The sequence below is a fragment of the Halomonas sp. B23F22_3 genome (assembly GCF_043496965.1).
Classification (GTDB): domain Bacteria; phylum Pseudomonadota; class Gammaproteobacteria; order Pseudomonadales; family Halomonadaceae; genus Halomonas.
Genome location: NZ_JBIEKG010000005.1, coordinates 331,153 through 387,945, shown reverse-complemented (window position 1 = coordinate 387,945; position 56,793 = coordinate 331,153). Strand labels below are relative to the sequence as shown.

At 69.3% G+C, this 56,793-nt stretch carries 47 protein-coding genes and 6 tRNA genes (2 of these 53 cut by a window edge); 34 read left to right on the top strand and 19 right to left on the bottom strand.

The window, feature by feature from the left end; all coding sequences use genetic code 11:
• On the top strand, positions 1-214 hold the 3' end of the coding sequence (locus tag ACGTNG_RS13840) for a CynX/NimT family MFS transporter (RefSeq protein WP_394797103.1). Its footprint begins 1,016 nt before the window's first position; only the last 214 of its 1,230 coding nucleotides appear in the window; its start codon lies off the left edge, out of view; it ends in the stop codon at positions 212-214.
• Between the two features lie 35 nt (positions 215-249).
• Here the strand turns inward: ACGTNG_RS13840 and ACGTNG_RS13835 are convergent, their stop codons facing one another.
• On the bottom strand, positions 250-990 hold the full coding sequence (locus ACGTNG_RS13835) for a glycerophosphodiester phosphodiesterase family protein (RefSeq protein ID WP_394797102.1): 741 nt from the start codon (positions 988-990) through the stop codon (positions 250-252).
• A 174-nt stretch (positions 991-1,164) separates the two neighbouring features.
• Here ACGTNG_RS13835 and ACGTNG_RS13830 point away from each other — a divergent pair, with 174 nt between their 5' ends.
• Both ACGTNG_RS13830 and ACGTNG_RS13825 read left to right on the top strand, forming a co-directional pair.
• Complete coding sequence (locus tag ACGTNG_RS13830) at positions 1,165-1,737, top strand: hypothetical protein (protein ID WP_394797101.1); 573 nt, start codon at positions 1,165-1,167, stop codon at positions 1,735-1,737.
• 76 nt (positions 1,738-1,813) lie between these two features.
• Complete coding sequence (locus ACGTNG_RS13825; protein ID WP_394797100.1) at positions 1,814-2,791, top strand: NADPH:quinone reductase; 978 nt, start codon at positions 1,814-1,816, stop codon at positions 2,789-2,791.
• Positions 2,792-2,815: 24 nt separating this feature from the next.
• Here ACGTNG_RS13825 and ACGTNG_RS13820 read toward each other — a convergent pair whose 3' ends face one another.
• Positions 2,816-3,721 (bottom strand): MurR/RpiR family transcriptional regulator, encoded by a 906-nt coding sequence (locus tag ACGTNG_RS13820; RefSeq protein WP_394797099.1) that lies wholly within the window; start codon positions 3,719-3,721, stop codon positions 2,816-2,818.
• A gap of 149 nt (positions 3,722-3,870) precedes the next feature.
• Here ACGTNG_RS13820 and ACGTNG_RS13815 point away from each other — a divergent pair, with 149 nt between their 5' ends.
• From ACGTNG_RS13815 to ACGTNG_RS13800, 4 genes are all read left to right on the top strand, one after another.
• Positions 3,871-5,199 (top strand): aspartate aminotransferase family protein, encoded by a 1,329-nt coding sequence (locus ACGTNG_RS13815; protein ID WP_394797098.1) that lies wholly within the window; start codon positions 3,871-3,873, stop codon positions 5,197-5,199.
• A gap of 14 nt (positions 5,200-5,213) precedes the next feature.
• Positions 5,214-5,774 (top strand): carboxymuconolactone decarboxylase family protein, encoded by a 561-nt coding sequence (locus ACGTNG_RS13810; RefSeq protein ID WP_394797097.1) that lies wholly within the window; start codon positions 5,214-5,216, stop codon positions 5,772-5,774.
• Between the two features lie 100 nt (positions 5,775-5,874).
• On the top strand, positions 5,875-6,681 hold the full coding sequence (locus ACGTNG_RS13805; protein WP_394797096.1) for an enoyl-CoA hydratase-related protein: 807 nt from the start codon (positions 5,875-5,877) through the stop codon (positions 6,679-6,681).
• Positions 6,682-6,833: 152 nt separating this feature from the next.
• Positions 6,834-8,723 carry an SLC13 family permease gene (locus tag ACGTNG_RS13800; RefSeq protein WP_394797095.1) on the top strand — a complete coding sequence of 630 codons (1,890 nt, stop codon included), beginning with the start codon at positions 6,834-6,836 and terminating at the stop codon, positions 8,721-8,723.
• A gap of 163 nt (positions 8,724-8,886) precedes the next feature.
• Here the strand turns inward: ACGTNG_RS13800 and ACGTNG_RS13795 are convergent, their stop codons facing one another.
• From ACGTNG_RS13795 to betI, 4 genes are all read right to left on the bottom strand, one after another.
• The gene (locus ACGTNG_RS13795; protein WP_394797094.1) at positions 8,887-11,334 is read right to left on the bottom strand and encodes an acyl-CoA dehydrogenase; all 2,448 of its coding nucleotides are present in this window, start codon (positions 11,332-11,334) and stop codon (positions 8,887-8,889) included.
• A 281-nt stretch (positions 11,335-11,615) separates the two neighbouring features.
• On the bottom strand, positions 11,616-13,307 hold the full coding sequence (gene betA / locus ACGTNG_RS13790) for a choline dehydrogenase (protein ID WP_394797093.1): 1,692 nt from the start codon (positions 13,305-13,307) through the stop codon (positions 11,616-11,618).
• A 276-nt stretch (positions 13,308-13,583) separates the two neighbouring features.
• Entirely contained in the window at positions 13,584-15,053 is a 1,470-nt protein-coding gene (gene betB, locus ACGTNG_RS13785; protein ID WP_394797092.1) for a betaine-aldehyde dehydrogenase, read from the bottom strand.
• A 12-nt stretch (positions 15,054-15,065) separates the two neighbouring features.
• Complete coding sequence (gene betI, locus ACGTNG_RS13780) at positions 15,066-15,671, bottom strand: transcriptional regulator BetI (RefSeq protein WP_394797091.1); 606 nt, start codon at positions 15,669-15,671, stop codon at positions 15,066-15,068.
• A gap of 195 nt (positions 15,672-15,866) precedes the next feature.
• Between betI and ACGTNG_RS13775 the strand changes: the two genes are divergently transcribed.
• The 5 genes from ACGTNG_RS13775 to ACGTNG_RS13755 all read left to right on the top strand — a co-directional run bounded on the left by ACGTNG_RS13775 (position 15,867) and on the right by ACGTNG_RS13755 (position 17,463).
• Positions 15,867-16,826, top strand: coding sequence for a choline ABC transporter substrate-binding protein (locus ACGTNG_RS13775; protein ID WP_394797204.1), 960 nt, complete (start codon positions 15,867-15,869; stop codon positions 16,824-16,826).
• Positions 16,827-16,910: 84 nt separating this feature from the next.
• Positions 16,911-16,987 (top strand) — tRNA-Met (locus ACGTNG_RS13770).
• A 143-nt stretch (positions 16,988-17,130) separates the two neighbouring features.
• Positions 17,131-17,206, top strand: a tRNA-Asn gene (locus tag ACGTNG_RS13765).
• A gap of 58 nt (positions 17,207-17,264) precedes the next feature.
• A tRNA-Asn gene (locus ACGTNG_RS13760) sits at positions 17,265-17,340 on the top strand.
• A 47-nt stretch (positions 17,341-17,387) separates the two neighbouring features.
• Positions 17,388-17,463 (top strand) — tRNA-Asn (locus tag ACGTNG_RS13755).
• A gap of 344 nt (positions 17,464-17,807) precedes the next feature.
• On the opposite strand, the gene ACGTNG_RS13750 is transcribed toward ACGTNG_RS13755, so the two are convergent.
• A complete protein-coding gene (locus ACGTNG_RS13750; protein ID WP_394797090.1) occupies positions 17,808-19,880 on the bottom strand; it encodes a carboxy terminal-processing peptidase in 2,073 nt (690 codons plus the stop codon).
• A gap of 143 nt (positions 19,881-20,023) precedes the next feature.
• On the opposite strand from ACGTNG_RS13750, the gene ACGTNG_RS13745 reads away from it, so the two are divergent.
• Positions 20,024-21,322, top strand: a complete 1,299-nt coding sequence (locus tag ACGTNG_RS13745; RefSeq protein WP_394797089.1) for a M18 family aminopeptidase — start codon at positions 20,024-20,026, stop codon at positions 21,320-21,322.
• A gap of 124 nt (positions 21,323-21,446) precedes the next feature.
• Here the strand turns inward: ACGTNG_RS13745 and ACGTNG_RS13740 are convergent.
• The 9 genes from ACGTNG_RS13740 to ACGTNG_RS13700 all read right to left on the bottom strand — a co-directional run bounded on the left by ACGTNG_RS13740 (position 21,447) and on the right by ACGTNG_RS13700 (position 28,847).
• Positions 21,447-21,523 (bottom strand) — tRNA-Met (locus tag ACGTNG_RS13740).
• An 86-nt stretch (positions 21,524-21,609) separates the two neighbouring features.
• On the bottom strand, positions 21,610-22,701 hold the full coding sequence (ychF, locus tag ACGTNG_RS13735) for a redox-regulated ATPase YchF (RefSeq protein ID WP_394797088.1): 1,092 nt from the start codon (positions 22,699-22,701) through the stop codon (positions 21,610-21,612).
• Between the two features lie 116 nt (positions 22,702-22,817).
• Positions 22,818-23,402 (bottom strand): aminoacyl-tRNA hydrolase, encoded by a 585-nt coding sequence (pth, locus tag ACGTNG_RS13730; RefSeq protein ID WP_394797087.1) that lies wholly within the window; start codon positions 23,400-23,402, stop codon positions 22,818-22,820.
• 114 nt (positions 23,403-23,516) lie between these two features.
• Complete coding sequence (locus ACGTNG_RS13725; RefSeq protein ID WP_394797086.1) at positions 23,517-24,173, bottom strand: 50S ribosomal protein L25/general stress protein Ctc; 657 nt, start codon at positions 24,171-24,173, stop codon at positions 23,517-23,519.
• Between the two features lie 139 nt (positions 24,174-24,312).
• On the bottom strand, positions 24,313-25,254 hold the full coding sequence (locus ACGTNG_RS13720) for a ribose-phosphate pyrophosphokinase (protein WP_175535006.1): 942 nt from the start codon (positions 25,252-25,254) through the stop codon (positions 24,313-24,315).
• Between the two features lie 62 nt (positions 25,255-25,316).
• Positions 25,317-25,391 (bottom strand) — tRNA-Gln (locus ACGTNG_RS13715).
• Positions 25,392-25,447: 56 nt separating this feature from the next.
• Complete coding sequence (gene ispE, locus ACGTNG_RS13710) at positions 25,448-26,353, bottom strand: 4-(cytidine 5'-diphospho)-2-C-methyl-D-erythritol kinase (RefSeq protein ID WP_394797085.1); 906 nt, start codon at positions 26,351-26,353, stop codon at positions 25,448-25,450.
• Between the two features lie 4 nt (positions 26,354-26,357).
• The gene (gene lolB / locus ACGTNG_RS13705; RefSeq protein ID WP_394797084.1) at positions 26,358-26,969 is read right to left on the bottom strand and encodes a lipoprotein insertase outer membrane protein LolB; all 612 of its coding nucleotides are present in this window, start codon (positions 26,967-26,969) and stop codon (positions 26,358-26,360) included.
• Positions 26,970-27,065: 96 nt separating this feature from the next.
• Positions 27,066-28,847, bottom strand: coding sequence for a tetratricopeptide repeat protein (locus ACGTNG_RS13700; RefSeq protein ID WP_394797083.1), 1,782 nt, complete (start codon positions 28,845-28,847; stop codon positions 27,066-27,068).
• A gap of 202 nt (positions 28,848-29,049) precedes the next feature.
• On the opposite strand from ACGTNG_RS13700, the gene hemA reads away from it, so the two are divergent.
• The 13 genes from hemA to ACGTNG_RS13635 all read left to right on the top strand — a co-directional run bounded on the left by hemA (position 29,050) and on the right by ACGTNG_RS13635 (position 43,500).
• Positions 29,050-30,318 (top strand): glutamyl-tRNA reductase, encoded by a 1,269-nt coding sequence (gene hemA / locus ACGTNG_RS13695; protein ID WP_394797082.1) that lies wholly within the window; start codon positions 29,050-29,052, stop codon positions 30,316-30,318.
• A gap of 9 nt (positions 30,319-30,327) precedes the next feature.
• On the top strand, positions 30,328-31,422 hold the full coding sequence (gene prfA, locus ACGTNG_RS13690) for a peptide chain release factor 1 (protein WP_394797081.1): 1,095 nt from the start codon (positions 30,328-30,330) through the stop codon (positions 31,420-31,422).
• Positions 31,419-32,288, top strand: a complete 870-nt coding sequence (gene prmC, locus ACGTNG_RS13685) for a peptide chain release factor N(5)-glutamine methyltransferase (RefSeq protein WP_394797080.1) — start codon at positions 31,419-31,421, stop codon at positions 32,286-32,288. Before prfA ends, prmC begins: the two co-directional genes overlap by 4 nt.
• A gap of 150 nt (positions 32,289-32,438) precedes the next feature.
• Entirely contained in the window at positions 32,439-32,939 is a 501-nt protein-coding gene (locus tag ACGTNG_RS13680) for an Lrp/AsnC ligand binding domain-containing protein (RefSeq protein WP_089845959.1), read from the top strand.
• Between the two features lie 8 nt (positions 32,940-32,947).
• Positions 32,948-33,697, top strand: coding sequence for a HesA/MoeB/ThiF family protein (locus ACGTNG_RS13675; protein WP_394797079.1), 750 nt, complete (start codon positions 32,948-32,950; stop codon positions 33,695-33,697).
• 469 nt (positions 33,698-34,166) lie between these two features.
• Positions 34,167-35,459, top strand: a complete 1,293-nt coding sequence (locus ACGTNG_RS13670) for an NAD(P)/FAD-dependent oxidoreductase (RefSeq protein WP_394797078.1) — start codon at positions 34,167-34,169, stop codon at positions 35,457-35,459.
• 30 nt (positions 35,460-35,489) lie between these two features.
• Positions 35,490-36,617, top strand: a complete 1,128-nt coding sequence (locus ACGTNG_RS13665; RefSeq protein ID WP_394797077.1) for an ABC transporter ATP-binding protein — start codon at positions 35,490-35,492, stop codon at positions 36,615-36,617.
• 10 nt (positions 36,618-36,627) lie between these two features.
• Entirely contained in the window at positions 36,628-37,551 is a 924-nt protein-coding gene (locus tag ACGTNG_RS13660; protein ID WP_138182502.1) for an ABC transporter permease, read from the top strand.
• Entirely contained in the window at positions 37,548-38,345 is a 798-nt protein-coding gene (locus tag ACGTNG_RS13655; RefSeq protein WP_394797076.1) for an ABC transporter permease, read from the top strand. The genes ACGTNG_RS13660 and ACGTNG_RS13655 overlap by 4 nt, the downstream gene beginning before the upstream one ends.
• A gap of 38 nt (positions 38,346-38,383) precedes the next feature.
• Positions 38,384-39,448 (top strand): ABC transporter substrate-binding protein, encoded by a 1,065-nt coding sequence (locus ACGTNG_RS13650; RefSeq protein WP_394797075.1) that lies wholly within the window; start codon positions 38,384-38,386, stop codon positions 39,446-39,448.
• Positions 39,449-39,504: 56 nt separating this feature from the next.
• Positions 39,505-40,872, top strand: coding sequence for a glutamine synthetase family protein (locus ACGTNG_RS13645; RefSeq protein ID WP_394797074.1), 1,368 nt, complete (start codon positions 39,505-39,507; stop codon positions 40,870-40,872).
• A 112-nt stretch (positions 40,873-40,984) separates the two neighbouring features.
• Positions 40,985-42,061, top strand: coding sequence for a polyamine ABC transporter substrate-binding protein (locus tag ACGTNG_RS13640; RefSeq protein ID WP_394797073.1), 1,077 nt, complete (start codon positions 40,985-40,987; stop codon positions 42,059-42,061).
• Between the two features lie 146 nt (positions 42,062-42,207).
• The gene (locus ACGTNG_RS13635; protein WP_394797072.1) at positions 42,208-43,500 is read left to right on the top strand and encodes an NAD(P)/FAD-dependent oxidoreductase; all 1,293 of its coding nucleotides are present in this window, start codon (positions 42,208-42,210) and stop codon (positions 43,498-43,500) included.
• A gap of 23 nt (positions 43,501-43,523) precedes the next feature.
• On the opposite strand, the gene ACGTNG_RS13630 is transcribed toward ACGTNG_RS13635, so the two are convergent.
• On the bottom strand, positions 43,524-44,402 hold the full coding sequence (locus ACGTNG_RS13630) for a MurR/RpiR family transcriptional regulator (protein ID WP_394797071.1): 879 nt from the start codon (positions 44,400-44,402) through the stop codon (positions 43,524-43,526).
• 148 nt (positions 44,403-44,550) lie between these two features.
• Between ACGTNG_RS13630 and ACGTNG_RS13625 the strand changes: the two genes are divergently transcribed.
• The 7 genes from ACGTNG_RS13625 (at position 44,551) to ACGTNG_RS13595 (ending at position 52,456) form a co-directional block, all read left to right on the top strand.
• On the top strand, positions 44,551-45,348 hold the full coding sequence (locus ACGTNG_RS13625; protein ID WP_394797070.1) for an N-formylglutamate amidohydrolase: 798 nt from the start codon (positions 44,551-44,553) through the stop codon (positions 45,346-45,348).
• Positions 45,341-45,937 carry a TRAP transporter small permease subunit gene (locus ACGTNG_RS13620; RefSeq protein WP_394797069.1) on the top strand — a complete coding sequence of 199 codons (597 nt, stop codon included), beginning with the start codon at positions 45,341-45,343 and terminating at the stop codon, positions 45,935-45,937. The genes ACGTNG_RS13625 and ACGTNG_RS13620 overlap by 8 nt, the downstream gene beginning before the upstream one ends.
• A complete protein-coding gene (locus ACGTNG_RS13615; protein ID WP_394797068.1) occupies positions 45,937-47,259 on the top strand; it encodes a TRAP transporter large permease in 1,323 nt (440 codons plus the stop codon). Before ACGTNG_RS13620 ends, ACGTNG_RS13615 begins: the two co-directional genes overlap by 1 nt.
• Before the next feature lie 114 nt (positions 47,260-47,373).
• Positions 47,374-48,426, top strand: a complete 1,053-nt coding sequence (locus ACGTNG_RS13610) for a TRAP transporter substrate-binding protein (protein WP_394797067.1) — start codon at positions 47,374-47,376, stop codon at positions 48,424-48,426.
• 99 nt (positions 48,427-48,525) lie between these two features.
• A complete protein-coding gene (locus ACGTNG_RS13605) occupies positions 48,526-49,896 on the top strand; it encodes a glutamine synthetase family protein (protein ID WP_394797066.1) in 1,371 nt (456 codons plus the stop codon).
• Between the two features lie 35 nt (positions 49,897-49,931).
• The gene (locus ACGTNG_RS13600; RefSeq protein WP_394797065.1) at positions 49,932-51,314 is read left to right on the top strand and encodes an aldehyde dehydrogenase family protein; all 1,383 of its coding nucleotides are present in this window, start codon (positions 49,932-49,934) and stop codon (positions 51,312-51,314) included.
• Entirely contained in the window at positions 51,311-52,456 is a 1,146-nt protein-coding gene (locus ACGTNG_RS13595) for an iron-containing alcohol dehydrogenase (RefSeq protein WP_394797064.1), read from the top strand. Before ACGTNG_RS13600 ends, ACGTNG_RS13595 begins: the two co-directional genes overlap by 4 nt.
• 97 nt (positions 52,457-52,553) lie before the next feature.
• On the opposite strand, the gene ACGTNG_RS13590 is transcribed toward ACGTNG_RS13595, so the two are convergent.
• A complete protein-coding gene (locus tag ACGTNG_RS13590; protein ID WP_394797063.1) occupies positions 52,554-54,287 on the bottom strand; it encodes a formate--tetrahydrofolate ligase in 1,734 nt (577 codons plus the stop codon).
• Between the two features lie 281 nt (positions 54,288-54,568).
• Here ACGTNG_RS13590 and ACGTNG_RS13585 point away from each other — a divergent pair, with 281 nt between their 5' ends.
• Positions 54,569-55,624 carry a GlxA family transcriptional regulator gene (locus ACGTNG_RS13585; RefSeq protein ID WP_394797062.1) on the top strand — a complete coding sequence of 352 codons (1,056 nt, stop codon included), beginning with the start codon at positions 54,569-54,571 and terminating at the stop codon, positions 55,622-55,624.
• 24 nt (positions 55,625-55,648) lie between these two features.
• Here ACGTNG_RS13585 and ACGTNG_RS13580 read toward each other — a convergent pair whose 3' ends face one another.
• A protein-coding gene (locus ACGTNG_RS13580; RefSeq protein ID WP_394797061.1) for a GcvT family protein crosses the window boundary here: on the bottom strand, positions 55,649-56,793 show its 3' portion. The gene runs 1,423 nt beyond the window's last position; only the last 1,145 of its 2,568 coding nucleotides appear in the window; its start codon lies beyond the right edge, outside the window; the stop codon is at positions 55,649-55,651.

The window sequence follows — 56,793 nt, the reverse complement described above, 5'->3', positions numbered from 1 at the left end:
GGCGGGCCGGCTGGCCGCCTTCATGCAGGGTTTCGGCTTCATGCTCAATGCGCTCTCGCCGTGGATCAGTGGTGCCCTGCGCGAGGCCACCGGCGGCTTCCTGGCCGCCTGGGTGCTGCTGGCGCTGGGCGTCGCGGCGATGCTGCTGGTGACCCTGCGCTTCAATCCCCGCGCTTATCCGCGAGTGATGGCGGGCGCCGGCGGGCGCGCCTAACTGCTGCTGGGCGCTCGTCCCCGCCGCGTGCCGGGCTAGCTCATGAAGCGTGTCGGGTCGTCGCTGATCACCGCCTCGACCCCCCAATCCCAGCGCGGGGCGAAGGCGGTGGGGTCGTTGGCCGTGTAGCAGAGCAGTCGGTAGCCGGCCTCGCTCACCTCCCGGGCGCGGGCCGCCTTGAGGCGCTTCCAGTCGGCATGCACGCTGCAGGCCGCCACCGCCTCACAGCGGCGCCGCCAGTCGCGGCCGACCCCCTCGACCAGCACCCCCAGCGAGAGCGCCTCGGGCCCGGCCAGGGCGCGGGCGTGGGCGAGGGCCGCGTCGTTGAAGGAGGAGAGCAGCCGGCGCGATGGCGGCAGTGCCGCCATAACGGCGGGCAGGGCGGCCTCGACCAGCGCCCGGGGATCGCGGCCGCGATTGACCTTGAGCTCCAGGTTGACGCCCATCTCGAGTTCGTCGAGCAGCGCCAGCATCTCCGCGAGGGTGGCCATGGGCTCGCCGCGGTAGGCCTCGCCGAACCAGCTGCCTGCATCGAGGCGTCGCGCCGCGGCGAGATCCAGGTCGGCCAGCCGGCCGCGGCGATCGGAGCAGCGCCGCACGGAGGCGTCGTGCCAGATCACCGGGGTGCCGTCGCCGAGCAGCTGGACGTCGAGCTCGACCCAGGTCACGCCCACGCCGTGGGCGGCACGCACCGCGGCCAGGGTGTTCTCCGGGGCGCGGGCGGAGAGCCCGCGATGGGCGATCAGGCGGGGCAGGGCGAGCGCGGCGTCGGGCATGGAAGCTTTCCTGGTCGGCGGGGCGGAAGGGGACAGCGTAGCGTCATCGGCCGGCGACGGGAAACGCCCCCGCGCCGGAGCGCGGGCGCGGCGCGATCGCGCCAGGATGTGGTAGGCTGCGCGCTTTCGATCCTGGCGCTGGCGCCGGACATACGACGATGCGAGGACACCGAGATGAGAGTCGTGCACATCAAGAATCCCGAGCAGCGCGATGCCTGCCTGGCGCGGCTGTGCGCCGAGGCCTACGGCCAGGACGCCGGGCTCACGCCGCTGGCGACCTTCGCCGGCACCCTGGGGGTGCTGGTCAAGCAGGAGGCGGCGCGGGTGCTGGCGCTGGTGGATGACGCGTCGCGCCCGGTGGCGCTGGCGCTGCTGGTGCTCGACGAGGTCGGCAGCAGCATGACCGTGATGCTGCTGGCGGAGCTCGACGGCGAGAGCGTGACCCGGCCCGCCGAGCGGCTGGTCGCCGAACTGGCCCTCAAGGCGCCGCTGCGCGTGGATGCCGTGGGCCCCGAGCAGGAGGCGCGCTTCCGCGAGGCGGGCATCACCCGCTGGCTCGACGGCAAGGCCGGCGTGCGCATCGGGCTCGGCCCCAAGCATCCTGCCGCCTCCGTGGCGGAGCTGCCCCGCGCGCTGACCTTCGACGAGGCCTCGGTGATCCAGTCGTTCAAGCGCGACCGCGCGCTCTTCGACGACTACAAGGCGCGCTTCGTGCGCGGGCTGGAGTCCTTTCCCGCCACGCTCTAATAAACACTCCTTGACCCCCGGGGGGCCGGGGCGCTTGACTGGTGGGCCTATCCGTCAACGTCACAAGGAACCCCCCATGGCCCAGCGTATCCAGTTCGCCCGCACCGGCGGCCCCGAGGTGCTCGAACTCGTCGAGGCCACGCCGGCCGAGCCTGCCGCCGGTGAGGTACGCGTCCGCAATCAGGCGGTCGGCCTCAACTTCATCGACATCTACTTCCGCACTGGCCTCTATCCGGCCCCGTCGCTGCCCTCCGGCCTCGGCACCGAGGGCGCGGGCGTGGTCGAGGCGGTCGGTGAGGGCGTGACCCACCTGGCCCCGGGCGACCGGGTGGCCTTTGCCCAGGGCCCGCTGGGCGCCTACGCCGAGCAGCACGTGCTGCCGGCCGACAAGGTGGTGGTGCTGCCCGAGGCGGTCGATGTCGAGACCGCCGCGGCCGCCATGCTCAAGGGCCTCACGGTGCAGTACCTGCTGCGCCAGACGGCTCCTCTCAAGGGCGGCGAGACCATCCTCTGGCACGCCGCCGCCGGCGGCGTCGGCTCCATCGCCTGCCAGTGGGCCAAGGCGCTCGGCGTGAGGCTGATCGGCACCGTCAGCTCACCGGAGAAGGCGGCGCTGGCCACGAAGAACGGCGCCTGGGCGACCATCGACTATACCCGGGAGGACGTGGTCGAGCGGGTGCGCGAGCTGACCGACGGCGAGATGTGCGACGTGGTCTACGACTCGGTGGGCAAGGATACCTGGGAGACGTCGCTGGACTGCCTGAAGAAGCGCGGCCTGATGGTCAGCTTCGGCAACGCCTCCGGCCCGGTGGAGGGCGTCAACATCGGCATCCTCAACCAGAAGGGGTCGCTTTACGTCACGCGCCCGAGCCTCAACGGCTACGCCGACACCCGCGAGCGGCTGGAGTGGATGGCCGGCGAGCTCTTCGCGATGCTCGAGAGCGGCCAGGTGACGGTCGATATCTCACACCGCTATCCGCTGGCCGAGGCGGGCGATGCCCAGGCGGCCCTGGCCGGCCGACAGACCACCGGGTCGACCATCCTGCTGCCGTGACCCTGCCTCTTGCGTGGGCGGCGCCTACAGCGACTCGTTGAGCTCGCCGATCAGCTGCTCGCGCCGCTTGAGCGCGGCGAGCCCCTCGTCGCCGAGCTGGTTCGCCGCCTCGCAGAGCAGCCCCTCGGCCAGCAGCATGAAGGCGCACATGCTGTTGCTGAAGAAGAGGCTGTGGTCGGGCACCGGGAAGGCGAGGTGCGCCACCCGGGCGAGCGGGGAGCCCCGGGAGTCGGTCAGGGCGATGACGCGAATGCCCTGACGCGCCGCCACCTCGGCCGTGGCCAGCACGCTGGGGGTATAGGGGAAGCAGCTCGCCACCACCAGCACGTCCCCCGCCTCGAGCTGGGCCAGGGCGTCCGCCACCCCGTGGCGGACGGCGTCCAGCGGCGCCGCATCGGCGCGCAGCATGCCCAGGCCATAGGCCAGGAACGAGGCCAGCGAGGCGAACTGGCGCATGCCGTGGACCCTCACACGCCGCGCCTCCACCAGCAGCCGCGCCGCCTCCGTGAAGGCCTCGCCATCGATGCCCGTCACCGTGTCGGCGATATTGGCACTCTCCTGACGGCCCAGGCGGGCCAGCCGACCGAGGGCATCGTCATCCCCGTCGCTGTCCAGCAGCCGCGAGACCTGATCGCTGTAGAAGCTCTTGCCCTCGGTGACGTGGCGGCGAAACACCGCCTGCAGGCCGGCGAAGCCGTCGAAGCCCAGCCGCTGGGCCAGCCGCGACAGGGTCGAGGGGCTGACGCCCAGGCGCTCCGCCAGTTCGCTGATCGACGAGACCGCGGCCTGCTGGGGCGCGGTGACCATCGCCGCGAGCACCCGACGCGAGCGCTTGCCCAGGCGCACCGCGCCCTCGCCCTGCTCGAGGGTGGCGAGCAGGCGTTCGAGGTCGCCGAGGGTGTCCGGTCGCTGGGGCTTGAGGGAAGTCATGAGGGTGTCGGTAAGGCCTGCGGTGATCGAGGCGGGCATTGTAGCGCTCGTCGGGCGCAGCGTCAGGCCACTGTCGAATCTATTTGCAAATATATTTCCGTTTTATCAGGATGGCATTTGTATTTGCATATTGCCCGAGAGAGGGACGCATGAGCCACGTCTTCCATCGTCACCTGAAGCACTCCTACCCGACCGCCGTGGGCGGCGACGGGCCCTACCTGATCGATGCCCAGGGCAAGCGCTACCTGGACGCCTGCGGCGGTGCCGCGGTCTCCTGCCTGGGTCACAGCGACGCCGAGGTGATCGAGGCGGTGCGGGACCAGGTCGGCCGGCTCGCCTATGCCCACAGCTCCTTCTTCACCACCGAGCCGATGGAGGCGCTGGCCGACTTCCTGGTCGAGCGCGCGCCGGCGGGCCTCTCCTCGGTCTACTTCGTCTCCGGCGGCTCCGAGGCGGTGGAAGCGGCCCTCAAGCTCGCGCGCCAGTACTTCATCGAACGCGGCGAGCCCCAGCGCAAGCACCTGATCGCCCGCCGCCAGAGCTATCACGGCAACACCCTGGGGGCGCTCGCCACCGGCGGCAACGCCTGGCGTCGACAGCAGTTCGAGCCGCTGCTGGTCGAGGTGAGCCACGTCAGCCCCTGCTATGCCTATCGCGACCAGGCCCCCGGCGAGACCCCGGAGGCCTACGGCGAGCGCCTGGCCGCGGAGCTCGAGGCCGAGATCCAGCGCCTGGGGCCGGAGAACGTGATGGCCTTCGTCGCCGAGCCGGTGGTCGGCGCGACGCTGGGCGCGGTGCCCGCGGTGCCGGGCTACTTCAGGCGGGTGCGCGAGATCTGCGATCGCCACGGTATCCTGCTGATCCTCGACGAGGTGATGTGTGGCATGGGCCGCACCGGTAGCCTGTTCGCCGCCGAGCAGGAGGGCGTGACGGCGGATCTGGTGACCGTGGCCAAGGGCCTCGGGGCCGGCTACCAGCCGATCGGCGCGACCCTGGTCAGCGAACGGATCCGCGCGGCCATCGCCGAGGGCTCGGGCTTCTTCCAGCACGGCCACACCTACATCGGCCACGCCACCGCCTGCGCCGCCGCCCTGGCGGTCCAGCGCGCCGTCGAGGAGCGCGGCCTGCTGTCGCGGGTCGTGAGTCTGGGCCAGGGGCTCCAGCAGCGCCTCGAGGCGCGCTTCGGCGAGCACCCCCACGTCGGCAACATCCGCGGCCGGGGGCTCTTCCGCGGGCTCGAGCTGGTCGCCGAGCGCGACGGCAAGACGCCCTTCGATCCTGAGCGCAAGCTGCATGCGGCGATCAAGCGCGCGGCCATGGACGAGGGCCTGATGTGCTACCCGATGGGCGGCACCCTGGACGGCCGCCGCGGCGACCACATCCTGCTGGCTCCGCCCTTCATCCTCGACGACGCCCACCTGGACGAGATCGTCGACAAGCTCGACGCCGCCCTGCGTCGCGTCCTCACCCACTCGTAACGGAGCCTCGCCCGATGTCGATCGACTCCCGCCTCTCTGCCCTGGACGAGGCCACCATGGCGCCCGACCAGCGCCGCGTGCTGGACGCCATCCTGAGCGGCCCCCGCGGCAACCTGGACGGCCCCTTCCTGGCCTGGATCCACAGCCCGGCACTGGCCGACCACGCCCAGCGCCTCGGCGCCTTCTGCCGCTACGGCACCCGCCTGGAGCTGCGGCTCACCGAGCTCGCGATCCTCTTCACCGCCTCCTGGTGGCAGTCCCAGGCCGAGTGGCAGATCCATGCGCCCATCGCCCGCGACGGCGGGGTCGGCGAGGCGGTGATCGAGGCCCTCCGGGATGGGCGCGAGCCGGCCTTCGAGCGCGACGACGAGGCGCTGGTCTATCGCCTGGGCAGGACGCTCTACACCACCCGGCGCGTCGACGAGGCGCTCTACGCCGAGGCGGTGGCGGCCTTCGGCGAGCCGGCGGTGGTGGAACTGGTGGGCGTCTTCGGCTATTACGCCCTGGTGGCCATGACCCTCAACGTCTTCGAGGTGCGCCGGGGCAGTGAGCCGCTGCCGTTCGCCGAGCCCTGACGGGGCGGTCGGGCAGGGGAATCGCCGCCCGCGCTGGAACGAGGGCCGTGTGGGCGGCATCCTTGATCGTGTTACCGAACCCTCGACAAGGACCCGACCGATGAGCCCGACCCTGCCGACTCTGACCGATGCCCGCCTCTCCCTGGGGGGGCGAGTGGCCACCCTGACCCTGGACCGCCACGACGTCCGCAACGCCCTGACCGGCACCGCCCTGGTCGACGACATCCTCGCCGTCGCCGACTGGGTGAACGCCTGCGACGCGGTCTCGGTGCTGGTGATCACCGGGGCGGGCAGTGCCTTCTCTGCCGGCGGCAACGTCAAGGACATGGCCAGCCGCGGCGGCGATTTCGAAGGCAGTGTCGCCGAGGTGGCCGACCGCTACCGCCGCGGCATCCAGCGCCTGCCGCTCGCCCTCGAGGGCGTGGAGGTGCCGATCATCGCCGCGGTGAACGGCCCGGCTATCGGCGCCGGCTTCGACCTGGCCAACATGGCGGACCTGCGGATCGCCTCGCGCAAGGCCAGGTTCGGCGAGACCTTCCTCAACCTCGGCATCATCCCCGGCGACGGCGGCGCCTGGTTCCTGCAGCGGCTGATCGGCTACCAGCGGGCCTTCGAGCTGACGCTCACCGGGCGGGTGATCGATGCCGAGCAGGCCCGCGACTACGGCATCGTGCTGGAGGTGACCGAGCCCGAGGCGCTGATGGAACGGGCTCAGGAACTCGCCGGCCAGATCGCCGCCCAGCCGCCCAGGGCCACCCGCCTGACCAAGCGGCTGATGAAGCGGGCCGATCGCATGGCGCTGCCCGACTTCCTCGACCTCTGCGCGAGTTTCCAGGGCATGTGCCATAACGAGCCGGAACACCTGGAGGCCGTCCACGCCATGCTGGAGACGATGGCCAGGAAGTGAGCCCTGGGCCATCGCCTCGCGACCCTGGATTGGCCGTCCGCGGCCTCGCACCGGGCAGCGCCGTGTTGCGCGGGCGGGTGGGAAAAGCTGGCTTTTCTTGGCCGCGGCTGTTGTGCTGACGGTATCCAGACGGCACAGGGAGGTGATCGGCGATGAGCGATAGCACCCAGGTGTTCCTGATCCTCGGCGCGACGCTCGCGGCCTTCGTGTGGGGCCGGTTCCGCTATGACCTGGTGGCGCTGGGTGCGCTGCTGGCCTCGGTGCTGCTGGGGCTGGTGCCGACGGACGAGGCCTTCTACGGCTTCGGCCACCCCGCCGTGATCACCGTCGCCGCGGTGCTGGTGCTCAGTCGCGGCTTCGAGCGCTCGGGGCTCGTCGACCTGATCGCCGAGCAGGCCCTCAGGGTCGGCGATCGCCTGATCCTCCAGATGCTGGTGCTTACCGGCACCGTGCTGGTGCTCTCCGGGGTGATGAACAACGTCGGCGCCCTGGCGCTGATGCTGCCGGTGGCGATCCGCATGGCCCGGGAGCATGACAGCCCGCCGTCGCTGTTGTTGATGCCGCTGGCCTTCGGCTCGCTGCTCGGCGGCCTCACCACCCTGATCGGCACCCCGCCCAACATCATCATCTCCAGCTATCGTGCCCAGGCGACCGGGGAGAGCTTCGGCATGTTCGATTTCTTCCCCGTGGGGGCCAGCGTGGCCCTGGTCGGCCTGGCCTTCATCGTGCTGCTGGGCTGGCGCCTGGTGCCCCAGCGGGCCGGCAAGGCCTCCCGGGAGGAGATGTTCGACACCGCCCACTACCTGGTGGAGCTGCGCGTGCCCGAGGACGGCAAGGCGGTGGGCTGGTCGCTGCGCGACCTGCACCAGGCCCTGGAGGAGACCATCCCGGTGCTGGCGGTGGTGCGCGGTGACAAGCGCCATGCCGGGCACGCCTTCCACGGCACCCTGGTCGAGGGCGATATCCTGCTGGTGGAGGCCGGTCCCGAGGAGATGAAGCTGATCGAGGACAAGGCGGGCCTGGTGGTCGGCCCCGAGCCGCCGCCGGACGACGAGGCCCAGGATGCTGAGACGCGGGAGCGCGAGGCCTCGGCCGCGACTCGCGAGGCCCAAGAGGGTGACGAGTCGCAGGATGACGAGCCCCGGGGCGAGGAGGAGGACGCGAAGCCCTCCGCGGTGGATACCGAGGGCCTGCAGCTGGTCGAGGCGGTGGTGCGCAACGACTCCATGATGATCCACCGTACCGTCACCCAGCTGCGCCTGCACAACCAGTTCGGCCTGCACCTGGTGGCGGTGGCCCGGGACGGCGGCCGCCTCAACCAGCGCCTGCGCGATATTCGCTTCCGGGCCGGCGACGTGCTGCTGCTGCAGGGCGGTGAGGGCGAGATCGGCGAGAGCCTCACCACCCTGGGCTGCCTGCCGTTGGCCAGCCGCAACCTGACCCTGGGCCGGCCGCGCATGCTGGCGGTCTCGGTGGCCATCTTCGCCGCGGCGGTCATCGCCATGGTGCTGGACCTCGTGCCCTCGTCGGTGGCGCTGACCGCTGCCGCCCTGGTATCGCTGATGGTGGGCGTGCTGTCGCTGCGCGAGGGCTATCAGGCCATCGATGGCCCGGTGATCGTGCTGCTGGGGGCGATGATTCCGGTGGGTCAGGCGCTGGAGACCAGCGGCGGGGCCACCCTGATCGCCGATGCCCTGCTGGTCATGGGGCGCGAGTGGCCGGTGGTGGCCATCCTGGTGGGGCTGTTCTTGGTCTGCACGCTGCTCTCCAACGTGATCAACAACGCCGCGGCGGCGCTGCTGATGGCGCCCATCGCGGCGAGTCTCGCCGAGGGCTTCGGCGTCTCCCTGGATCCCTTCCTGATGGTGGTGGCGATCAGCGCCTCCTGCGCCTTCCTGACCCCCATCGGTCACCAGTCCAACACCCTGGTGATGGGCCCGGGGGGCTACCGCTTCGGCGACTACTGGACACTGGGGTTGCCGCTGACCCTGGTGGTGATGGCGGTGGCGATCCCGCTGATCCTGATCGTCTGGCCGCTGTAGCGATCTCTCGAGTGATCGTCGGTGCGTGTCGGCGGTAGCGTACAGGGAGGTATTCACAGCGCCCTCTCGTCGACCTGCCGCGGCGCTCTGGGGAAACATCAATGAGGGATTATAAAGCCGCCCCGGCGGGTAGCCGGGGCGTCGTCGTGGGCGAGGGGGCGTGTCAGGCCGGCTGGTGGCGCAGCACCTTGGTCTTGTCGGTGACGAAGGCGTCGTAGGCGAAGTCGTCCACGGTGAGCAGCTCCAGCACCGCGGCCTCGCGCTCCTGCATGAAGGTGGCGTCCTCCTCGCCGATCAGCCCCTGTGCCAGGGCGGCCTCGACCCGCTGTTCCGGATGCAGCGCATCGGCCGGCAGCTCGCCCTTGGCGTAGGCCTTGTTGACCCTACGATAGAGTGCCTCGGCCCTCTCCTGGCTCGCCAGCAGGGCGTTGTAGCGGGCCAGCGGGTTGTCCCGGCTGCCGTCGTTCTCCTGCCAGGTGGCATCGAGCAGGTAGCGGCGCAGCACGGAGTCCCGGGAGACGGCCTGCGCGATCTCACGGGTCAGGGTGTCCTCGGGGCGCTTCCAGCGCCGGCCCGTGGGCATCACGATGACGCGCAGTGCGCGGCCCAGGGCGTGGCTCGGCAGGTTGTCGAAGAGCTCGTCCAGGGCCTGCTCGGCACGCCCCAGCAGGAACCGGCAGCCGTAGTGCAGCAGGGCCGCCTCGCCTTCGACCTTGTGGCCCTCGTGCCACTGCTTGAGGGTCATCGAGGCGAGGTAGAGATTGGAGAGCACGTCGCCGAGGCGCGCCGAGAGCATCTCGCGCTGCTTGAGCTGGGAGCCGAGGCTCGCCATGGCGGCATCGGCGCAGAGCCCGAAGCCGGCCGAGAGCCGAGCGATGTCCCGGGCATAGGGGGCGGCGATCTCGTCGAAGGGCACGCTCGGCTGGCCGAGCCCCAGGCCCTGGGTGAGGGCGCGGGCGGCGTTGCCGAAGATCAGCCCGGCATGGCCGAAGAAGGCCTGGTCGAAGGCCGCCACGTCATCGGCATCCTTGGCGGCCAGCTCCTCGAGCACGAAGGGATGGCAGCGGATGGCGCCCTGGCCGAAGATCATCAGGTTGCGGGTCATGATGTTGGCGCCTTCGACGGTGATCGCCACCGGGTTGGCGCTGTAGCCGATGCCGAGGTAGTTGCGCGGCCCCAGGGTCACCGCCTTGCCGCCGTGGATGTCCATGGCGTCGCCGAGGATCACCCGCTGGAACTCGGTGAGCTGGCTCTTGAGGATCGCCGAGGGCACCGCCGGCTTCTCGCCGTGGTCGATGGTGTTGGCGGTCTGGTAGACCGCGGCGCGAGAGACATAGGCCAGCGCGGCCATGCGCGCCAGGGGCTCCTGGACGCCCTCCATCTCGGCCACCGGCACGTTGAACTGACGGCGAATCCGCGCGAAGCCGCCGCTCCAGCCCAGGGCGTAGCGGGCGGTGCCGGTGGCGCCGGAGGGCAGGGTGATGCAGCGCCCGATGGAGAGGCACTCGACCAGCATCCGCCAGCCCTGGCCGATCATCTCCGGCCCGCCGATGATGGTAGAGAGCGGCACGAAGACATTGTGGCCCTTGATCGGGCCGTTCAGGAAGGGGCTGCCGATGGGGTGGTGGCGACGGCCGATCTCCATGCCGTCGGTCTCTCGGGGAATCAGCGCCAGGGTGATGCCGCGGTCCTGCTCCTCGCCGAGGAGCTGCTCCGGGTCGAAGAGCCGGAAGGCCAGGCCCACGACGCTGGCGATGGGGGCCAGGGTGATCCAGCGTTTCTCGAAGTTCAGCCTGAGGCCGAGGACCTCCTTGCCGTCGACCATCTGCTTGCAGACCACTCCGGTGTCGGGAATGGCCGTGGCATCGCTGCCGGCCCGCGGGCCGGTCAGGCCGAAGCAGGGGATCTCGCGGCCGTCGGCCAGGCGCGGCAGATAGTGATCCTTCTGCTGCTCGGTGCCGTACTTGAGCAGCAGCTCACCCGGCCCCAGGGAGTTGGGCACGCCCACGGTGACCATCAGCGTCTCGCTGATCGAGAGCTTCTGCAGCACCAGGGACTGGGCCTTGGCCGAGAAGCCCAGGCCGCCGTAGGCCTTGGGGATGATCATGCCGAAGAAGCCTTCCTGCTTGAGGTAGTCCCAGAGCTCCTGGGGCAGGTCGGCGCGCTCCCGGGCGATCTCCCAGGCGTTGCACATGCCGGCGGCCACGCCGCACTGGTGATCGAGGAAGGCGCGCTCCTCGTCCGAGAGCCCCTCGTCGCGATAGTCGAGCAGCATCTGCCAGTCGGGGCGTCCGGTGAAGAGCTCGCCGTCCCAGGCCACGCTGCCGGCCTCGAGCGCGGTGCGCTCGGTGTCCGAGACCCGGGGGGCGACCTTCTTGAACAGCGCGAACAGCCGCGGCGTCAGCCAGCGGGTGCGCAGGGCGGGCAGGCCGCAGGCGGCGATGCCCGCGGCCGCGATCAGCAGCAGCGCGCCGAGGATCGACGCGCCGGCCACCAGGCCGACGAGGCCGAGCCCCGCGGTCACGGCCAGGGCGGGCAGGGCGCCGGCCTCCCGGCGCATCACGATGAGCAGGCCGATGACGGCCAGCACGAGCAGGATCAGGGTCAGCATGGTGGGCTCCGACGGATTCGAACACTTGTTTGAATGCCCTCAGCCTAGCGCATCCCGAGCCCGGCGGCCAATCCCCTTTCGGCCAATGCTGGGATAATCCGGTCAGGGGCTCCGGGGGCAAGCCGTAGAGGAGCTCCTACGCCAGGGACGGCGTCGGTAGCTACAGGGAGGTATTCATGCGTCTCCTCGAGGCTTGTCGACGACGAGCCCCGGTTTCTCACAGGCCAACGCAAGCCGCCCCGCACAGGGGCGGGGCGGCACGATGGTGCCTGGCGGGCCGATCAGGCCAGGCGGCGCTGCGGTTCCCGCTGGGCGGGGGCGTCGCCCGCCACGTAGTAGGGCGCGTCGCTTCTCGGCAGCGGCGCGCGGCCGCGGATCTTGTCGGCCATCTTCTCGGCGAGCATGATCGTCGGCGCGTTGAGGTTGCCGGTGGGAATCACCGGGAACAGCGACGCGTCGACCACCCGCAGGCCCTCCAGGCCGTGGACCCGGCCGACGCCGTCGACCACCGCGTCGTCCCCCTCGCCCATGCGGCAGCTGCCACAGGGGTGGTAGGCGGTCTCGGCGTGTGCCTTGACGAAGGCGTCGAGCTCGGCGTCGGTCTGGACGTCCGGCCCCGGGGAGACCTCCCGGCCGCGGTAGGCGTCGAAGGCCGGCTGGGCGATGATCTCTCGGGTCAGGCGGATGGCGTCGCGGAACTCCTGCCAGTCCTTCTCGGTGGACATGTAGTTGAAGAGGATCGAGGGCGCGGCCTCGGGATCGCGGGAGGTCAGGCGCACGCGGCCGCGACTCTCCGAGCGCATGGAGCCCACGTGGGCCTGGAAGCCGTGGGCCTGCACCGCGCTCTTGCCGTTGTAGCTGATGGCAATGGGCAGGAAGTGGTACTGCAGGTTGGGCCACGCCTCCTCGTCGCTCGAGCGGATGAAGCCCGCCGCCTCGAATTGGTTGCTGGCGCCAACGCCGGTGCCGAGCAGCATCCACTCTGCGCCGATCTTCGGCTGGTTGTACCACTTGAGCGCCGGGTAGAGCGAGATCGGCTGGGTGCACTCGTACTGGATGTACATCTCCAGGTGGTCCTGCAGGTGCGCGCCGACGTTGTCGTTGACCTTGACCGCCTCGATGCCGAATTCGTCGAGCACATCCTTGGGGCCCACGCCGGAGCGCTGCAGGATCTGCGGCGAGGCGATGGCGCCGGCGCACAGCAGCACCTCACGACGTGCGCTGACCGCCTGGGGCTTGCCGTGGCGGGCGTAGCGCACGCCGGTGGCGCGCGTGCCCTCGAAGGTGATGACGTCGGTGATGGCGCGCGTCTCGATGGTCAGGTTCGCCCGGCCCTTGGCCTGGTCGAGGTAGCCTCGGGCGGTGGAAGCGCGTCGCCCTTTCGGGGTGACGAAGCGGTCCATGGGGCCGAAGCCCTCCTGCTGGTAGCCGTTGACGTCCTCGGTGGCCGGGTAGCCGGCCTGCTGGCCCGCCTCGATGAAGGCGTGATAGAGCGGGTTGTTGCCTTCCTTCGGGGTGGTCACGCTGACCGGGCCGTCACCGCCGTGATAATCGTTGGGCCCGATGTCGCGGGTCTCGGCCTTCCTGAAGTAGGGCAGGCAGTCGGCGTAGGTCCAGTCCTCGAGGCCCGGCTGCTTGGCCCAGCCGTCGTAGTCCAGGGCGTTGCCACGGATGTAGCACATGCCGTTGATCAGCGAGGAGCCGCCCAGCCCCTTGCCGCGGCCGCACTCCATGCGCCGGCCATCCATGTGGGGCTCCGGGTCGGTCTCGAAGGCCCAGTTGTAGCGCTTGCCCTGCAGCGGATAGGCCAGGGCCGCCGGCATCTGTGTGCGGAAGTCGAAGCGATGATCGGGACCGCCGGCCTCGAGCAGCAGCACGCTGACGTCCGGATCCTCGGTCAGGCGGGTGGCCAGGACGTTGCCGGCGGAGCCGGCGCCGATGATGACGTAATCGAATTCACGGGACGGGGACATGGGGCCTCCCTGAAACAGTCAAAAGGGGCGCGTTGCAAGCGGCGCAGGGGACGTTTGCCGGTCGGAAACGCCAAGTACCCTCGCGTTCCGTTTATGCGCGATTAAGGGTGCCGGAGGGGACGTCTCCGGTGCCGGGCGAGAGGCGCGCCGGGGATCGCTCGAAGAGGAGGTCCGACGCCAGGGATGGCGTCGGTAGCGCCCATGGAGGGGTTCACAGCGCCTCCTCGAAGAGCGGTCCCCGGCGAAGCGCCTCGCTCCCGGGGTCACGACGTGGCCTCAGAACACCGATTCGAAGGGCCCCATCTCGACCTGCACCGACTTGGTCTGGGTGTAGTGGGCCAGGGTCTCGATGCCGTTCTCGCGACCCACGCCGGACTGCTTGTAGCCGCCCACCGGCATCTCGGCCGGGGACTCGCCCCAGGTATTGATCCAGCAGATGCCGGCTTCCAGGCGCCGGATCACGCGGTGGGCGCGGTTGAGCCCCTCGGTGAAGACGCCGGCGGCCAGGCCGTATTCGGTGTCGTTGGCGCGGCGGATCACCTCCTCCTCGTCGTCGAAGGCGAGCACGGACATCACCGGGCCGAAGATCTCCTCGCGCACGATGCGCATCTCATCGGTGCAGTCGGTGAAGATGGTCGGGGCGGCCCAGGCGCCGCGCGCATAATCGCCCTGATCCCAGGCCTCGCCGCCGGCCAGCACGCGGGCGCCTTCCTGCTGGCCCAGCGCGATGTAGGCGAGCACCTTCGCCTGGTGCTCGAAGCTCACCAGCGGGCCGAAGTTGACGTTCGGGTCCAGCGGGTCGCCGGCGCGGATGCGTGCGACCCGCTCCTTGAGCTTCGCCTCGAAGGCCGACTTGACGCTACGATCGACGAAGACCCGGGTGCCGTTGGTGCAGATCTGCCCGCTGGAGTAGAAGTTGGCCATCATCGCGGCGTCGGCGGCGCGGTCCAGGTCGGCATCGGCGAAGACGATCAGCGGCGACTTGCCGCCGAGCTCCATGGTCACGTCCTTGAGCGTCGAGCCGCCGGCCGCCGCCATCACCTTGCGGCCGGTGCCCGCCTCGCCGGTGAACGAGATCTTGTCGATGCCGCGGTGGCCGGTGAGCATCTCGCCGACCCGGGCATCGCCCTGGACGACGTTGAAGACGCCGTCGGGCAGACCCGCCTCGCTGAAGACCTCGGCCAGGATCATGGTGGTCAGCGGGGTGACCTCGCTGGGCTTGAAGACCACGGCGTTGCCGGCGGCCAGCGCCGGGGCGCTCTTCCAGCAGGCGATCTGGATCGGGTAGTTCCAGGCGCCGATGGCGCCGATCACGCCCAGCGGCTCGCGGCGGGTGTAGACGAAGGAGTCCTCGCGCAGCGGGATCTGGGCGCCCTCGAGGGCCGGGGCCAGTCCGGCGTAGTACTCGAGCACGTCGGCGCCGGTGACCACGTCCACCGCCGCGGTCTCGCTGATCGGCTTGCCGGTGTTGCGGGTCTCGAGCTCGGCGATCTCGTCATTGCGCGCTCTCAAGAGCACGACGGCACGCTGGAGGATGCGGCCACGCTCCATGCCGCTCATCGCGCCCCAGGCCCGCTGGCCCTGGCGCGCCGCGTCGACGGCGGCATCCACGTCGGCCTCGGCGGCCTGGGGCACCTCGGCGAGCAGCGAGCCGTCGAAGGGATTGACCACGGGGAAGGTCTCGCCCGAGGTGGCGGCCACGTGGCGGCCGTCGATGTAGAGAGTCTGGGGGGCGGAAGATGCCATGCTGGCCTCCGTTCAGGTAGGGGAGAGGGGGTCGTGGGTGTCGAGCAGCCGGTCGAGGTAGTCGTGGGCGAGGCGACGCGCCTCGCTGGTGTTCAGCCCCTCCGGCGTCAGCGCGCCGCGCAGCCACAGGCCGTCGATCAGGGCGGCCAGGGCGCGGGCGCAGGCGCGCGCCTCGGGTCGGGACATCAGCCGGCGGAACTGGTGACACAGATTGGCGTAGAGGCGCCGGTCGTTGACGTGCTGAAGGCGCGCCAGCGTCGGTCGGTGCATGCTGCTGGCCCAGAAGGCCAGCCAGGTCTTGGCCACCGGCCCGGTGACCTGGCTGCCATCGAAGTTGCCATCGATGATGGCGCCGAGGTGGGCCCGCGGGCTCGAGGTCTGCAGGGCGTTGCGCCGGGCGGCGACCGCCGCGCCGAGATCGCTCAGGATCTGGCGCATGGTGGCCTCCAGCAGGCCGTCCTTGCCGCCGAAGTAGTGGCTGATGATGCCGGCGGAGACCCCCGCGTGGCGGGCGATGCGCATCACCGTCGCGTCGGCCAGGCCGACCTCGTCGATGGCCGCCATGGTCGCCTTGATCAGCTGCTGGCGGCGGATGGGTTCCATTCCGACCTTGGGCACCGTTGTGGCTCCTCTCCCGTGAATTGATCTTGCAAGTCGTTCTTGCACCCAACGCATCAGGCGTGGTTACCATGTAGCTTGCCATTTCTTTATTGAACGTTCAATCAATAAAGGTCTGGTACGCTTTCCCGTCAGTCGATGGCGATGCTGCCGTGGCTATACTGGATGTCCAACAAGAGGAACGCTCCCATGAACATGACCCTCCTGAATCGCCGTACCGCCCTCGGTGTCGGCGCCGCCGCCCTCGGGTTCGCCGTCTCCCCGCTGCAGGCCGCCGAACCCGAGAGCTGCGAGTCGGTGCGCTTCGCCGAGGTCGGCTGGACCGACATCACCGCCACTACCGCCCTGACCACCGAGGTGCTCGAGGCGCTGGGCTACGAGACCCGCATCGATACCGTCTCGGTGCCGATCGCCTATTCCGGCATGAAGAACGACGACTTCGACGTCTTCCTGGGCAACTGGATGCCCTCCATGGCCTCGATCAGCGATCCTTATGTCGAGGATGGCAGCGTCGATCGCCTGGGCGCCAATCTCGAGGGCGCCAAGTACACCCTGGCGGTGCCGCAGTACGTGCACGATGCCGGCGTCACCTCGGTGACCGATCTCGCCGCGCATGCCGAGAAGTTCGACAGCAATATCCACGGCATCGAGGCCGGCAACGACGGCAACCAGCTGATCCAGGACATGATCGACGACGACGCCTATGGCCTTGGTGACTGGTCGCTGGTCGACTCCAGCGAGGCCGGCATGCTGGCCGAGCTGAGCGCACGCACCCCCGACGAGACCTGGATGGTGTTCCTCGGCTGGGAGCCGCACCCCATGAACACCAACTATGACATGGCCTACCTCTCGGGCGCCGACGACTACTTCGGGCCGAACCTGGGCGGGGCCACGGTGTATACCAACACCCGGGGCGGCTACGTCGAGGAGTGCGGCAACGTCGGCGCGTTGCTCGAGAACCTCGAGTTCACCCTCACCATGGAGAACCAGCTGATGGGTGAGATCATGGATCAGGGTGAGGATCCCCGCGATGCGGCCCGTGCCTATCTGCAGGCCAACCCCGCGGTGCTCGAGACCTGGCTCGAGGGTGTCACGACCCGCGAGGGCGAGCCGGGGCTGCCGGCGGTGAAGGACGCGCTCGATATCGAGAGCTGAGTGCCTCGCGGGCTTGCCATGGCGCGAGCCCGCGTGCATAATTCATCCCCGTTGCCCGACCCAGGTCGGGCAACCTGTTGATAAGGCTACGTAGCTCAGCTGGTTAGAGCACATCACTCATAATGATGGGGTCCCCTGTTCGAATCAGGGCGTAGCCACCAGAACATGCAGAAACGCCCGTCAGGCTCAGGCCCGTCGGGCGTTTTTCGTTGGGCGTTCGTCCGGCTCGGCGGGCACCGATATGCCATTCACGACTTGACCTTGCGAGCCCGATCCGTATACTACGCCCCGTGTTCGAGGTCATTCCCCGATAGCTCAGTTGGTAGAGCAAATGACTGTTAATCATTGGGTCGCAGGTTCGAGTCCTGCTCGGGGAGCCAACTTCGCTCAGCGTGTCTCGGTACGCGTCGCGACGAACACCATGCGGCATGCGGTCATTCCCCGATAGCTCAGTTGGTAGAGCAAATGACTGTTAATCATTGGGTCACAGGTTCGAGTCCTGTTCGGGGAGCCAACCGCTCCTAGCTGCCTGCCGCATCCCTTCGCAACACCCTGCATCGTTCCCCGATAGCTCAGTTGGTAGAGCAAATGACTGTTAATCATTGGGTCACAGGTTCGAGTCCTGTTCGGGGAGCCAGTCTCGTCTGGCGATGCTGCGCGCCTTCCTAGGCGTTTCTCTTCTCTCTCATCGCTCTGTTCTTTCTCGTCGCCACCGTTTCGCCCGTGGTTCGCGTCCTGTCGTGCCGTGATCACTCGTGTTGTTGCCCTCTCTGTGCTTGCCCGCTCTGTTCTTGCGCCCGGGCCGTGCCGATGGCTGCCTTCGCCGTACCCGTGCTCCTCCAGGTTGTCGTCGCGCCGTAGCGTATCGCGCTCGTGAGCGCCGCGCGGTGACGGCGGTATGCCTTTGATGGCAAGACGCCGGCCCCAGGGGCCGGCGTCGTCGTCATGGCGAGCGGGTGAGGCCGCGCTACAGTTGAGCGCTCAGTTAAGTTCCGCGTAGTGCCAGCCGTCCTCCAGCTGACGGTAGTCCAGCAGGATCTGGGCGGTTTCGAGGATTTGAGCGCGGTCGATCGGTTCGTCCTCGGTATCATCGCTCGCGGTCTCGTCCTCGTCCCCGTCGCGGGCGTCGGTCCAGTCCTCCAGGGGTTCCAGGCCCAGGGCTCGGCGCCGCTCGTTCTCCAGAGCCAGCTGCTCCGCTTCCTGCGCCTCGACCTCACGCTGTCGCTGTTCGCGGTTGAGGCTGACGCTGGTGTGCTGTGCGCGTAGCTGGCGAGCGAGCTCGGAGCGCCGCTCGAGGTAGTGGAAGTTCGGCTGCTGTTCGGCGCGTTCGAGGTGGCGGGCGCGCAGCGTGTCCAGGTACCGGCGGGGCTCGCCGTAGCTGCGGTACTGCACCTCACGCACCGTGTCCCAGGGCAGGGCGTTGTCGAGGCTGCTCTCGCCGATCAGCTCGGGGTCGATCAGGCTCGGGAAGTCGATGTCCGGCTCCACGCCGCGGTGCTGGGTGCTCTCGCCGGAGATGCGATAGAACTTGGCGCGGGTCAGCTTGATCTCGCCGTGGCTGAGCTCGTTGAGGGTCTGCACCGTGCCCTTGCCGAAGGTGTCGGTGCCGACCACCAGGCCGCGGCCATAGTCCTGAATGGCGCCGGCGAAGATCTCCGAGGCCGAGGCCGAGAGGCGGTTGACCAGCACGGCGAGGGGGCCATCGTAGAGGGCGCCGCTCTCGGTGTCGCCGTAGAGGCTGATGCGCCCGCGGGCGTCGCGGACCTGCACGGTGGGGCCGCGATCGATGAAGAGGCCGATCAGCGAATTGGCCTCCTGCAGGGCGCCGCCGCCGTTGTTGCGCAGGTCGAGCACGATGCCCTCGACGCCCTCGGCCTGGAGGCGCTCGACCTCGCGGGCCACGTCGCGGGTGGTGCTGCGGAAGTCTTCCTCGCCGGCCTGCCAGGCATCGAAATCCACGTAGAAGGTCGGGATCTCGATCACGCCGAGACGGTGCGTGCCGTCCTCGCGCTCGATCTCGATCACCTCGCCCTGGGCGGCCTGATCCTCGAGGTCCACGGTGTCGCGGGTGATGTCGATCACCGTGGAGCGGGTCATGTCGACGGCCTGGGCGGGCACCACGTCGAGGCGCACCACCGAGCCCTTGGGGCCGCGGATCAGGTCGACCACGTCGTCGAGGCGCATGCCCACCACGTTGACGATCTCGCCGTCCTCCTGACCCACGCCGATGATGCGGTCGGCGGGCTGGAGGGCGCCGTCGCGCTCGGCCGGGCCGCCGGCCACCAGGCTCGAGACCTTGACGAACTCGCCGTCGGCCTGCAGCAGGGCGCCGATGCCCTCCAGCGAGAGGCGCATCTGGATGTCGAAGGACTCGCCCTGGCGCGGCGACAGGTATTCGCTGTGCGGATCGACGCTGCCGGTCACCGCGGCCATGAAGAGCCCGAAGACGTCGGCCGCGTTGGTCTGGCGCAGGCGCGAGAGCTGCCCCTCGTAGCGCTGGCGCAGGGTGCTTTCCACCTGCTCGGGATCCTGGTCGCTGATCGTGAGGCTGAGGGCGGCGTTGTTGAGGCGCTTCATCCACAGCTCGTCCAGGGCCGCCTCGCTGGCGGCCCAGGGGCTGTCCTCACGCTCCAGCTCCAGGCGCTGGTCGCTGTCGAAGCGGAAGTCGAGGCCCTCGTCGAGCCGCGCCAGCAGCCATTCGAGGCGCGCCTCGGCGCGCTCGTGGTAGCGCTGGTAGAGGGCGAAGGGGCGGGTCAACTCGGCGTCGAGCAGCGCCTCGTCCATGCCGTTTCGCAGGTCGCTGAAGGCGGCCACGTCGCGGTCGAGCAGGTAGGCGCGCTGGCCATCGAGGATGTCCAGCAGGCGCTCGAAGGCCCGCCGCGACCAGGCATCGTCGAGGCTCACGTCGGCGTAGTGGCCGTAGCGCAGCGACTCGGCCACTTCGGTGGCCGCCTGGCGCTGATCATCGCTCGGCTCAAGGCTGGCCAGGGCCGGCGGCGTGGCCAGCAGCAGGCCCAGCGCCGCGGCACGCCCAAGGGTGACTAACAGGCTCATCGATGAAGCACTCCCCGATTCGTGTACACTTCCTCTTCATCCAGACCCCGACCCGGCCGTCGAGTTGCATGGACAGACGTGCCATTGTAGCAGCTTGGTCGTGTCGTCAAGACCCCCGAAACGCCCCGCGATAGAGGAATTCCATGTCCGAGGATGCCCGCCTCGAGCGTCTGCTCGACTTCCTGCATCGATCCCCCACGCCCTGGCATGCCACGGCCAACATGGCCGCGCGTCTCGAGGCTGCCGGCTACCGGCGCCTCGACGAGACCGCCACCTGGCGGCTCACGCCCGGCGAACGCGTCTACGTGACCCGCAACGACTCCTCGATCATCGCCCTGCAGCTGCCCCGCGAGAGGCTCGCGGCCCTGCGCCTGATCGGCGCCCATACCGACAGCCCCGGCCTGCGCCTCAAGCCCAATGCCGCCCAGTGTGCGGCGGGCTGGCTGCAGCTGGGCGTCGAGGTCTACGGTGGGGCGCTGCTGGCGCCCTGGTTCGACCGCGACCTGGGGCTCGCCGGACGGGTCCACGTGCGCCATGGCGATGGTCGCATCGAGGGCGTGCTGCTCGACGTCGAGCGCGCGGTGGCGATCATCCCGAGCCTCGCCATCCACCTGGATCGCGAGGCCAACAATGGCCGAGCGATGAATGCCCAGACCGAGATGGCGCCGGTGCTGCTGCAGGGCGGTGGACGGCCCGATCTCGAGCGGCTGCTCGCCCAGTGGCTCGAGGAGCAGCACGGCCTGGCCGAGGTCGAGGTGCTCGACTTCGAACTGGCGTTTCGTGACATGCAGGCACCGGCGCGGGTCGGCATCGAGGGCGAGCTGGTGGCGAGCGCCAGGCTCGACAACCTGCTCTCCTGCTTCGCCGGCCTGGAGGCGCTGCTCGAGAGCGATGGCCGCCAGGGGGCGGTGCTGGTGGCCAACGATCATGAGGAGGTCGGCAGCGCCAGTGCCTGCGGCGCCCAGGGGCCCTTCCTCGGCGACGTGTTGCGCCGGGTCAATGCCCAGCTCGGCGAGGCGGGGGAGGAGGGTTTCATCCGCCTGATCCAGGCCTCGCGGCTGATCTCCTGCGACAACGCCCATGCCCTGCACCCCAACTTCCAGGACAAGCATGACGCCGCCCATGGCCCGGCGCTTAACGGCGGGCCGGTGATCAAAGTCAATGCCAGCCAGCGCTACGCCACCAACAGTGCGACCGCCGCGCTGTTCCGTGACCTGTGCCGCGAGGCCGAGGTGCCGGTGCAGACCTTCGTGACCCGGGCCGACATGGGGTGCGGCAGCACCATCGGCCCGATCACCGCCACCGAGCTCGGGGTGCCGACGCTGGACGTGGGGGCGCCCCAGTGGGCCATGCACTCGATCCGCGAGACCGCCGGCGCCCGGGACGTGGAGTACCTGGTGCGGGCGCTGACCGCCTTCGTCAACCGCGCCGAGCTGCCCTGAGTGATCTGACGCCGTGGGGCCGCGTTCGCGAGGCCCCACGGCCATGGCGCCGCCGCTGTCGCCGAGGCCTCCGCCCCGGAACGAGAAAAGCCCGCCTGGCGAGCCAGGCGGGCTTTTCGGTGTCTGGTGGCTACGCCCTGATTCGAACAGGGGACCCCATCATTATGAGTGATGTGCTCTAACCAGCTGAGCTACGTAGCCGAACAACGGGGGCGAAGTTTACGCCTGGGCTTCGCCCCCGTCAAGCCCCGGCGGCCCCATGAGCGGCCTCGGGGCGCACCGGCGGCTCAGACGTTGAAGCGGAAGTGGATCACGTCGCCATCCTTGACGATGTACTCCTTGCCCTCCAGGCGCCACTTGCCGGCGTCCTTGGCGCCCTGCTCGCCGCCCAGGGCGACGAAGTCGTCATAGGCGATGACCTCGGCGCGGATGAAGCCCTTCTGGAAGTCGGTGTGGATCACGCCGGCCGCCTCCGGGGCGGTGGCCCCGACCTTGACCGTCCAGGCGCGGACCTCCTTCACGCCGGCGGTGAAGTAGGTCTGCAGGCCCAGCAGCGCGTAGCCGGCGCGGATCACCCGGTCCAGGCCGGGCTCTTCCATGCCCAGCTCGTCGAGGAACATGGCGCGCTCCTCGTCCTCGAGCTCGGCGATCTCGGCCTCGATCTGGTTGCACACCGGCACCACCACGGCGTCCTCGGCGGCGGCGATCTCGCGCACCTTGTCGAGGTAGGGGTTGTCCTCGAAGCCGTCGTCGTTGACGTTGGCGATGTACATGGTGGGCTTGAGCGTCAGGAAGCCGAAGCTCTTGAGCTGCTGATTGTCGTCGTCGTCGAGGCCGAAGCTTCTCAGCGGCTGGCCCTCGGCCAGGTGGGGCTGGATGCGCTCGAGGATCGCCTTGGTGGCGATGGCTTCCTTGTCGCCGCCCTTGGCCACGCGGACCAGGCGCTGGATGGCGCGCTCGACGGTGTCCAGGTCGGCCAGCGCCAGCTCCATGTTGATGATCTCGATGTCCGCCTCGGGATCGACCTGGTTGGCCACGTGGATGACGTTGTCGTTGTCGAAGCAGCGCACCACGTGGGCGATGGCGTCGGTCTCGCGGATATTGGCGAGGAACTTGTTGCCCAGGCCCTCACCCTTGGAGGCGCCGGCCACCAGGCCCGCGATGTCGACGAACTCCATGGTGGTGGGCAGCACCTTCTGAGGCTTGACGATCTCGGCCAGCCTGTCGAGGCGCGGGTCCGGCATCGGCACGATGCCGACGTTGGGCTCGATGGTGCAGAACGGGAAGTTCTCGGCGTCGATGCCCGACTTGGTCAGGGCATTGAAGAGGGTGGACTTGCCGACGTTGGGCAGGCCGACGATACCGCAGTTGAAACCCATGGGAGCATCCTGGAAAGCGAGTTCGGGAATGGAGAATGGCCGGCATTCTACGCGAAAAGGGCCGCGTGCCGTAAGCGGCCCGGGGTGAGTCGGTGCCGGCACCGCCGCCCGGGCGCTCAGCCCTTGAAGCTGTGCAGTCGGTTCATGGCCTTCGCCCAGTCGCCGTCGATGGCCTGGGGCAGGGTGGCCAGGCACTCGTCGATGGCGGCATCGATGGCGCCACGCTCCGCCTTGCCGGGACGCCCCAGCACGTAGTTCGTCACCTGGCGGGCCTCGCCGGGGTGGCCGATGCCGATGCGCAGGCGGTGAAACGCCTTGTCGTTGCCCAGGGCGCGGATGATGTCGCGCAGGCCGTTGTGACCGCCGTGGCCACCGCCGGTCTTGTAGCGTGCCGTGCCCGGCGGCATGTCGAGCTCGTCGTGGGCGACCAGCAGCTCATCGGGGGCGATCTTGAAGAACTGGCAGAGCGCTGCCACGGCGCCGCCGCTGCGGTTCATGAAGGTGGTGGGCTCGAGCAGGTGCAGCTCCCGGCCGTCGAGCCGGACCCGCGCATGGCGGCCCAGGAACTTGCGTTCGGGGCGCAGCTCTCCGCCGGCCGCCCTCGCCACGGCGTGCACCAGCCAGGCGCCGGCGTTGTGACGGGTGGCCTCGTAGTCGGCGCCGGGGTTGCCCAGACCGATGATCGCTTTCAACTGGCTCATGCCGGTCTCCTCGCGTGAGGCGTGATGGCAAAAAAAATCAAGCGCCGGGGCGCTTGATTCCTGACGACGAAGCGGGCATGTCGAGGCTCCGACATGCCCGCCGGGCAAGGCCGATTACTCGGCGTCGCCCTCGCCGGCGGCTTCTTCGCCACCGGTCTCTTCTTCGCCTTCTTCCTCTTCGCTACCACGGACCTTGGCCTTGGTGACGCTCAGGATGGCGTTGTCGTGGTCCTCACCGTGGGTCAGGGCGACCAGGGTCACACCGGCCGGCACGCTGAGGTCGGACAGGTGCAGGGTAGTGCCCATCTCGACGGCACTGATGTCGACTTCCAGGTACTCCGGCAGGTCCTTCGGCAGGCAGCTGATCTCGACCTCGGAGGCCAGCTGGTGCAGCTCGCCGTCGTGGTCCTTGATGGCCACACAGGCGTCTTCACCGATCACGTGCAGCGGCACGTTCAGGGTCAGCTCGTGGGTGGCGTCGACGCGCAGGAAGTCGGCGTGGGTCACCAGCGGCTTGAACGGGTGACGCTGCAGGTCACGCACCACGACCTGCTGGGCCTTGCCGTCCACCTGCAGGTTGATGATGGAGGAGAAGAACGCCTCGTCTTCCAGCGCCTTGTAGAAGCTGGTCTTGTCGACGGCGATCGGCTGCGGCGCCTGCTCACCACCATAGATGATGGCCGGCACCTGGGCGTTGGCACGACGCAGGCGGCGGCTCGCACCTTTCCCCAGGTCGTTGCGAACGCTGGCATTGAGTGTGTAATCGGACATGAAATTGCCTCTTTCTGAAGGTAAGGAAAGCGCCGTGGCCCGCGACCAGACCGCGGCGTTTCCGGGAGCCCCGTAGGGCGCTGCTCCGACGCCTCGTCCCGCCGGGCCGATCCGCCGAGCGCTGCTCGGCGGATCGGCCTCAGTGGAACATGGCGCTGACGGATTCTTCGTTGCTGACCCGGCGGATCGCCTCGGCGATCAGCCCGGCCACGCTGAGCTGGCGGATGTTGCCGCTGCGACGCGCGGCCTCGCCGAGCGGGATGGTGTCGGTCACCACCACCTCGTCGAGCACCGAGCCCGAGATGTTGTCGACGGCGGGGCCGGACAGGATCGGGTGGGTGGCGTAGGCCACCACGCGACGCGCGCCGCGCTCCTTGAGGGCCTCGCCGGCCTTGCACAGGGTGCCGGCGGTATCGATCATGTCGTCCACCACCACGCAGGTGCGGTTCTCGATCTCGCCGATGATGTGCATCACCTGGGCCTGGTTGGCCGAGGGGCGGCGCTTGTCGATGATCGCCAGGTCGGCATTGAGCTGCTTGGCGATGGCCCGCGCGCGGACCACGCCGCCGACGTCGGGCGAGACCACGACGAGGTCGTCGTAGTTCTGGCGCTCGATGTCGTCGAGCAGGATCGGCGAGCCGTAGACGTTGTCCACCGGCACGTCGAAGAAGCCCTGGATCTGATCGGCGTGCAGGTCCATGGTCATGACCCGGTCGACGCCGGCCTTGACCATCATGTCGGCGACGATCTTGGCGGAGATCGGCACGCGGGCGGAGCGCACGCGGCGGTCCTGACGGGCGTAGCCGAAGTAGGGGACCACGGCGGTGATCCGGGTGGCGGAGGCGCGGCGCAGCGCGTCCACCATCAGGATCAGTTCCATCAGGTTGTCGTTGGTCGGTGCACAGGTGGGCTGCAGGACGAAGACATCCTTGCCGCGCACGTTCTCGTTGATCTCGACCGCGACTTCGCCATCGCTGAACTGGCCGACCGTGGCGTTGCCCAGGCGGGTATCCAGGCTCTCGGCGACTTTACGGGCGAGATCGGGATTGGCATTCCCGGCGAAAACCATCAATTTTGACACGCGCAGCCACCTTTGCTGTGTTGGGTCTTCAGGGGTTGGGGTCGACGGGGATCCGGTCGGAATGGCTGGGGCAGCAGGATTCGAACCTGCGCATGGCGATACCAAAAACCGCTGCCTTACCGCTTGGCTATGCCCCAGGATCAGCTCCGCGCCGGCATGTCGGACATGTCTCGACGCCCGGGGGCGGCGAGGGTCATCGACCCAGCGCAGCATGTAGAGGTGAGCGGTTCAGGCCGCGCGCCGTGAAGGCGTGCCAGCCCTCGGGAACCTCGGCCAGGAGACGATTTGCCTGTGACTCGCTCTCGAGACGGGCAAAGACGCAGGCGCCGGTGCCGGTCAGCATGGCCGGTGCCCGGTGGGCCAGCCAGTCGAGCGCACGCGCCACCTCGGGATAGTGTCTCCGGACGGTGTCCTGGCAGTCGTTGCGCCAGCTCCCCGCTCCCCCCTGCAGTGCGCGCGCCATGGTAATCGGGGGGGTATGGCGTGTCAATTCGGGCGCCCCGAACACGGCCGGCGTGGAGACCGTGACGCCGGGATGGATGACCAGAAACCAGGGAGTGTCGAGGGTTACCGGCGTCAGGCGTTCGCCGATGCCTTCGGCCCAGGCGGCGTGGCCATGCACGAACACCGGGACGTCGGCGCCGAGGGCGAGACCCAGGCGGGCGAGCTCGCTGAGTTCCAGGCCGAGCCCCCAGAGGGCATCGAGGCCGAGCAGGGCGGTGGCGGCATCCGAGCTGCCGCCGCCGAGCCCCCCACCCATGGGCAGGCGCTTGTCGAGGTGGATGTCGGCGCCCAGGCGGCGGCCGGTCTCGGCCTGCAGCAGGCGCGCGGCGCGCAGGATCAGGTTGTCCTCGGAGGCGACCCCGTCGAGGCTCGGTGAAAGGTGCAGCTCGCCATCCGGGCGGCGGCGCAGGGTGAGGGTGTCGCCGGCGTCGAGGAACTGGAACAGCGTCTGCAGCTCGTGGTAGCCGTCCGGCCGGCGGCCGGTGATGTGCAGCAGGCGATTGAGCTTGGCCGGCGCGGGCAGCACCAGGGTTTCGGTCTGGGTCTCGGCAAGGCTCGCAGAGCAGGTCGCAGAGAGGGGGGCGGTGCGGGGCATGGCGTCACTCATCGAGGGCGGGGCGCCAGTCGGTGACCACCAGGGTCGCGCGCAGCGTGCCGTAGGTCATCACCATCCGCCGGGGCAGCCAGAGGCCATCGGTGCGTGTCCAGTCGCGGTAGGCGATCTCCCAGCCGTCCTGCTCGAGTCGCTGGGGGAAGCCCAGGGCGTCACGCTCCAGCCGATGGGCGCTCCGCGGGGAGGGCAGGCCGCGCACCCAGTCCGAGAGCGCGCTGACCGGCAGCGACCAGCCCAGCTGCTGGGTCATCAGCGCCTCCGGCGTCTCGGCCTCGAAGCGCCCCTCGGCGGTGGTCAGCGAGAAGCGCCCCTGGCGACCTTCGAGGGTGCTGCGGCCGCTGCCGAAGGGGCCGCTGATCAGCAGGCGGTAGTAGTGGGGATGCTGGCTCCAGTCCAGGTTGGCGCTGGTGGAGTCCTCCGGGGTGCGCAGGCCGACCTTGCCGGCCAGCAGCCAGGTGTCGAGCTCTTTGAGGCGCTCTCGCTGCGCCGCCCACTGTCCGGCGGCCCGCTCGCCTTCGGGCGGCGTGGGGCGGCCGGCACAGCCGGCCAGCAGGGCGAGGATCAGCAGGGGGACCAGCAGTCGCGTGAGGTGCGTCATGGGGCGTTCCGTGATGGGAAATGACGTGGAAGGGGGAAGCCGCGTGGCAGAGCGCTGGACCGGTGGTCGGTACTCCGCCATGGAAGGCGTCGTTCGTCAGGGGGTGGCGTCCAGTTCGGGCCGTCGCCGCAGCAGGTCATCGATCAGCGGGCGCGTCTCGAAGCGCGCCCGGGCCTCCTCGAGCAGGGCGCGGGCCTGGGCCTTCTCGCCCAGCGCCCAGAGCACCTCGATCAGGTGGGCGGCGATCTCCTGGTCCTGCATCGCCGACCAGGCGCGCCTGAGCCAGGGCAGGGCGCGGGCGGGATCCCCCAGGCGATAGTGCACCCAGCCCAGGCTGTCGAGGATCGCCGGGTTGTCCGGCGCGAGTTCGTAGGCACGCTCGATCAGCGTACGCGCCTCGTCCAGGCGACCCTCGATATCGGCATCGGCGAGGGTATAGCCCAGGGCATTGAGGGCGGTGGCGTTCTCCGGGTCGTGTTCGATGATATGGCGCAGGTCGGCCTCCATGGCCGCCAGGTCGCCGTCGGCGAAGGCGCGCATGGCGCGCTGGTAGCGCAGCCGCTCGTCGTCGGGACGCTGCGCGAGTTCGCTGTCGAGCAGGGCGTCGGCCTGGTCCTCGAGACCCGCCTCGTCGAGCAGCTCGACCTCGACGGCGGCCAGGTCGCTCTGGTAGGCCTCGTGACGCAGGCGCTCCAGGCGCAGGAAGCTTCGCGCGTCGAGGCGTCGGTCGGCCTCCATCAGCATTGTGGCCGCGCTTACCCGCGCCGGCAGGAACTGCTCGCCCTCCGGCACCTGGCGGTAATAGAGGAGGGCGTTGCCGATCTCGCCGCGCTCCTCGGCGATGGCGCCGAGCAGCAGCAAGGCCATCGGCGGGGCCTCGTCGTCGCCGACCAGCGGCAGCAGCAGGCGGCGCGCCGGCGCCAGGTGCTCGCGCTCGAGAAACAGCCGGGCGAGGCCCAGGCGCAGCGAGGGGTCGTCGCCGTGGTCGGCGAGCAGCGCCTCGATGGCGTCCTCGGCGGCCGCGACGCTGCCCAGCGCGAGCTCGGCCCGGGCCAGCAGCAGCATCAGCCGAGGATCGCCGGGGGACACCGCAAGGCCGCGACGGGCGTGCTGGCGCGCCGCAGCGTAGGCGTCGGCCTCGAGCGCGAGCCGCGCCCGCAGGCTCCACAGCTCGGGCCGTTCGGGGGCCTCGCGGGCGAGCCGCGTCAGGCGGCGATCGGCCGCCGCCGGCTGTCCCGCGGCGGCCTCCAGCAGGGCGGTGGCGAGCTCGGCATCGACGCGTTTCGCGGCCGGCGCCGAGGAGCGCGCCAGGTGGGTGCGCAGGCGATCGAGCAGCGGGGCCGGATCGGCCCCGGCGTCGAGGGCGCCCTCGACGAGCCCGAGCAGCGCATTGCTCGCGCTCGGCTCGTCGGTGCCCTGCTCGATCACATCGAGGCGGTGCCCCAGGGCGGCGGCCCAGTCGCCGCGCTGCAGGGCGAGGCTCGCCAGCAGCCGCGAGGGGGCGTCGCTGCCCGGCGCCAGGCCCTGCCAGCGCTGCGCCGCCTCCTCGAGCAGCGCGGGATCCTCGCTGAAGCGGGCGGCCAGGGTGGCGCGCTCGGCGAGGTCGACGGAGTCGTACCGCTCGGCGGCCTCGAGAAAGCCCCGGGCGGCGCGGGTGTAGTCGCTGCGCTGGCCGGCCAGCTCCGCCTCCAGCAGGCCGGCGAGCCCTTTGGCGTCCAGGCCGCGGGTGACCGGGGGCGCCCCGGTCAGCGGGTCGCGCATGGGTTCGGCGGCCGACGAGGCCCCCGGCAGCCCCTGGCAGCCGGCGAGCAGCAGTGCCAGCGTCAGGGGGGCCAGGGGCGCGTGGCGAGAGAGTCGGAGGAGTGTTCCGCGAGGCATGCGCGTCTCGTGCTGGAGGCCGAGCCGCCAGCATAACGGCTCGACCCGCCCGGGCAAAGCGTGATCCCCGTCACGGCATGTCGGGGCGCCTCCGGCGGCAGGCCTGTGCTAGAATGCGGCGCTTCGAGGATGGGCGGTCCGCGCCGCCGGATATCACCATGTCGCCCTTGCCGGAACCACGACTCGCGAAGATGCCGAACGCATGACGCTTCTTGCCCTGGGAATCAACCACCGGACCGCCAGCATCGAGGTGCGCGAGCAGGTCGCCTTCTCGCCCACTCAGCTGGAGTCGGCGCTGGCCGAACTGCGCGCCCTGCCGCAGGTCAGCGAGGCGGCGGTGCTCTCCACCTGCAACCGCACCGAGCTCTATTGCGCCACCGGTGCCGGCGGCGAAGGCGAGATCCTCGACTGGCTGGGACGCTTCCACGACCTGAAGGTGGAGGACCTTACCCGCTGCGCCTATCACTATCGTGAGAACGAGGCGGCGCGTCACCTGATGCGCGTGGCCGTGGGGCTGGACTCCATGGTGCTCGGCGAACCGCAGATCCTGGGTCAGCTCAAGGACGCCTACCAGTCGGCTCGCCGGGCGCGCAGCCTGGGCGGCGAGCTCGAGTGCCTGTTCCAGAACACCTTCGCCGTGGCCAAGCAGGTGCGCACCGAGACCGGCATCGGCCGCAACCCGGTGTCGGTGGCCTATGCGGCCGTGAACCTGGCCAGCCGCATCTTCGGCGACTTCAGCCGCTCCCGGGCGCTGCTGATCGGCGCCGGCGAGACCATCGAGCTGGTGGCGCGCCACCTCCATGAGGCCGGCGTGCGCCAGCTCACCGTGGCCAACCGCACCCGCGAGCGCGCCGAGGTGGTCTCCGGGCCGCTGGGCGGCCAGGCGATCACCCTCGATGCGATCCCCGATGCCCTGGTCGAGGCCGACATCGTGATCTCCTCCACCGCCGCGCCGCTGCCGATCCTCGGCAAGGGCATGGTCGAGCGGGCGCTCAAGCAGCGTCGCCACCGCCCTGTCTTCATGGTCGACATCGCCGTGCCCCGGGACATCGAGCCCGAGGTGGGGGAGCTCGCCGACGTCTTCCTCTATACCGTCGATGACCTGCAGGAGGTCATCGAGGAGAATCGCCGTCATCGCCAGGTGGCGGCGGATCAGGCCGAATCGCTGATCGAGCACGGCGTGGGCAACTGGCAGCACGAGCGGCGCATCCGCAGCGGCGGCGAGCTGATCCGCGACGTGCGTGCCCGCGGCGAGGCCCTGCGCGAGCTCTCCGAGCAGCAGGCGCTGGCGCGCCTGGCCCGCGGCGAGGACCCCGAGGCGGTGATCCGCCGGCTGGCCCACCAGCTCACCAACCGCCTGCTGCACCGCCCCACCGTGGCGATGCGCGACGCGGCCTCCTCGGAGCAGCACGACCTGCTCCAGGCCGCCACGACCCTGCTGCTGGATGAATCCACCGACCACTCCCGATAGGATGCGCCGATGAAAGCCACCCTGCGCCAGCGCCTCGATGCCTTCATCGAGCGCTTCGAGGAGCTTGCCGCCCTGCTGGCCGAGCCCGAGGTGATCAGCGACCAGTCCCGCTTTCGCGACTACTCGCGGGAATACGCCGAGCTCGAACCCCTGGTCGAGGCCTGGGGCGAGTACCTGGGCGTGGAGGCCGACATCGCCTCCGCCGAGCAGCTGCTCGGCGACGCCGACGCCGAGATGCGCGAGCTGGCCGAGCTCGAGCGTGACGAGGGTCGTGAGCGGCTCGAGGCCCTCGAGGTGCGGCTCAAGCAGCTGCTGGTGCCCAAGGACCCCGACGATCGTCGCAACGTCTTCCTCGAGATCCGCGCCGGCACCGGCGGCGACGAGGCGGCGCTGTTCGCCGGCGATCTCTTCCGCATGTACTCCCGCTACGCCGAGCAGCACGGCTGGAAGGTCGAGGTGGTCAGCGCCAGCCACGGCGAGCAGGGCGGCTACAAGGAGATCATCTCCCGGGTCAAGGGCGAGGGCGTCTATGCGCGCCTCAAGTTCGAGTCCGGCGCCCACCGGGTGCAGCGCGTGCCGGCCACCGAGTCCCAGGGCCGCATCCACACCTCGGCCTGCACCGTGGCGGTGATGCCGGAGGCCGACGAGGTCGGCGACATCGACATCGACCCGAGCGACCTCAGGGTCGATACCTTCCGCTCCAGCGGCGCCGGCGGCCAGCACGTCAACACCACCGACTCCGCCATTCGCATCACCCACCTGCCCAGCGGCGTGGTGGTGGAGTGCCAGGAGGAGCGCAGCCAGCACAAGAACCGGGCCAAGGCGATGTCGCTGCTGGCCGCCCGGTTGAAGCAGTCGGCCGTGGCCAGCCAGCGCCAGCAGCAGGCCGATGCGCGCCGCTCCCTGGTCGGCTCAGGCGATCGCAGCGAGCGTATCCGCACCTATAACTTCCCTCAGGGGCGGGTCACCGATCACCGCATCAACCTGACGCTCTACAAGCTTAACGAGGTGGTCAGCGGCGAGCAGCTCGACGACGTGGTCGAGCCGCTGATTCACGAGTACCAGGCCGAGCAGCTGGCGGCCCTGCAGCAGGACGCCGGATGATCCTCGATCACCTGCTGGCGCGGGCCGCCGTCCGGCTCGCCGCCGCCGGGTCGCCGAGCGCGCGGCTGGATGCCGAGGTGCTGCTCTGCCACGCGCTGGGGGTGGATCGCACCTGGCTCTATACCTGGGGCGATCGCGAGGCGCCGAGCGTCGAGCGCGCGCGCTTCGAGGCGCTGGTGGCGGCCCGTGCCCAGGGCCAGCCGATCGCCTACCTGACCGGCGAGCGGGAGTTTTGGGGGCTCTCGCTCGCCACCTCGCCGCATACGCTGATCCCCCGGCCGGACACCGAATGCCTGGTGGAGGCGGCCCTGGCCCGGGCCACACGCCCCGAGGGCCGCCTCCTGGATCTCGGCACCGGCACCGGCGCCATCGCCCTGGCCTTCGCCAGCGAACGGCCCGGCTGGTCGGTGCTCGGGGTCGACATCCGCCCCGAGGCCGTGGCGCTGGCGCGTCACAACGCCGAGCGGCTGGCCCTTGCCAACGTCGCCTTTGGCGAGAGCGACTGGTTCGCCGCCCTGGCGCCCGACGCCGAGTGCTTCGACCTGATCGTCTCCAACCCGCCCTACATCGCCGCGGACGACCCGCACCTGGCCCGGGGCGACGTGCGCTTCGAGCCGCACAGCGCCCTGGTGGCGGCCGACGAGGGCCTTGCCGACCTGCGCCACCTGGTGCGCGAGGCCGGTCGCTACCTGCGCCCCGGCGGCTGGCTGATGCTCGAGCACGGCTTCGAGCAGGCCGAGGCGGTGCGCGGGGTGCTCGAGGCCGCGGGCTACGTCGAGGTCGCGAGTCGCGTCGACCTGGGGGGGCATCCGCGGGTCAGCCAGGGGCGTCGAGTTGACGATGGGACTGGAGGCAAACGGCCGTGATGTGGTACATGTTTCAGCAGAAAAAAACGCCACGTCTCGTCGCCTTTGCATGCGTGAAGCCCACCGAGGCCCCCGAGTTGGGGTGTTTTACAGGTGATCGTACTGTCGCGACGGCGTGAAAGCCCCATCCAGACTGGCATGCCAACGACAATGAAAGCCAAGACCCGCTCGCTCGACCGCATCGACCTCAAGATCCTGCGCTGCCTGCAGGACAACGCCCGCATCTCCTACGTCGACCTGGCCTCCCAGGTCGGGCTCTCGACCACGCCCTGCCTGGAGCGCGTCAAGCGCCTCGAGCGTGCCGGCATCATCCGCGGCTACAAGGCGCTGCTCGATCCGCGGGCGCTCAAGGCCAACCTGCTGGTGTTCGTCGAGATCAGCCTGGAGACCCAGTCGCCGGCGGTGTTCGACGAGTTTCGCCGCGCCGTGGCCAAGCTGCCGCAGATCCAGGAGTGCCACCTGGTCTCGGGGCAGTTCGACTACATCCTCAAGTGCCGGATTCCGGAGATGTCCGCCTACCGCCAGCTGCTCGGCGACGTGGTGCTGACGCTGCCCGGGGTGAAGGAGTCCAAGAGCTACGTGGTGATGGAGGAGGTCAAGGAGAGCTTCAGCCTCCATGTGCCCGACATCGAGGAGTTCGAGGAAAAGTGAGCCCCGCCATGGATGATCAGTCCCTGCTGCGCTACAGCCGGCAGATCATGCTCGAACAGGTCGATATCGACGGCCAGGAGCGCCTGCTGGCCGGTCATGCCCTGGTGATCGGTGCCGGCGGGCTGGGCTCGCCGGTGGCCCTCTACCTGGCGGCCGCGGGGCTGGGTCGGCTGACCCTGGCCGACGCCGATGCGGTGGAGCTCTCCAACCTGCAGCGCCAGATCGCCCATGCCACCGCGGACATCGGTCGCAACAAGGCCGAGTCGGCCCGCGAGGCGGCGCTCGCGCTGAATCCCGGCTGCGTGGTCCAGGCGATCGACGACCATCTCGATGGCGAAGCCCTGGCTCGGGCGGCCGCCGAGGCGGACGTGGTGCTCGACTGCACCGACCGCTTCTCCAGCCGCTACGCCATCAACGCCGCCTGCCGGGCGGCCGGCGTGCCGCTGGTGTCGGGGGCGGCGATCCGCTTCTCCGGTCAGCTCGCGGTCTTCGACCCGCGCGACCCGGACGCCCCCTGCTATGCCTGCCTCTACCCGCCGGGGGAGGAGGGCGACGAGGAGCTGCGCTGCGCCGAGAACGGCGTGATCGCGCCGCTGGTGGGGCTGATCGGCAGCTTCCAGGCGCTGGAGGCGATCAAGCTCGTCAGCGGCGCCGGTACCCCCCATCGCGGCCTCTCCACCTTCGACGGCCTCACCGGCCAGTGGCGACACTTCGGGGTGCCGCGGGACCCTGCCTGCCCGGTCTGCCACGCGACCTGACCGACGCCCGCTGCGGTATCCGTGATCGATGCCGCTCGTCACTCCCGCCTTTTTTCTGCCGGCCCTGACGAGTCTCGGCCCTTCCTCGGCCATCGCCCTGTCCCGGCCCGGGGTGATGCCCGTAGCGACACCCCTGTGCGGGTGTCGCCCGCGGCGCGGCCTCGACCCCGGCGAGCCGAGGGTTCGGCAGCATGATGGTGATTACTTGACGATTCAGGCGTCACCCGGCGTTCGCTTCGCCAGCGGCACTCGCCCCGAAGCCCCATTATTATCCCTTTATAAACAGTAATTTGCTTTAATTTAGTGATTCTTTAAGGTGGCGTTGCGTGTGGTTTTCCATTTTTAAAGGTGTCAAATACTTGACAGGTATTGTGGTGCTGGTGCCACACTGAGCCTGCCGGGGCGCTCCTCCATGGAGCGTCCCCACCAACAATAATCAGCGCACCGCGCACAACAGACAGGTTCTCGTATGACGATCCCGCCCCGGCCGGAGCACCCGGCGTCCTGGTATCGCGCGTCCATCGCCGTCGAGCTCGGCGACTGCCCTGTGCTTCAGGGTGAGCGACGCGCGGATGTCTGCGTGATCGGCGGTGGCATCACCGGGTGTTCGGCGGCCCTGCATCTGGCCGAGCGGGGCTACTCGGTGGTGCTGCTCGAGGCCGGGGAGATCGCCCACGGTGCCTCCGGGCGCAGCGGAGGCCAGATCCTGCCGGGCCTGGGCACCGACATCGCCACCGTCGAGAAGGCCCTGGGCCGCGAGCGCGCCCGGGAGATCTGGGAGATGAGCCGCGAGGCGGTGCGCCTGACGGCCGCGCTGATCGAGCGCCACGCCATCCCCTGCGAGCTGGCCTGGGGCTACCTGCATGCCGCAGTGAAGCCCCGCCACGTCCGCGAGCTCGAGGACTTCCGCGAGCGCATGGCCCGCGACTATGACTACTCGGCCCTCAGCCTCCTCGAGGGCGATGCCCTGCGCGCGCACGTGGTGAGCGATGCCTATCCGGCGGCCCTCTTCGATGCCGAGGGCGGCCACCTCCACCCGCTCAACTACACCCTGGGCCTGGCCCGGGCGGCGCGCCGCGCCGGCGTGGCCATCCACGAGCACAGCGCCGCCGTCGAGATTCGCCGCGGCGAGCCGGCCACCGTGGTCACCGCCCAGGGGCAGGTGATCGCCGACAGCGTGGTGCTCGGCACCAACGCCTATCAGGCGGGCCTGGTGCCGGAGCTCTCCGGGCGCATCATGCGCGCCGCCAACTACATGATCGCCACCGCGCCGCTCACCGAGGCCCAGGCGGCCCAGGTGCTGCCGAAGAACGACGCCCTGTCGGACGCCAACTTCGTGCTCGACTACTACCGACTCTCCGCCGATCGCCGCCTGATCTTCGGCGGCGAGGTCAGCTACGACGGCCGCGAGCCGCGCAACCTCACGACCCGCATGGACGACAAGATCGCGCGCATCTTCCCGGTGCTCGAGGGCGTGCCCATCGAGTATCGCTGGGGCGGTGACGTGGCGATCACCCTGGATCGGGCGCCGGACTTCGGCCGGCTGGGCCGCAACGTCTACTACGCCCAGGGCTACTCCGGCCACGGCATGGCGCTGGCGGGGCTCGCCGGCCAGCTGCTGGCCGAGGCCATCGCCGGGCAGCGCGAGCGCTTCGACGCCTTCGCGGCCATGCCCCATCGCCGCTTTCCCGGGGGCCGCCTGCTGCGCAAGCCGCTGCTGGTGCTGGCCACCCACTACTATCAACTGCGGGACCGGCTGTAACCGGGCCATCGAGAACCGAGAGGGCACCCCATGAACGAGACCATCACGGCGGACGCCATCGCCGCCTCCCATCCCCGCCCGGGCGGGGCGGCGGCCGAGGGCGAGGCGTCACGCCAGGCGTCGGCCATCGAGATGCAGGGCCTGCACAAGCGCTTCGGGCGGGCCACCGTGGCGCTGGACGGCGTCGACCTGACCATCGAGGCCGGCGAGTTCTTCACGCTGCTCGGCCCCTCGGGCTGTGGCAAGACCACGCTGCTGCGCATCCTCGCCGGCCTCGAGGAGGCCGACGACGGCCGCCTGGCCATCGGCGGCAAGGACATCACCGAGGTGCCGCCCCATCGACGCAGCGTCAATACCGTCTTCCAGTCCTATGCGCTCTTCCCGCACCTCTCGGTGCGCGAGAACCTGGCCTTCGGCCTGAAGATGCGCGGCATGGCCGCCGCGGCGCGCAACGCCAAGGTCGACGAGATCGCCGACTTCATCAAGCTCGGCGATCTCGTCGACCGGCGGGTGGACCAGCTCTCCGGCGGCCAGCGCCAGCGCATCGCCCTGGCCCGCGCCCTGGTCTGCGAGCCCGACGTGCTGCTGCTCGACGAGCCGCTGTCGGCCCTCGACGCGGGACTCAGGAGCCAGCTCCAGGTCGAGCTGCTGCGGGTCCAGAAGCGCCTCGGCATGACCTTCGTCTTCGTCACCCACGACCAGGACGAGGCGATGGTGATGTCGGATCGCATCGCCGTGCTCAACGGCGGCGTGATCCAGCAGGTCGGGCCGCCCCGCGAGGTCTACGAGCATCCGGCCAACGCCTTCGTGGCGCGCTTCATGGGCCATGACAACCTCTACCCGGTCACCGGCCGGCAGGGCAGCCGGCTCGCCACGGCGCTGGGGGAGCTCACCATGGCCGAGGCGGGGGAGGGCGAGCTCCTGCTGATCCGCCCCGAGACCCTGGACCTGCTGCCCGGCGAGGTGGCGGGCGACAACCACCTGCCGGCGGTGGTCGTCGAACGCCTCTACCGCGGCAGCCATGCCGAGTATCGCCTGGAGGTCGGCGGCACCACCCTGCAGGCGACCCTCAACAATCGCGGTCGGCATCTGCCCGACGTGGGCGACCGGGTCACCGTCACGGTGGCGCCGGACGACCTGGTCACCCTGAGTGAGTGAGGAGACGAGCATGGCCTATACCGGCGTAATGCCGTCCGCCCGCAGCCGCGCCATGGTGCGCGAGGCGCGCCACCTGCTGTTTACCGTGGCCCCCGGGGCGGTCTGGATCGTGATCTTTCTGGTGCTGCCCGGCGCCTACCTGATGGGCGTGGCCTTCATGACCAACGGCCCCTATGGGCTGCCGGAGATGCCGCTGTCGCTGGAGTCGTTCAAGCGCCTGGCGGGCTTCGGTTTCCTGGGCTGGAGTCCCGGCAACCTCTATACCCTGCTGCGCTCGCTGTGGCAGACGGCCGTCTCCACGGGCCTGGTGGTGCTGGTGGCCTATCCGATCGCCTACTACATCACCACCTGCCGCGAGAAGTGGCGGCCGATCATGCTGCTGCTGGTGGTGGTGCCGAGCTGGACCAATCAGGTGATCCGCACCTTCGGCTGGATGAACCTGCTGGCCCCCGGCACGCCGCTCTCCGGCCTCGCCGAGGGCCTGGGTCTGATCGCGCCCAACATGGGGCTCTATCCGTCGAGCTTCGCGGTCACCCTGGGCCTGGTCTACAACTTCCTGCCCTTCATGGTGCTGCCGCTCTACGCCGCCTTCGAGAAGCTCGATACCGCCCAGGTGGAGGCCGCCCAGGACCTCTTCGCCTCGCCGGTGCGCGCCTTCTGGCACGCGGTGTTCCCGCAGACCCTGCCGGGGCTGTTGGCCGGCATCGTGCTGGTGGCGATTCCCGCCTTCGGCATGTACGTGATCCCCGAGCTGCTCGGCGGGGGCAAGGGCATGATGCTCGGCAACCTGGTGGCCACGCAGTTCTCGGGCGGCGCCAACTGGCCGCTCGGAGCGGCCGGCGCGATCCTGATGCTGATCGCCACCTTCATCGGGCTGTTCGCCATGCGTCGCATCGGCAAGCGCCTGGGTGGCGGCGAGGAGGTGGTGATATGAGAAAGCGGACCCTGCAGCGTGGCCTGACCGCCTTCTGGTGGTTCACCCTGGCGTTTCTCTACCTGCCGCTGGCGGTGGTGGTGCTCTTCTCCTTCAATGCCGCCAACAGCGCCGCCAGCTTCACCGGCGTCTCGTTGCGCTGGTATCACCAGCTGATGGGCAACGAGGAGATCCTCTCGGCCTTCGCCAACAGCCTGGTGCTGGCGATCACCTCCTCGGTGATCGCCCTCGTCATCGGCTGTCTGATCGGCTACGGCATGTATCGCCATCGCCACCGCAAGCTCGGCTGGCTGATCGTGCTGATCTACCTGCCCATCGTGCTGCCGGACATCGTCTTCGGCATCTCCGAGATGGCCTTCTTCGTGCAGATCCATCGCCTGACCGGGCTGCTGCAGCCGGGGCTCGGCACCATGATCATCGCCCACGTGACCTTCCAGATCCCGTTCGTGGCGCTGATCATCTATTCCCGCTTCGTGGGCCTCGACCCGACGCTCTTCGAGGCCGCCAAGGACCTCTACGCCTCGCCGGTGAAGCGGGTCGTGCACTTCATGCTGCCGACCATCAAGCCTGCGTTGATCTCGGCGTTCTTCCTCTCCTTTACGCTGTCGGTGGATGACTTCGTGATCAGCTTCTTCACCGCCGGCCCCGAGAGCGCGACCCTGCCGATCTATATCTGGGGCGCCATCAAGAAGGGGGTATCCCCCGAGATCAACGCCATCGCCACGCTGATGATCGGTGCGGTGGCCATCGCCGCCATCATGAGCCTGCTGTTCAGCCGTCGCCGGCCCGCCTGAGCCGGCGCACCTTCCCGCGGGAAACGAGGAGAGTCGACATGACCAACAACAAGAAGATCCTGGCCCTGTCCCTGGGCGGCCTGCTGCTCGCCGGCAGCGTACAGGCCCAGGAGAACAAGCTCTATCTGTTCAACTGGACCGAGTACATGGACCCCGAGATCATCGAGGCCTTCGAGGCGCGCTACGACGTCGAGGTGGTGCAGAACTACTTCAACTCGCTGCCCGAGATGTTCGCCAAGCTCAACGCCGGCGGGGTCTCCCAGTACGACATCATCGTGCCCTCCAACTACTACGTGCCGCGGCTGATCCAGACCGGCCTGGTGCAGAAGCTCGACAAGTCGAAGCTTGCGAACCTCGACAACGTCATGGAGCAGTTCCAGGACCCGGCCTACGACCCCGGCGCCGAGTACACGGCCCCCTACCAGTGGGGGACCACCGGGCTGGTCTACAACACCGAGACCTTCCCGGACGCGCCCAAGAGCTGGTCGCTGATGTTCGACCCCGAGGTCAATCCCGAGCATCCCTTCGCGCTGATGGGCGATGGCCAGGTCAGCATGGGCGGCGCCTGCGCCTACCTGGGCCACGGCTACGACTGCACCGACATGAACGCCTGGAAGGAGGCGGCGCGGCTGCTGATCGAGACCAAGGGCCGGGAGACCTTCAGCGGCTTCACCGACGGTACCCCCGCGCTGCAGCAGCTGGCTCGCGGCGTGACCCACGTCGGGCTCTCCTACAACGGCGACTACCTGTTCTTCAAGGAGGAGGACCCCGACACCTTCGCCACCCTCGACTTCATGATTCCCGACGAGGGCGCCGAGATGTGGGTCGACTCGATGCTGATCCCCGCCGAGGCGCCCAACCCGGACATGGCGCACAAGTTCATCGACTTCATCCTCGAAGCCGAGGTCGGTGCCCAGCTCTCCAACTACAACTACTACGCCAGCCCCAATGCCGCCGCCACGCCCTATCTCGACGAGGTTCTGACCAAGCCCCCCGTCCAGCCGAGCGAGGCCGACATGGAGCGACTGCGCTTCACCCCGAGCCTCGAGGGTGACGCCCTGCAGACCTTCCAGCAGCTGTGGTCCGAGGTCCAGTCGCGTTGAGCGAAGGGTCCCCGGCATCGGGCCGGGGACTCGCCATCTAGAGCAAGGAAGATCCCATGAGTAACCGACAGGAGCAGCCGCTCCTCAACGACTGGTTCCAGAACCACGGTATCACCGAGGTCGAGTGCCTGGTCTCCGACCTGACGGGCATCCTCAAGGGCAAGATCATGCCCGCCGCCAAGTACTTGAAGGGTGGTCGCCCGCGGCTGCCCGACTCGATCTTCATCCAGACCGTCACCGGCGGCTATCCCGATGACGAGGACATCCGCTTCTGGAACCCCGCCGAGCGCGACATGGAACTGGTGCCCGATCCGAGCGCCATCTACCCGGTGCCCTGGGCCGAGGATCCTACCGCGCAGATCATCCACGACTGCTTCTACCTGACCGGCGAGCCGGTGGAGCTGGCGCCGCGCTACGTGCTCAAGCGCGTGCTGGACCTCTACGCCGCCCGCGGCTGGACGCCGGTGGTGGCGCCGGAGGTGGAGTTCTACCTGGTCAAGACCAACACCGACTCCGACTATCCCCTGGAGCCGCCGATCGGCCGCACCGGGCGCCAGGAGAGCAGCCGCCAGTCGTTCTCCATCGATGCGGTCAACGAGTTCGATCCGCTGTTCGAGGAGATGTACGACTACTGCGACGCCATGAACCTGGATCTGGATACCCTGATCCACGAGGAGGGCGCCGGCCAGATGGAGGTCAACTTCCAGCACGGCGATCCCCTCGCCCTGGCCGACCAGGTGGTGATGTTCAAGCGCACCCTGCGCGAGACGGCGCTGCGCCACGGCATGTACGCCACCTTCATGGCCAAGCCCATGGCGGGTGAGCCGGGCAGTTCGATGCACATCCACCAGAGCCTGCTCGACAGCAAGGAGGGCCACAACGTCTTCGCCGACGAGGACGGGCAGCCCAGCCGCCTGTTCCATGCCTTCATCGGCGGTCAGCAGCGCTACCTGCCCTCGGTGATGCCGCTGCTGGCCCCCAACGTCAACTCCTATCGCCGCCTGATGCGCACCGAGACCAGCGGCTCGGCGCCGATCAACGTCGAGTGGGGCATGGACAACCGCACCGTGGGACTGCGCGTGCCGGTCTCCACCCCCGAGGCGACCCGGGTGGAGAACCGCCTGGCCGGGGCCGACGCCAATCCCTACCTGGTGATGGCGGCCTCGCTGGCCTGCGGCTACCTGGGCATGCTGGGCCGGCTCGAGCCGCGCCCGCCGATGGTCGGCTCTGCCTGGTCCGGCGGCAACAAGCTGCCCGACGACATCGGCCCGGCGCTGGATATGCTCCACGACTGCCAGCCGCTGGCCGATATCCTCGGCGAGCGCTTCGTCAACAGCTACCTGGCGGTCAAGCGCGCCGAGCACCGCGCCTACTTCCAGGTCATCAGCTCCTGGGAACGCGAGCACCTGCTGCTACGGGTCTAAGCGAGAGAGCGGTCCGGGCACGCTTTCGCCGGGCACTCGGCATCGAGCGCCGTCCGGGTCGGACATGGGCGCGCCGCCTGGCGCGCAGGGATGACCATCAGGGAGAGTGACGATGCCGAAACCGAGATACGTCATGGCGCTCGCCGGCCTGGGCCTGCTGACACTGAGCGCCGCCGCGGCGGCCGACGAGGGCAAGCTCAGGCTGTTCAACTGGTCCAGCTACATGGATCCGGCGATCATCGAGGCCTTCGAGGAGGAGAGCGGCCTGGAGGTGGTACAGAACTACTACAACTCCAACGCCGAGCTCTTCGCCAAGCTGACCGCGGGAGGGGACGGTCAGTACGACCTGATCGTGCCCTCCGACTACTTCGTGCCGCGGCTGATCGATGCCGGCCTGATTCAGCCGCTGACCGCACAGGGCGACACCCTCGCGGGCCACGACCACATCCTCGAGGAGTTTCGCACGCCGAGTTTCGATCCCGGCGGCGACTTCACCGTGCCCTACCTGTGGGGGGCGACCGGCGTCGTCTATGACACCGACACCTGGTCGGAGCCCGAGCCCAGCTGGGGCCTGCTCTATGATCCGCAGGTCAACGCCGACTATCCCTTCGCGCTGCTCAAGGGCGATGCCCAGTTCACCTTCGGCACCGCCTGCGCCTTCCAGGGCGCCGGCTTCGACTGCGTGGGCCAGGCGCCCTGGGTGGAGGCGGCGAGGCTGGTCATCGAGACCCGGGAGCGGGACAACTTCGTGGGCTTCGTCGGCGCCACGGCGGCCATCGAGCAGGTCGCCAGCGGCGTGATAGAGGCCGGCATCGCCTACAACGGCGACCTGGCCGCCAAGCGCGCCGAGGATCCCGCGACCTACGGCTCGCTGGGGTTCTTCATCCCCGAGGAGGGCTCCCAGCGCTGGGTCGACGTGCTGGCGATCCCGGCGCGTGCGCCCAATCCCGAGGCCGCCCGTGCCTTCATCGAGTACCTGTTGCGACCGGAGGTGGCCGCGCAGCTCGCCAACTACAACTTCTACACCACGCCCAACGAGGCCGCGCTGCCGTTGGTGGAAGAGGCCCTGCGCCAGCCGCCGGTCATGCCCGATGCGGCGGACCGCGCGCGGCTGCACTTCACGCCCTCGGTGAGTGGCGATCAGCTGCAGCTGCTCCAGGAGCTGTGGAGCGAGGCGCGCAGTCGCTGAGATCTGCCGGGTGGTGGGCCGGAGCGCCGGGGTCTGCCCCCGGCGTTTTGTGTTGATTATTTAGTACCAATAAAATTGCCATTTCGGCGCCTGTGCCCGTATCATGGCGATAATGGTTGAATAAAACATCCACTCTGGAGGCTTTCATGAGCGACTCATCCGCCACCGATCACGTGGCATCCTGGTACGCCGCCTCGGCCAATCCCGCCCCGGCGCGTCCGGCCCTCGAGGGCGAGATCACCTGCGACGTGTGCGTGGTGGGCGCCGGCTTCACCGGTATCTCCGCGGCCCTGCACCTGGCCGAGCAGGGCCATCGGGTGGTGGTGCTGGAGGCGGCCCGGGTCGGCTTCGGCGCCTCCGGACGCAACGGCGGCCAGATCGTCAACAGCTACAGCCGCGACATGGACGTGATCGAGGCGAGGTATGGCGGCGAGACCGCGCGGGCGCTGGGCGACATGGCCTTCGAGGGCAATCGCATCATCCGCGAGCGCATCGCGCGTTACGGCATCGAGTGCGACCTGCGCGACGGCAACCTCTTCGCCGCCTGCAACCAGAAGCAGTTCAAGGGGCTGCGCGAGCACAAGGCGCTCTGGGAGCGCTACGGCCACCGCGAGCTCGAACTGCTGGAAGGGGAGGCGGTCAAGCGCGAGGTGACCTCCGAGCGCTACGTGGGCGCGCTGGTCGACCACTCCGGCGGCCACCTGCATCCGCTCAACCTGGTGCTGGGCCAGGCCGCCGCGGTGGAGTCCCTGGGCGGTGTGATCCATGAGCACACCCCGGTGACGGCCGTCGAGCACGGCCAGCCGGTGCGCCTCTCCACGCCTCGCGGCATGGTGCGTGCCGAGCGGGTGGTGATGGCCGGCAACGCCTACCATCAGGGCATCATGCCGGCGCTGGAGGGCAAGTCGATGCCCTGCGGCACCCAGATCATCACCACCGAGCCGCTGGACGAGGCGCGGGCTAGGGCGCTGTTGCCCAACGACCTCGCCGTCGAGGACTGTAACTACCTGCTCGACTACTACCGGTTGACCGCCGATCACCGCCTGATCTATGGCGGGGGCGTCAACTACGGCGGCCAGGATCCGGCCGACATCGAGGCGGTGATCCGTCCCAAGATGGAGAAGACCTTCCCGGGTCTCTCGGACGTGCGGGTCGACTACGCCTGGAGCGGCACCTTCCTGATGACGCTCAACCGGCTGCCGCAGTTCGGGGTGCTCAACGACAACGTCTACTACGCCCAGGGCTACTCCGGCCACGGCGTGACCTGCACCCACCTGGCCGGGCGCCTGATCGCCGAGGCGATGACCGGCCGCGAGGCGCGCTTCGATGCCTTCGCCGACCTGCCGCACCTGCCGTTCCCCGGCGGGCGGATGCTGCGGGTGCCGCTCTCCGCCGTCGGCGCCTGGTACTACCAGGTGCGTGATCGCCTGGGCGTCTGATCGAGAGGCAGCGGCGGCGCCGCTCAGGTGAACTTGCGAAAGAAATGGGTCATGTCGAACAGCTCGTCCAGGCGCTCGTAGCGCTCCCGGGCCTCGGGCCAGCGCGCCTCCTGGACGGCGGCGATCATGGTCTCCAGCAGCATCATGGTCGAGACGTTGGAATCCCACCCCGAGGGAATCTCCACCCAGCAGTGGAAGGTGAAGTCGGCCAGTGACGAGATCGGCGAGCCCCACTGATCGGTGAACAGCACGATGGCCACCCCGCGCTGCTTCACCATCTCCGCCAGGCGCAGCAGGTTGGTCTCGTAGCGCCGTATGTCGAAGATCAGCAGGGTGTCGCCCGGCTGCATGTCGAGCACGTAGTGCGGCCAGGTGCCCGACGAGGAGGTCAGCTGGGTGACGCCGGGGCGCACCGCCTGGAAATGCGTGAAGGCGTAGTCGCCCAGCGCCCGGGTGATGCGCCCGCCGACGATGTAGAGGCGCCGCTCGGCATCGGCCAGCAGGCGGGTCGCCCCGTCGAACCTCGCCGTCTCGACATGCGAGAAGGTCAGCTGGAGGTTGGTGGTGACCGCCTGGGCGAAACGGTTCAGCAGGTGGGTCTCCGGCGCCTCGGACGACCAGTTGTCGCGTCGCTGGGTGGGCCCGACGCCCTTCGCCTCCAGCTCGCCCAGCAGCGCCTTGTGAAACTCCGGATAGCCCTTGAATCCCAGCTTCTTGACCATCCGCGCCACGGTGGGGGAGGAGACCCCCGCGTTGCTCGCCACGATGGTGATCGAGGCCAGCCCCGCCGCGGGATAGTTGTCGAGCAGCGCATCGGCGAACTTGCGCTCCGACGGCGTCAGCGCCGGATAGTGCTGGCGGATCAGTGCGCGCACGCTGGCGCTGGAATCGATGGTCGTCAAGGCGCTTCCCTTCCCGATATGCCCTGCGTTGTCGCCTTCCCCAAGCGCCGTTGCGCGTGGCGAAGCCGCGTTGACACGGGCTCTGAAGAAATATTGACACACTGACTTTCACGCGTCTATATCTTTACAGGAGCGTGGAGGAGCCCAGATGTCAAGCGCAAGCGACCCGTCCAACCCAAGCGTCGAGATCCACCATCGGCACGGCCAAGGCCCCGTGGTGCTGCTGTGCGAGCACGCCTCGCACCACATCCCCGCCGACTATCAGGGGCTTGGCCTCGCGCCCGCCGATCGGCGCAGTCACGCCGCCTGGGACCCCGGCGCCCGCGGCGTGGCCGTGTCGCTTTCCGAGCGGCTGGATGCGCCGCTGGTGGCGAGTCGCATCTCGCGGCTGGTCTACGACTGCAATCGTCCCCCCGAGGCGGAAAGCGCCATGCCGGCGCGCGTGGAGGTGATCGAGGTGCCGGGCAATCGCGGCCTCGATGCGGCCGAGCGCGCCGCCCGGGTCGAGGCGGTCTACCGGCCGTTCTGCGAGGCCGTGACGGAGGTGCTGGCCGAGCGGCGGGCGCGCGCCATTCCCAGCGTGCTGATCACCATCCACAGCTTCACGCCGAGCTTTCACGGCGAGCGCCGCGAGGTCGAAATCGGCATCCTCCACGATGCCGACCGACGCCTGGCCGATGCGATGCTGGCGCTCGCCTCGCGCCTGGGTCATCGACAGGTTCGCCGCAACGATCCCTACGGGCCCGAGGATGGCGTCACCCACTCCCTCAAGCTGCACGGCATCGGCCAGGGCCTGGCCAACGTGATGATCGAGGTGCGCAACGACCTGCTGGCCACCGTCGAGGACCAGCAGGCCATCGCCGAGGAGCTCTGTCGTTTGATCCAGCCTGCGCTTGCCACCCTCGGCGTCGTGGCAAGCCCAAGGGAGGGCGCGGCCGATGCCTAGGCTCATCCTGCGCTATATCGGCGCCATCGATGCCATGAACCGTGCCATCGGCCGCATGGCGATGTACCTGATCTTCGTGCTGATCGGCGTGCTGCTGTGGTCGTCGGCCTCCAAGGTGTTCCTGACGCCCTCGATGTGGACCCTGGAGACCGCGCAGTTCGTCATGGTGGCCTACTTCGTGCTGGGCGGCCCCTACTCGATCCAGCTGGGGTCCAACGTGCGCATGGATCTCTTCTATGGCGAGTGGAGCCCGCGGACCAAGGCCTGGGTCGATGCCATCACGGTGTTCTTCCTGATCTTCTACCTCGGCGTGCTGCTCTATGGCGGACTGGTGTCGACGGCCTACTCCCTCGGCTACTTCGGCGATGAACCCTTCCGCTTCTTCCTCGACCTCATCGGCACCTTCGTGACCCAGGGGCCGTCGGCGGCCGGCGAGGAGCTCGGTTTCCTGGAGCGCAGCCCGACGGCCTGGCGGCCATGGCTGTGGCCGATCAAGACCATTCTGTGCCTCGGGGTATTCCTGATGATCCTTCAAGCCCTTGCCGAGTTCTTCCGGGATATCGGCCGTCTGCGCGGGGTGAGCGACTGATGCCCTACGAGATGATCGCCATCGTGATGTTCGGCTCGATGATGCTGATGCTGTTCACCGGCCAGCGCGTGTTCGGCGCCATCGGCTTCGTCGGCGCCCTGGCGGGGGTGCTGCTGTGGGGCACCGGCGGGGTCGACATCCCGTTCTCCTCGGCGATGAAGCTGATGAAGTGGTACCCCCTGCTGACCCTACCGATGTTCATCTTCATGGGCTACGTGCTCTCGGAGAGCCGCATCGCCGATGACCTCTACCGGATGTTCCACGTCTGGATGGGGCCGGTGCGGGGTGGGCTCGCCATCGGCACGATCGGGCTGATGGTGCTGATCTCGGCCATGAACGGGCTGTCGGTGGCCGGCATGGCCATCGGCGCCACCATTGCCCTGCCCGAACTGCTCAGGCGCGGCTACGACAAGATCATGGTGACCGGGGTGATCCAGGCGGGATCGAGCCTCGGGATCCTGGTCCCGCCCTCGGTGGTGCTGGTGCTCTACGCGATGATCGCCCGCCAGCCGGTGGGGCAGCTGTGGCTGGCCGGCGTGCTGCCGGGGCTGATGATGGCGACGCTCTTCATCATCTACATCTATGTGCGCTGTCGCCTGCAGCCGTCCCTGGGGCCCGCGCTGCCCGAGGCGGAGCGCGATGTCTCCTGGGCCGAGAAGCTGCGCCTGCTGCGGGCGGGGCTGCTGCCGCTGGTGATCTTCGCGGTGATGATGGTGCCCTTCGTCAAGGGCTGGACCTCGCTGGTCGAGAGCTCGGCCGTGGGGGCGACCACCGCGCTGCTGGCCGCCACCCTCAAGGGGCGCATGACGCGTCGGGTGTTCGAGGTCTCGGTGCGCCAGACCCTGGCCATCTCCTGCATGTTCATGTGGATCATCCTGGCGGCGCTCGCCTTCGGCGCCATCTTCGATGGCCTGGGCGCGGTCAAGGCCATCGAGGACCTGTTCACCGAGCGCCTGGGGCTCTCGCCCTGGATGATCCTGATCCTGATGCAGCTCAGCTTCATCGTCATGGGCACCTTCCTCGACGACACCGCCATGCTGGTGATCGTGGCGCCGCTCTACGTGCCGCTGGTCGATGCGCTGGGCTTCGACCTGATCTGGTACGGCGTGCTCTACACCATCACCACCCAGATCGCCTACATGACGCCGCCGTTCGGCTACAACCTCTTCCTGATGCGCGCCATGGCACCGCCCCAGATCGGGCTGCGCGACATCTACTGGTCGATCCTGCCCTTCGTGTTGGTGATGACCGTCGCCCTGAGCCTGGTGATGCTCTTTCCGCAGATCGCCCTCTGGCTTCCGGGCTACATTTATGGGCACTGAGGCCGGGATCTCGACGGCCGCAGTCGGCGACACCGACGCCAGCCACAACAACAAGAGCCTCGTCAGGGGCCGCATCCACGCAACATCCGGTATCACCACCAGGAGAGCGACACAATGACAACAAGACGCAAGTTTCTGATCAATGCCGCGGCCGGTGCCGCCATCGCACCGCTGGCCTCCCGGGTCATGGCCCAGTCGTCGTCCGAGCCCGCCATCACGTGGCGCATGCAGACCTATGCCGGCGCGGCCCTGGCCGAACACGTCGCCAAGCCGGCCATCGACCTGTTCAACCGCATCGCCGGGGATCGCATGCAGATCGAGCTCTACTATGCCGATCAGCTGGTGCCCACGGGCGAGCTCTTCCGGGCGATGCAGCGCGGCACCATCGACGCCGTGCAGTCCGACGACGACTCCATGGCCTCGCCCACCGAGGTCACCGTCTTCGGCGGCTATTTCCCCTTCGGCTCGCGCTACAGCCTCGACGTGCCGGTGCTCTTCCACCAGTACGGGCTCAAGGAGATCTGGGAGGAGGAGTACGCCAAGGTCGGCGTCAAGCACGTCAGCGCCGGCGCCTGGGACCCCTGCCACTTCGTCACCAAGGAGCCGATCCGCAGCCTCCAGGACCTCGAGGGCAAGCGCATCTTCACCTTCCCCACCGCGGGGCGCTTCCTGTCGCAGTTCGGCGTGGTGCCGGTGACCCTGCCCTGGGAGGACATCGAGGTGGCCGTGCAGACCGGTGAACTCGACGGCATCGCCTGGTCGGGCATCACCGAGGACTACACGGTGGGCTGGGCCGACGTCACCAACTACTTCCTGACCAACAACATCTCGGGCGCCTGGATCGGTCACTTCTTCGTCAACATGGACCGCTGGAACGAGCTGCCGGAGGATCTGAAGCTGCTGTTCGAGGTGTGCTGCGAACAGTCCCACTACTATCGCCAGCACTGGTACTGGGGCGGCGAGGCGAGGCTGCGCGTGCACGGCGAGAAGCTCGAGCTGACCACGATTCCCGATGCCGAGTGGGACCGGGTGGAGGAGGCGGCCCAGGAGTTCTGGGACGAGATCGCCGCGCAATCCGAGACCAAGGCCCGGGTGGTCGAGATCTTCAAGCAGTACAACGCCGACATGCGCAAGGCCGGCCGACCCTATCGCTACGGCGAGGCGTGAGTCGCTCCCATGCTCCGGCCGCGGTCGGGGCATGCCATTCAGGGAGGGGGCCCGGCCGAGCGCGGGCCCCGTCGTGGTGATCAGTGAGGAAGTTCGGACATGACCAATGCGCAGGCTATGGACGCCCTCGAGGGCCTGAGGGCCCGGGTGGAGAGTGGCGATGTCGACACCGTGCTCGTGTGCCTCGTCGACATGCAGGGACGGCTGATGGGCAAGCGGCTCCACGCGCGTCACTTCGTGGAGCACGGCTGGGAGGAGACGCACTGCTGCAACTACCTGCTGGCCACTGACCTCGAGATGGAGACCCCCGACGGCTACGCCAGCACCTCCTGGCGGGCGGGGTACGGCGATTACATCATGAAGCCGGATCTCGCCACGCTGCGGCCCGTGCCCTGGCTCGAGGGCACGGTCATGCTGCTCTGCGACGTGCTGGACCATCATACCCATGAGCCGGTGGCTCACGCGCCGCGCGCCATCCTCAAGCGTCAACTCGAGCGGCTCGAGGGGATGGGCTTCGATGCGATCATGGCCACCGAACTGGAGTTCTTCCTGTTCGAGAAGCCCCTCGACGAGATCCGCAAGGAGGGCTTTCGCGACCTGCAGCCGATCAGCGGCTACAACGAGGACTACCACCTCTTCCAGACCACCAAGGAAGAGCACGTGCTGCGCCCGCTGCGCAATCACCTCTATGCGGCGGGCATCCCCGTGGAGGGCACCAAGGGCGAGGCCGGGTCGGGGCAGGAAGAGCTCAACATCCGCTACGCCAAGGCCCTCGATACCGCGGATTACCACACCATCGCCAAGCACGCGACCAAGGAGGTCGCCTGGCAGCAGGGGCGGGCGGTGACCTTCCTGCCGAAGTGGCACCACGACCATTCCGGCAGCTCCACCCATATTCACCAGTCGCTGTGGCGAGAGGGCGTGCCCGCCTTCTACGACGACGGCGAGGCGCGGGGCATGTCGGCGCTGATGCAGCACTACCTGGCCGGGCTCCTGAAGTATGCGCCCGACTTCACCTACTTCCTGGCGCCCTACATCAACAGCTACAAGCGCTTCCAGAAGGGCTCCTTCGCGCCCACGCGCACGGTCTGGTCGGTGGACAATCGCACCGCGGGCTTTCGCCTCTGCGCCGAGGGCACCCGGGCGGTGCGCATCGAGTGTCGCATCGGCGGCTCGGACCTCAACCCCTACCTCGCCATGGCCGGGCAGCTGGCCGCCGGCATCAAGGGCATCGAGGAGCGCCTGCCGCTGCCCCCGCCCGCCGAGGGCGACACCTACGAGGGGGAGTCGGGGCTGATTCCGCAGACCCTGCGCGATGCCCGGGAGGCCCTTTACGGGTCGACCATGCTGCGCGAGGCCATGGGCGACGAGGTGATCGATCACTACGCCCGGGCCGCCGAGGTGGAGCTCGAGGACTTCGCCCGCGTGGTCACCGACTACGAGGTGGCGCGCGGCTTCGAGCGCTCATGAGGCCGGCGGCGAACGGGCACCAACAGGAGAGGACCATGGGTCATACGCTGAGCTGTATCTCGCCGATCGACGGGTCGGTGTTTGCCGAGCGCGACGCGCTCTCGAACGAGGCCGCCCGAGAGGCGGCCGACCGGGCCCGCGCGGCGCAGCGCGACTGGGCCGCCAGGCCCCTCGAGGAGCGCATCGACCTGGTGCGCGCTGGCATCGCCGCGCTGGGGGCGATGAACGACGAGGTGGTGCCGGAGCTGGCGCGGATGATGGGTCGCCCGGTGCGCTACGGCGGGGAGTTCGGCGGCGTCGAGGAGCGCGGCGGCCACATGGCGGCCATCGCCGAGGAGGCGCTGGCCGATATCGCGGTCGGTGAGGACGCCACCGTCAAGCGCTACATCAAGCGCGTGCCCCACGGCGTGGTGCTGGTGGTGGCGCCCTGGAACTACCCCTACATGACGGCCATCAACTGCGTGGCGCCGGCGCTGATCGCCGGCAACAGCGTGCTGCTCAAGCACGCCACCCAGACGCTGCTGGTCGGCGAGCGCATGGCGCGTGCCTTCCACGCGGCCGGCGTGCCCGAGGCGGTGTTCCAGAACGTCTTCCTGGATCACGACACCACCTCACGGCTGATCGCCGAGCGCGCCTTCGACTTCGTCAACTTCACCGGCTCCGTGGGCGGCGGGCGCGCCATGGAGCAGGCGGCGGCCGGCACCTTCACCGGGCTGGGCCTGGAGCTCGGCGGCAAGGATCCGGGCTATGTCATGGAGGACGCCGACCTCGAGGCCGCCGTCGCGACCCTGATCGATGCCGCGATGTTCAACTCAGGGCAGTGCTGCTGCGGGATCGAGCGCATCTACGTGCACGAGCGCCTCTATGACGCCTTCGTCGAGCGGGCCGTGGCGGTGGTCGAGGCCTACACCCTGGGCGACCCGCTGGACGCCGGGACCGACATCGGGCCGATGGCCAACGTCCGCTTCGCCGCCGAGGTGCGCGCCCAGATCGACGAGGCCCTGGCCGACGGAGCGAGGGCCCATATCGCTCGCAAGCCCGCCGACGACGGGGGCGCCTACCTGACGCCGCAGATCCTCACCGAGGTGACCCACGACATGCGCGTGATGCGCGACGAGAGCTTCGGCCCAGTGGTCGGCATCATGCGGGTGAGCGACGACGAGGAGGCGATCCGGCTGATGAACGACAGCCGTTTCGGCCTGACGGCGAGCCTCTGGACCGCCGATATCGAGCGCGCCCAGCGCGTCGGCGACCGAATCGAGACCGGCACCGTGTTCATGAATCGCGCCGACTACCTGGACCCCGGCCTGTGCTGGACCGGCTGCAAGGAGACGGGGCGCGGCGGCAGCCTCTCGGTGATCGGCTATCACAACCTCACGCGGCCCAAGTCCTACTATTTGAAGAAGGTGACGACATGACGCTGACCGGCAACTGGACCTATCCCACCGCCATCCGCTTCGGCGCGGGGCGGATTAAGGAGCTGCCCGAGGCCTGTGCGGAGGCGGGCATGGCGCGGCCGCTGCTGGTGACCGATCGCGGCCTGGCCGACCTGCCGATCACCGCCGCCGCGCTCGACATCCTCGAGGCCGCGGGCCTGGGCCGGGGGCTCTTCGCCGAGGTCGACCCCAACCCCAACGAGCGCAACCTGGCGGCGGGCGTCGAGGCCTTCCGGGCCGGGGGCCATGACGGGGTGATCGCCTTCGGCGGCGGCTCGGGGCTGGATCTGGGCAAGATGGTGGCCTTCATGGCCGGCCAGACGCGCCCGGTGTGGGACTTCGAGGACATCGGCGACTGGTGGACCCGGGCCGATGCCGAGGCGATCGCGCCCATCGTGGCGGTTCCCACCACCGCCGGGACCGGCTCCGAGGTGGGGCGGGCCAGCGTCATCACCAACGCCGACACCCACGAGAAGAAGATCATCTTCCATCCCCGGGTGCTGCCCCGGGTGGTGATCTGCGATCCCGAGCTGACGGTGGGCATGCCCCGGGCTATCACCGCCGGCACCGGGCTCGATGCCTTCGCTCACTGCGTCGAGGCCTTCTCGAGCCCGCACTACCACCCGATGAGCCAGGGCATCGCCCTGGAGGGCATGCGGCTGGTCAAGGAGTACCTGCCAAGGGCCTACGCCGACGGCACCGACCTCGAGGCCCGTGCCCACATGATGAGCGCCGCGATGATGGGCTCCACCGCCTTCCAGAAGGGACTGGGGGCCATCCATGCCCTGAGCCACCCCATCGGCGCGGTGTTCAACGCCCACCACGGCACCACCAATGCGGTCTGCATGCCGGCGGTGCTCGCCTTCAACGCCGAGGCGATCCGCGAGCGCTTCGACAGCGCGGCCGCCTACCTGGGCATCGAGGGCGGCTTCGAGGGGTTCCAGGCCTTCGTGCAGGACCTCAACGACCGCATGGGCATCCCGCGCACCCTCGCCGAGCTCGGGGCCAGCCCCGAGCGCATCGACGAGCTGGCCGAGATGGCCATCCAGGACCCCAGCTGCGGCGGCAACCCGGTGGCGCTGACCGTCGAGGATCTCAGGGCGCTGTTCCACCGCTGCATGTGATCGATGGGAGGCGGGCGTCCGCCTCCCGGTTCCCTGCCCGAAGCCACCGCCTGGACGACCGTCTGGAACGCTCGGCACCGTCCTTCAGAACAGCGCTTCAGAACAGGCCGGTGATCTCGCCGTGCTCGTCGATGTCGAGGTGCGCGGCGGCCGGGTCGCGGCCGAGGCCCGGCATGGTGCGGATGTCGCCGCACAGCGCATAGACGAAGCCCGCGCCGGCGGAGAGGCGCACCTCGCGCACCGGCAGGGTCCAGCCGGTGGGGGCGCCGCGCAGGGTCGGGTCCGACGAAAGCGACAGGTGGGTCTTGGCGATGCACACCGGCAGGTGGCCCTGGCCCTGCTGCTGGTAGCGCTCGAGCTGGCGGCGCGCCTCGGGACTGAAGGCGACATCGGCGGCGCCGTAGAGGCGGGTGGCGATGCGCTCGATCTTGGCGTCCAGGGGCAGCTCATCGGGGTAGAGCAGGTGGAAGTCGCTGCCCTGTTCGGCCGCCTCCTCCACGGCCTGGGCCAGCTCCAGCGCGCCGATGCCGCCGTCGCGTACATGGGTCGAGACGGCGGCCCGGACCCCGGCGGCCTCGGCGATGTCGCGAATCGCGGCGTGCTCGCTGGCATGGTCGGAGGGGAAGGCATTGATCGCCACCACCGGGGTGACGCCGTGGGCGCGCAGGTTGTCGATCTGCTTGACGAGGTTGGCGCCGCCCGCGTGCACGTCCTCGGGGCTCTCCGCCAGCATCGCCGTGGGCAGCGGCCGGCCGGGCGTCACGGCGTAGCGCCCGGAGTGGAACTTCAGGGCCCGCACCGTGACCACCAGCACCGCGGCATCCGGCGTCATGCCCGAGGCGCGGCACTTGATGTTGAAGAAGCGTTCCGCCCCCATGTCGGCCCCGAAGCCCGCCTCGGTGACGAGATAGTCGCCGCCGTGCAGGCCGATGCGATCGGCGACGATCGAGGAGTTGCCATGGGCGATGTTGCCGAACGGGCCGGCATGGATCAGCGCCGGCGCGTGCTCGAGGGTCTGCAGCAGGTTGGGCTTGATCGCCTCCTTGAGCAGCGCGGTCATGGCGCCCGCCGCGCCGATCTCCTCGGCGGTGACTGGCTCGCCGTCGTGGGTCGTGCCGACGCGGATCCGCCCCAGGCGGCGCCGCAGGTCCTGTAGTGATGTCGCCAGGGCGAGGATCGCCATGACCTCGGAGGCCGCGGTGATCTCGAAGCCACTCTGGCGGGGGAGGCCGTCGGCGGGCGGGCCGAGTCCCGTGACGACATGGCGCAGCGCGCGGTCGTTGATGTCCATCACCCGCGGCCAGGTGATGGTCTGCGGGTCCAGGTCGCTGCCCAGGCGATGATAGAGGTGGTTGTCGATCATCGCCGCCAGCAGGTTGTGGGCGGCGGAGACCGCGTGGATGTCGCCGGTCAGGTGCAGGTTGATGCGCTCCATGGGTACCACCTGGCTGTAGCCCCCGCCGGCGGCGCCGCCCTTGATGCCAAGCGTCGGGCCCAGCGACGGCTGACGCAGGGTGACGGTGGCGCCGTGACCGAGCTCCTGGAGGCCCTGGACGAGGCCGATGGCGGTGGTGGTCTTGCCCTCGCCCAGCGGCGTGGGGGTGATCGCCGAGACCACCACGTAGCGTGCCCGGGGGCGCTCGGCCAAGGCATTGGCGGCGGCGAGGTCCAGCTTGGCGATGCCCCGTCCGTAGGGCTCCACCGTGTCGCCGGGCACGCCGAGGCGATGGGCGATCTCCTCGATGGGCCACAGCCGTGCCTCCCGGGCGATCGCCAGGTTGCTGGGGGGGCAGGCGCGCGCCTGCCCGAGGTCGTGCGGTTGGCTCGTCATCGCCACATCTCCTGGGTCATCCACCTGAGTCAGCCACCGGGGCGTCGATCGCCTCAGTCGTCGATAGCCTCAGTATTCGCGCCCGCCCCGTCATGGACTTGCTCATCGGCGCCGGCCGGCTTGGTCGCAGCGACACGCCGAGGCCGTGTCAGGGCTCTCGCCGGGCGGGACGTGGCGTCACGAGCAAAAGGCAGGTCGTCGACGCACAAGTCGCGGCGCTTTGCGATAACGGGGCGGAGACGACTAGAGTCGAGGTAGGCGACCATGGAGGAGGGCGAGCGATGGAATCCCTGCATTCCCCGAACCGGCATGCCCCGAAGGAGGGGCACCACGACTTCGGCTTCGTCCTGCTGCCGGGCTTCTCCCTGATCGCCTTCTCCTCGGCGCTGGAGCCCCTGCGCATGGCCAACCACCTCGCCGACCGGCAGCTCTATACCTGGCACCTGGTGAGTCGGGATGGACGCCCCGTGCGCAGCAGCAGCGGCCTCGAGATGGCGGTGGACTGCGCCATCGAGGATGGACTGTTGCTGGATCTCGTGCTGGTGTGTGCCGGCGTGGACGTCCAGCACTGCTGCGATCGCGACACCCTCGGCTGGCTGCGCCGGCTGGCGAGTCGCCGCATCCCGCTGGGCGGGATCTGCACCGGGGGCTACGTGCTCGCCCAGGCCGGGGTCCTCGACGGTTACAGCTGCACCCTGCACTGGGAGCACATCTCGAGCATTCACGAGGCGCTGCTGTTTCCCGCCGTGACCTTCACTCCGCAGCTCTTCGTCATCGATCGCGATCGCTACACCTGCTCCGGGGGAATCGCGCCCCTGGACATGATGCTGACCCTGATCGGCCGCCAGCAGGGCCTGGCGCTGGCCGAGGCGATCGCCGAGGAGTTCATCCACGAGCGGATCCGCGAGGTGGGCGATCGCCAGCGGACCCCGCTGCGGGTGCGCCTCGGTCGCACCCATCCCAAGCTCGAGGAGCTGGCGACGCTGATGGAGGCGAACCTGCAGGAGCCGCTCTCCCTGGATGAGCTGGCCCGCTATGCCGACCTCTCGCGTCGCCAGGTGGAGCGACTCTTCCAGCGCTACGTGAGCTGTCCGCCGCTGAAGTACTACATGGAGCTGCGTCTCGTGCGTGCGCGGCTGCTGCTGCGCCAGACCCACATGCCGATCACCGACGTGGCCCTGGCCTGCGGCTTCATCTCGCCGCCGCACTTCACCAAGTGCTATCACGACCGCTTCGGCCACTCGCCGAGCCGCGAGCGCTTGCGGCGAAGCGATCGCGAGGGCGGCCTGGCGCCGGGCGAGGAACGCCCGGACACTCCGCGGCTCGAGGAGATCTGAGTGCCTCGAACCTAGGAGAGCCCGTCAGCCCTTGGGCCGCAGGTTGTCCGGGTCATACAGGGCCCGATAGCCGACCGCCTCGACGTTCAGCGGATAGTGCTCGCCGAAGTACTCCATGGTCAGCGCCTGGCCGACCCGGGCGTGGGAGACCGGCAGGTAGCCCAGGGCGATGATCTTCCCGACCGACGGGCCGAAGGCGATGCTCGTCACGTAGGAGCGCCGGCCCAGGGCGTCCACCAGCACCTCGCCGCTCTGCGGGTCGAGGATCGGCGAATGGCCCACCGGGTAGCGGGCCACGCCCCCTGCGTCGTGGTGCGCCGTCATGGTCAGGGTGCAGAGGTAGGCCGGCTGCTGATGGCGCTCGCGCTGGGCCAGGTAGGCGGCCTTGCCGTGGAACTCTACCGGCTTGACCCTGGGGCGCGCCAGGCCCGCCTCGACCAGGTTGTACTCGGTCAGCAGGTCGACGTTCTGCAGCCGCAGGCTCTTCTCGAGGCGCCGGCTGTTGGCGTAGGTCTCGATGCCCACCGGGGTCACCCCCTGCTCGAACAGCAGGTCCCAGAGGGTCAGCCCGTAGCTGAACGGCAGGTAGAGCTCCCAGCCCAGCTCGCCGACGTAGGAGATGCGAAAGGCCCAGATCGGCAAGCCCCGCACCCGGATCTCGCGCGCCGTGGCGAAGGGGAAGGCCTCGTCCTCCAGCGCCGCGGGGTCGTCGGCGAGCGCCTGCAGGGTGCGCCGCGCCTCGGGTCCCCAGAGCCCCAGGGTGGCCAGGCTGTCGGTGCGATCCTCGACGTGCAGGCGCGTCAGCCGGCGGGCCTCGGCCATCCGGGTCATCCATACGAGGTCGCGATGGCCGGTGTCGCCGCCACAGATCACTCGGAAGCCGTCCGCGGCGAGGCGCACGATGGTGAGGTCGGAGTGCACGCCACCCGCCTCGTCGAGGAAGTGGGTGTAGATCCCCTTGCCGAGCGGTGTCTCGCCGCCCACCCGCGCCACCGAGAGATACTCCAGCAGCGCCTCGGCGTCGGGGCCGGTGACGTCGAAGATGGCGAAGTGGGAGAGGTTGATCATGCCCACGCCCTCGCTCAGGGCGAGGTGCTCGGCGTTGGAGACGCGCCAGAAGTGGCGGGCGTCCCATTCGTCGGGGCGCTGTGGCACGCGGTCGCCGTAGC

Coding starts and splice junctions, on each gene's coding strand:
- lolB (WP_394797084.1), bottom strand. CDS start 26,969: ATGACGCACCTCACGCGACTGCTGGTCCCCCTGCTGATCCTCGCCCTG.
- ACGTNG_RS13830 (WP_394797101.1), top strand. CDS start 1,165: ATGAGAGTCGTGCACATCAAGAATCCCGAGCAGCGCGATGCCTGCCTG.
- ACGTNG_RS13610 (WP_394797067.1), top strand. CDS start 47,374: ATGACAACAAGACGCAAGTTTCTGATCAATGCCGCGGCCGGTGCCGCC.
- ACGTNG_RS13815 (WP_394797098.1), top strand. CDS start 3,871: ATGAGCCACGTCTTCCATCGTCACCTGAAGCACTCCTACCCGACCGCC.
- ACGTNG_RS13660 (WP_138182502.1), top strand. CDS start 36,628: ATGGCCTATACCGGCGTAATGCCGTCCGCCCGCAGCCGCGCCATGGTG.
- ACGTNG_RS13825 (WP_394797100.1), top strand. CDS start 1,814: ATGGCCCAGCGTATCCAGTTCGCCCGCACCGGCGGCCCCGAGGTGCTC.
- ACGTNG_RS13805 (WP_394797096.1), top strand. CDS start 5,875: ATGAGCCCGACCCTGCCGACTCTGACCGATGCCCGCCTCTCCCTGGGG.
- ACGTNG_RS13645 (WP_394797074.1), top strand. CDS start 39,505: ATGAGTAACCGACAGGAGCAGCCGCTCCTCAACGACTGGTTCCAGAAC.
- ACGTNG_RS13670 (WP_394797078.1), top strand. CDS start 34,167: ATGACGATCCCGCCCCGGCCGGAGCACCCGGCGTCCTGGTATCGCGCG.
- ACGTNG_RS13620 (WP_394797069.1), top strand. CDS start 45,341: ATGCCTAGGCTCATCCTGCGCTATATCGGCGCCATCGATGCCATGAAC.
- ACGTNG_RS13680 (WP_089845959.1), top strand. CDS start 32,439: ATGAAAGCCAAGACCCGCTCGCTCGACCGCATCGACCTCAAGATCCTG.
- ACGTNG_RS13810 (WP_394797097.1), top strand. CDS start 5,214: ATGTCGATCGACTCCCGCCTCTCTGCCCTGGACGAGGCCACCATGGCG.
- ACGTNG_RS13585 (WP_394797062.1), top strand. CDS start 54,569: ATGGAATCCCTGCATTCCCCGAACCGGCATGCCCCGAAGGAGGGGCAC.
- ACGTNG_RS13820 (WP_394797099.1), bottom strand. CDS start 3,721: ATGACTTCCCTCAAGCCCCAGCGACCGGACACCCTCGGCGACCTCGAA.
- betB (WP_394797092.1), bottom strand. CDS start 15,053: ATGGCATCTTCCGCCCCCCAGACTCTCTACATCGACGGCCGCCACGTG.
- ACGTNG_RS13750 (WP_394797090.1), bottom strand. CDS start 19,880: ATGAGCCTGTTAGTCACCCTTGGGCGTGCCGCGGCGCTGGGCCTGCTG.
- ACGTNG_RS13800 (WP_394797095.1), top strand. CDS start 6,834: ATGAGCGATAGCACCCAGGTGTTCCTGATCCTCGGCGCGACGCTCGCG.
- ACGTNG_RS13795 (WP_394797094.1), bottom strand. CDS start 11,334: ATGCTGACCCTGATCCTGCTCGTGCTGGCCGTCATCGGCCTGCTCATC.
- ACGTNG_RS13655 (WP_394797076.1), top strand. CDS start 37,548: ATGAGAAAGCGGACCCTGCAGCGTGGCCTGACCGCCTTCTGGTGGTTC.
- ACGTNG_RS13835 (WP_394797102.1), bottom strand. CDS start 990: ATGCCCGACGCCGCGCTCGCCCTGCCCCGCCTGATCGCCCATCGCGGG.
- ACGTNG_RS13600 (WP_394797065.1), top strand. CDS start 49,932: ATGGGTCATACGCTGAGCTGTATCTCGCCGATCGACGGGTCGGTGTTT.
- ACGTNG_RS13625 (WP_394797070.1), top strand. CDS start 44,551: ATGTCAAGCGCAAGCGACCCGTCCAACCCAAGCGTCGAGATCCACCAT.
- ACGTNG_RS13650 (WP_394797075.1), top strand. CDS start 38,384: ATGACCAACAACAAGAAGATCCTGGCCCTGTCCCTGGGCGGCCTGCTG.
- betA (WP_394797093.1), bottom strand. CDS start 13,307: ATGTCCCCGTCCCGTGAATTCGATTACGTCATCATCGGCGCCGGCTCC.
- ACGTNG_RS13605 (WP_394797066.1), top strand. CDS start 48,526: ATGACCAATGCGCAGGCTATGGACGCCCTCGAGGGCCTGAGGGCCCGG.
- ispE (WP_394797085.1), bottom strand. CDS start 26,353: ATGCCCCGCACCGCCCCCCTCTCTGCGACCTGCTCTGCGAGCCTTGCC.
- prmC (WP_394797080.1), top strand. CDS start 31,419: ATGATCCTCGATCACCTGCTGGCGCGGGCCGCCGTCCGGCTCGCCGCC.
- ACGTNG_RS13775 (WP_394797204.1), top strand. CDS start 15,867: ATGACCCTCCTGAATCGCCGTACCGCCCTCGGTGTCGGCGCCGCCGCC.
- ychF (WP_394797088.1), bottom strand. CDS start 22,701: ATGGGTTTCAACTGCGGTATCGTCGGCCTGCCCAACGTCGGCAAGTCC.
- ACGTNG_RS13745 (WP_394797089.1), top strand. CDS start 20,024: ATGTCCGAGGATGCCCGCCTCGAGCGTCTGCTCGACTTCCTGCATCGA.
- ACGTNG_RS13675 (WP_394797079.1), top strand. CDS start 32,948: ATGGATGATCAGTCCCTGCTGCGCTACAGCCGGCAGATCATGCTCGAA.
- prfA (WP_394797081.1), top strand. CDS start 30,328: ATGAAAGCCACCCTGCGCCAGCGCCTCGATGCCTTCATCGAGCGCTTC.
- ACGTNG_RS13725 (WP_394797086.1), bottom strand. CDS start 24,173: ATGTCCGATTACACACTCAATGCCAGCGTTCGCAACGACCTGGGGAAA.
- ACGTNG_RS13700 (WP_394797083.1), bottom strand. CDS start 28,847: ATGCCTCGCGGAACACTCCTCCGACTCTCTCGCCACGCGCCCCTGGCC.
- ACGTNG_RS13595 (WP_394797064.1), top strand. CDS start 51,311: ATGACGCTGACCGGCAACTGGACCTATCCCACCGCCATCCGCTTCGGC.
- ACGTNG_RS13615 (WP_394797068.1), top strand. CDS start 45,937: ATGCCCTACGAGATGATCGCCATCGTGATGTTCGGCTCGATGATGCTG.
- pth (WP_394797087.1), bottom strand. CDS start 23,402: ATGAGCCAGTTGAAAGCGATCATCGGTCTGGGCAACCCCGGCGCCGAC.
- ACGTNG_RS13665 (WP_394797077.1), top strand. CDS start 35,490: ATGAACGAGACCATCACGGCGGACGCCATCGCCGCCTCCCATCCCCGC.
- ACGTNG_RS13590 (WP_394797063.1), bottom strand. CDS start 54,287: ATGACGAGCCAACCGCACGACCTCGGGCAGGCGCGCGCCTGCCCCCCC.
- ACGTNG_RS13640 (WP_394797073.1), top strand. CDS start 40,985: ATGCCGAAACCGAGATACGTCATGGCGCTCGCCGGCCTGGGCCTGCTG.
- ACGTNG_RS13635 (WP_394797072.1), top strand. CDS start 42,208: ATGAGCGACTCATCCGCCACCGATCACGTGGCATCCTGGTACGCCGCC.
- hemA (WP_394797082.1), top strand. CDS start 29,050: ATGACGCTTCTTGCCCTGGGAATCAACCACCGGACCGCCAGCATCGAG.